At 64.1% G+C, this 52,570-nt stretch carries 53 protein-coding genes; 35 read left to right on the top strand and 18 right to left on the bottom strand.

All coding sequences use genetic code 11. The features are described from left to right. Positions 1-801 precede the first annotated feature (801 nt). From ACQI5H_RS22860 to ACQI5H_RS22850, 3 genes are all read left to right on the top strand, one after another. On the top strand, positions 802-1,545 hold the full coding sequence (locus tag ACQI5H_RS22860) for a hypothetical protein (protein WP_427081570.1): 744 nt from the start codon (positions 802-804) through the stop codon (positions 1,543-1,545). Between the two features lie 188 nt (positions 1,546-1,733). Further along, positions 1,734-2,009, top strand: a complete 276-nt coding sequence (locus ACQI5H_RS22855) for a DUF3761 domain-containing protein (protein WP_427081569.1) — start codon at positions 1,734-1,736, stop codon at positions 2,007-2,009. A 667-nt stretch (positions 2,010-2,676) separates the two neighbouring features. Beyond that, positions 2,677-3,711: a tyrosine-type recombinase/integrase gene (locus ACQI5H_RS22850; protein ID WP_427081568.1), complete on the top strand. Its 1,035-nt coding sequence runs from the start codon at positions 2,677-2,679 to the stop codon at positions 3,709-3,711. 588 nt (positions 3,712-4,299) lie between these two features. Here the strand turns inward: ACQI5H_RS22850 and ACQI5H_RS22845 are convergent. Together ACQI5H_RS22845 and ACQI5H_RS22840 are read right to left on the bottom strand one after the other, a co-directional pair. Then, on the bottom strand, positions 4,300-4,581 hold the full coding sequence (locus ACQI5H_RS22845) for a hypothetical protein (protein ID WP_427081567.1): 282 nt from the start codon (positions 4,579-4,581) through the stop codon (positions 4,300-4,302). A gap of 511 nt (positions 4,582-5,092) precedes the next feature. Next, positions 5,093-5,248: a hypothetical protein gene (locus ACQI5H_RS22840; protein WP_427081566.1), complete on the bottom strand. Its 156-nt coding sequence runs from the start codon at positions 5,246-5,248 to the stop codon at positions 5,093-5,095. A gap of 390 nt (positions 5,249-5,638) precedes the next feature. On the opposite strand from ACQI5H_RS22840, the gene ACQI5H_RS22835 reads away from it, so the two are divergent. Next, positions 5,639-7,609 (top strand): RDD family protein, encoded by a 1,971-nt coding sequence (locus ACQI5H_RS22835; protein WP_427081565.1) that lies wholly within the window; start codon positions 5,639-5,641, stop codon positions 7,607-7,609. Between the two features lie 215 nt (positions 7,610-7,824). Here ACQI5H_RS22835 and ACQI5H_RS22830 read toward each other — a convergent pair whose 3' ends face one another. After that, on the bottom strand, positions 7,825-9,441 hold the full coding sequence (locus ACQI5H_RS22830; RefSeq protein ID WP_427081564.1) for an N-6 DNA methylase: 1,617 nt from the start codon (positions 9,439-9,441) through the stop codon (positions 7,825-7,827). Positions 9,442-9,539: 98 nt separating this feature from the next. Between ACQI5H_RS22830 and ACQI5H_RS22825 the strand changes: the two genes are divergently transcribed. The 3 genes from ACQI5H_RS22825 (at position 9,540) to ACQI5H_RS22815 (ending at position 13,632) form a co-directional block, all read left to right on the top strand. Next, positions 9,540-12,521, top strand: coding sequence for an Eco57I restriction-modification methylase domain-containing protein (locus tag ACQI5H_RS22825; RefSeq protein ID WP_427081563.1), 2,982 nt, complete (start codon positions 9,540-9,542; stop codon positions 12,519-12,521). A gap of 69 nt (positions 12,522-12,590) precedes the next feature. Continuing rightward, positions 12,591-13,274: a hypothetical protein gene (locus ACQI5H_RS22820; RefSeq protein ID WP_427081562.1), complete on the top strand. Its 684-nt coding sequence runs from the start codon at positions 12,591-12,593 to the stop codon at positions 13,272-13,274. Positions 13,275-13,380: 106 nt separating this feature from the next. After that, positions 13,381-13,632 carry a hypothetical protein gene (locus tag ACQI5H_RS22815; protein WP_427081561.1) on the top strand — a complete coding sequence of 84 codons (252 nt, stop codon included), beginning with the start codon at positions 13,381-13,383 and terminating at the stop codon, positions 13,630-13,632. A gap of 75 nt (positions 13,633-13,707) precedes the next feature. Here ACQI5H_RS22815 and ACQI5H_RS22810 read toward each other — a convergent pair whose 3' ends face one another. Genes ACQI5H_RS22810 through ACQI5H_RS22795 form a run of 4 tightly spaced genes read right to left on the bottom strand, consistent with a single transcriptional unit; the run spans position 13,708 to position 15,570 of the window. Continuing rightward, positions 13,708-14,349 (bottom strand): nitrile hydratase subunit alpha, encoded by a 642-nt coding sequence (locus ACQI5H_RS22810; protein WP_427081560.1) that lies wholly within the window; start codon positions 14,347-14,349, stop codon positions 13,708-13,710. Next, entirely contained in the window at positions 14,346-14,630 is a 285-nt protein-coding gene (locus tag ACQI5H_RS22805) for an SH3-like domain-containing protein (RefSeq protein ID WP_427081559.1), read from the bottom strand. Before ACQI5H_RS22805 ends, ACQI5H_RS22810 begins: the two co-directional genes overlap by 4 nt. Beyond that, positions 14,627-14,929 carry a hypothetical protein gene (locus ACQI5H_RS22800; RefSeq protein ID WP_427081558.1) on the bottom strand — a complete coding sequence of 101 codons (303 nt, stop codon included), beginning with the start codon at positions 14,927-14,929 and terminating at the stop codon, positions 14,627-14,629. Before ACQI5H_RS22800 ends, ACQI5H_RS22805 begins: the two co-directional genes overlap by 4 nt. Next, positions 14,926-15,570, bottom strand: a complete 645-nt coding sequence (locus ACQI5H_RS22795) for a TetR family transcriptional regulator (RefSeq protein ID WP_427081573.1) — start codon at positions 15,568-15,570, stop codon at positions 14,926-14,928. Before ACQI5H_RS22795 ends, ACQI5H_RS22800 begins: the two co-directional genes overlap by 4 nt. 81 nt (positions 15,571-15,651) lie before the next feature. Here ACQI5H_RS22795 and ACQI5H_RS22790 point away from each other — a divergent pair, with 81 nt between their 5' ends. Next, on the top strand, positions 15,652-16,140 hold the full coding sequence (locus ACQI5H_RS22790) for a DUF3237 family protein (RefSeq protein ID WP_427081557.1): 489 nt from the start codon (positions 15,652-15,654) through the stop codon (positions 16,138-16,140). 165 nt (positions 16,141-16,305) lie between these two features. On the opposite strand, the gene ACQI5H_RS22785 is transcribed toward ACQI5H_RS22790, so the two are convergent. Continuing rightward, positions 16,306-17,466, bottom strand: a complete 1,161-nt coding sequence (locus tag ACQI5H_RS22785; RefSeq protein ID WP_427081556.1) for an alpha-hydroxy-acid oxidizing protein — start codon at positions 17,464-17,466, stop codon at positions 16,306-16,308. A gap of 302 nt (positions 17,467-17,768) precedes the next feature. Here ACQI5H_RS22785 and ACQI5H_RS22780 point away from each other — a divergent pair, with 302 nt between their 5' ends. The 7 genes from ACQI5H_RS22780 (at position 17,769) to ACQI5H_RS22750 (ending at position 24,965) form a co-directional block, all read left to right on the top strand. Then, positions 17,769-18,128 carry a hypothetical protein gene (locus ACQI5H_RS22780; RefSeq protein ID WP_427081555.1) on the top strand — a complete coding sequence of 120 codons (360 nt, stop codon included), beginning with the start codon at positions 17,769-17,771 and terminating at the stop codon, positions 18,126-18,128. 216 nt (positions 18,129-18,344) lie between these two features. After that, complete coding sequence (locus ACQI5H_RS22775; RefSeq protein WP_427081554.1) at positions 18,345-19,262, top strand: hypothetical protein; 918 nt, start codon at positions 18,345-18,347, stop codon at positions 19,260-19,262. A gap of 821 nt (positions 19,263-20,083) precedes the next feature. After that, positions 20,084-21,235 carry an IS110 family transposase gene (locus ACQI5H_RS22770; RefSeq protein WP_427081572.1) on the top strand — a complete coding sequence of 384 codons (1,152 nt, stop codon included), beginning with the start codon at positions 20,084-20,086 and terminating at the stop codon, positions 21,233-21,235. A 340-nt stretch (positions 21,236-21,575) separates the two neighbouring features. Then, positions 21,576-22,754: a hypothetical protein gene (locus ACQI5H_RS22765; protein ID WP_427081553.1), complete on the top strand. Its 1,179-nt coding sequence runs from the start codon at positions 21,576-21,578 to the stop codon at positions 22,752-22,754. A gap of 271 nt (positions 22,755-23,025) precedes the next feature. Next, positions 23,026-23,421 (top strand): XRE family transcriptional regulator, encoded by a 396-nt coding sequence (locus ACQI5H_RS22760; RefSeq protein ID WP_427081552.1) that lies wholly within the window; start codon positions 23,026-23,028, stop codon positions 23,419-23,421. Continuing rightward, positions 23,418-24,074 carry an RES family NAD+ phosphorylase gene (locus tag ACQI5H_RS22755; protein ID WP_427081551.1) on the top strand — a complete coding sequence of 219 codons (657 nt, stop codon included), beginning with the start codon at positions 23,418-23,420 and terminating at the stop codon, positions 24,072-24,074. Before ACQI5H_RS22760 ends, ACQI5H_RS22755 begins: the two co-directional genes overlap by 4 nt. Before the next feature lie 486 nt (positions 24,075-24,560). Continuing rightward, positions 24,561-24,965, top strand: a complete 405-nt coding sequence (locus ACQI5H_RS22750; protein ID WP_427081550.1) for a hypothetical protein — start codon at positions 24,561-24,563, stop codon at positions 24,963-24,965. Between the two features lie 169 nt (positions 24,966-25,134). Here the strand turns inward: ACQI5H_RS22750 and ACQI5H_RS22745 are convergent, their stop codons facing one another. After that, entirely contained in the window at positions 25,135-25,296 is a 162-nt protein-coding gene (locus tag ACQI5H_RS22745) for a hypothetical protein (protein WP_427081549.1), read from the bottom strand. A gap of 188 nt (positions 25,297-25,484) precedes the next feature. On the opposite strand from ACQI5H_RS22745, the gene ACQI5H_RS22740 reads away from it, so the two are divergent. Continuing rightward, positions 25,485-25,922 carry a hypothetical protein gene (locus ACQI5H_RS22740; RefSeq protein WP_427081548.1) on the top strand — a complete coding sequence of 146 codons (438 nt, stop codon included), beginning with the start codon at positions 25,485-25,487 and terminating at the stop codon, positions 25,920-25,922. Between the two features lie 133 nt (positions 25,923-26,055). Here the strand turns inward: ACQI5H_RS22740 and ACQI5H_RS22735 are convergent, their stop codons facing one another. After that, positions 26,056-26,898: a ParB/RepB/Spo0J family partition protein gene (locus ACQI5H_RS22735; RefSeq protein ID WP_427081547.1), complete on the bottom strand. Its 843-nt coding sequence runs from the start codon at positions 26,896-26,898 to the stop codon at positions 26,056-26,058. Beyond that, the gene (locus tag ACQI5H_RS22730) at positions 26,898-27,611 is read right to left on the bottom strand and encodes a ParA family protein (RefSeq protein WP_427081546.1); all 714 of its coding nucleotides are present in this window, start codon (positions 27,609-27,611) and stop codon (positions 26,898-26,900) included. Before ACQI5H_RS22730 ends, ACQI5H_RS22735 begins: the two co-directional genes overlap by 1 nt. A 488-nt stretch (positions 27,612-28,099) precedes the next feature. On the opposite strand from ACQI5H_RS22730, the gene ACQI5H_RS22725 reads away from it, so the two are divergent. The 3 genes from ACQI5H_RS22725 (at position 28,100) to ACQI5H_RS22715 (ending at position 31,211) form a co-directional block, all read left to right on the top strand. Then, on the top strand, positions 28,100-28,867 hold the full coding sequence (locus tag ACQI5H_RS22725) for a hypothetical protein (RefSeq protein WP_427081545.1): 768 nt from the start codon (positions 28,100-28,102) through the stop codon (positions 28,865-28,867). A gap of 1,047 nt (positions 28,868-29,914) precedes the next feature. Further along, positions 29,915-30,832, top strand: a complete 918-nt coding sequence (locus ACQI5H_RS22720; RefSeq protein ID WP_427081544.1) for a ParA family protein — start codon at positions 29,915-29,917, stop codon at positions 30,830-30,832. A gap of 181 nt (positions 30,833-31,013) precedes the next feature. Beyond that, entirely contained in the window at positions 31,014-31,211 is a 198-nt protein-coding gene (locus ACQI5H_RS22715) for a hypothetical protein (RefSeq protein WP_427081543.1), read from the top strand. On the opposite strand, the gene ACQI5H_RS22710 is transcribed toward ACQI5H_RS22715, so the two are convergent. Both ACQI5H_RS22710 and ACQI5H_RS22705 read right to left on the bottom strand, forming a co-directional pair. Further along, a complete protein-coding gene (locus tag ACQI5H_RS22710; RefSeq protein WP_427081571.1) occupies positions 31,208-31,873 on the bottom strand; it encodes a WhiB family transcriptional regulator in 666 nt (221 codons plus the stop codon). The two genes, ACQI5H_RS22715 and ACQI5H_RS22710, sit on opposite strands and share 4 nt — an antisense overlap. A 26-nt stretch (positions 31,874-31,899) precedes the next feature. Further along, entirely contained in the window at positions 31,900-32,976 is a 1,077-nt protein-coding gene (locus ACQI5H_RS22705; RefSeq protein ID WP_427081542.1) for a helix-turn-helix domain-containing protein, read from the bottom strand. An 814-nt stretch (positions 32,977-33,790) separates the two neighbouring features. Here ACQI5H_RS22705 and ACQI5H_RS22700 point away from each other — a divergent pair. Next, positions 33,791-34,384 carry a DUF2637 domain-containing protein gene (locus tag ACQI5H_RS22700; RefSeq protein WP_427081541.1) on the top strand — a complete coding sequence of 198 codons (594 nt, stop codon included), beginning with the start codon at positions 33,791-33,793 and terminating at the stop codon, positions 34,382-34,384. Between the two features lie 96 nt (positions 34,385-34,480). Here ACQI5H_RS22700 and ACQI5H_RS22695 read toward each other — a convergent pair whose 3' ends face one another. Beyond that, positions 34,481-36,055 (bottom strand): hypothetical protein, encoded by a 1,575-nt coding sequence (locus ACQI5H_RS22695; protein ID WP_427081540.1) that lies wholly within the window; start codon positions 36,053-36,055, stop codon positions 34,481-34,483. A gap of 774 nt (positions 36,056-36,829) precedes the next feature. Between ACQI5H_RS22695 and tnpA the strand changes: the two genes are divergently transcribed. From tnpA to ACQI5H_RS22655, 8 genes are all read left to right on the top strand, one after another. Then, a complete protein-coding gene (gene tnpA, locus ACQI5H_RS22690) occupies positions 36,830-37,096 on the top strand; it encodes an IS200/IS605 family transposase (RefSeq protein WP_427081539.1) in 267 nt (88 codons plus the stop codon). Further along, positions 37,096-37,830, top strand: coding sequence for an RNA-guided endonuclease InsQ/TnpB family protein (locus tag ACQI5H_RS22685; protein WP_427081538.1), 735 nt, complete (start codon positions 37,096-37,098; stop codon positions 37,828-37,830). The genes tnpA and ACQI5H_RS22685 overlap by 1 nt, the downstream gene beginning before the upstream one ends. Further along, on the top strand, positions 37,721-38,278 hold the full coding sequence (locus tag ACQI5H_RS22680) for an RNA-guided endonuclease InsQ/TnpB family protein (RefSeq protein ID WP_427081537.1): 558 nt from the start codon (positions 37,721-37,723) through the stop codon (positions 38,276-38,278). The genes ACQI5H_RS22685 and ACQI5H_RS22680 overlap by 110 nt, the downstream gene beginning before the upstream one ends. 239 nt (positions 38,279-38,517) lie before the next feature. Continuing rightward, positions 38,518-40,020 (top strand): DUF4226 domain-containing protein, encoded by a 1,503-nt coding sequence (locus ACQI5H_RS22675; protein ID WP_427081536.1) that lies wholly within the window; start codon positions 38,518-38,520, stop codon positions 40,018-40,020. A gap of 27 nt (positions 40,021-40,047) precedes the next feature. Continuing rightward, positions 40,048-40,359, top strand: a complete 312-nt coding sequence (locus ACQI5H_RS22670; RefSeq protein ID WP_427081535.1) for a hypothetical protein — start codon at positions 40,048-40,050, stop codon at positions 40,357-40,359. A gap of 76 nt (positions 40,360-40,435) precedes the next feature. Beyond that, a complete protein-coding gene (locus ACQI5H_RS22665; RefSeq protein WP_427081534.1) occupies positions 40,436-40,741 on the top strand; it encodes a type VII secretion target in 306 nt (101 codons plus the stop codon). A gap of 15 nt (positions 40,742-40,756) precedes the next feature. Beyond that, a complete protein-coding gene (locus ACQI5H_RS22660; protein WP_427081533.1) occupies positions 40,757-42,469 on the top strand; it encodes a PPE domain-containing protein in 1,713 nt (570 codons plus the stop codon). After that, positions 42,466-42,807, top strand: coding sequence for a hypothetical protein (locus tag ACQI5H_RS22655; RefSeq protein WP_427081532.1), 342 nt, complete (start codon positions 42,466-42,468; stop codon positions 42,805-42,807). The genes ACQI5H_RS22660 and ACQI5H_RS22655 overlap by 4 nt, the downstream gene beginning before the upstream one ends. A 147-nt stretch (positions 42,808-42,954) precedes the next feature. On the opposite strand, the gene ACQI5H_RS22650 is transcribed toward ACQI5H_RS22655, so the two are convergent. After that, positions 42,955-43,239 (bottom strand): hypothetical protein, encoded by a 285-nt coding sequence (locus tag ACQI5H_RS22650; protein WP_427081531.1) that lies wholly within the window; start codon positions 43,237-43,239, stop codon positions 42,955-42,957. Positions 43,240-43,248: 9 nt separating this feature from the next. Next, complete coding sequence (locus ACQI5H_RS22645) at positions 43,249-43,692, bottom strand: WhiB family transcriptional regulator (protein WP_427081530.1); 444 nt, start codon at positions 43,690-43,692, stop codon at positions 43,249-43,251. A gap of 112 nt (positions 43,693-43,804) precedes the next feature. Here ACQI5H_RS22645 and ACQI5H_RS22640 point away from each other — a divergent pair, with 112 nt between their 5' ends. The 5 genes from ACQI5H_RS22640 to ACQI5H_RS22620 all read left to right on the top strand — a co-directional run bounded on the left by ACQI5H_RS22640 (position 43,805) and on the right by ACQI5H_RS22620 (position 49,404). Then, a complete protein-coding gene (locus ACQI5H_RS22640; protein ID WP_427081529.1) occupies positions 43,805-44,494 on the top strand; it encodes a helix-turn-helix domain-containing protein in 690 nt (229 codons plus the stop codon). 242 nt (positions 44,495-44,736) lie between these two features. After that, entirely contained in the window at positions 44,737-45,306 is a 570-nt protein-coding gene (locus tag ACQI5H_RS22635; RefSeq protein ID WP_427081528.1) for a hypothetical protein, read from the top strand. Positions 45,307-45,319: 13 nt separating this feature from the next. After that, on the top strand, positions 45,320-45,850 hold the full coding sequence (locus ACQI5H_RS22630) for a hypothetical protein (RefSeq protein ID WP_427081527.1): 531 nt from the start codon (positions 45,320-45,322) through the stop codon (positions 45,848-45,850). 255 nt (positions 45,851-46,105) lie between these two features. Continuing rightward, positions 46,106-46,375 (top strand): hypothetical protein, encoded by a 270-nt coding sequence (locus ACQI5H_RS22625; protein ID WP_427081526.1) that lies wholly within the window; start codon positions 46,106-46,108, stop codon positions 46,373-46,375. 2,123 nt (positions 46,376-48,498) lie between these two features. Continuing rightward, positions 48,499-49,404 (top strand): chemotaxis protein, encoded by a 906-nt coding sequence (locus ACQI5H_RS22620; protein ID WP_427081525.1) that lies wholly within the window; start codon positions 48,499-48,501, stop codon positions 49,402-49,404. Here ACQI5H_RS22620 and ACQI5H_RS22615 read toward each other — a convergent pair. Continuing rightward, entirely contained in the window at positions 49,390-49,758 is a 369-nt protein-coding gene (locus ACQI5H_RS22615) for a type II toxin-antitoxin system VapC family toxin (RefSeq protein ID WP_427081524.1), read from the bottom strand. The genes ACQI5H_RS22620 and ACQI5H_RS22615 overlap by 15 nt on opposite strands. 98 nt (positions 49,759-49,856) lie before the next feature. Here ACQI5H_RS22615 and ACQI5H_RS22610 point away from each other — a divergent pair, with 98 nt between their 5' ends. After that, positions 49,857-51,041, top strand: a complete 1,185-nt coding sequence (locus ACQI5H_RS22610; RefSeq protein WP_427081523.1) for an RNA-guided endonuclease InsQ/TnpB family protein — start codon at positions 49,857-49,859, stop codon at positions 51,039-51,041. Between the two features lie 47 nt (positions 51,042-51,088). Here the strand turns inward: ACQI5H_RS22610 and ACQI5H_RS22605 are convergent, their stop codons facing one another. Continuing rightward, positions 51,089-51,352: a type II toxin-antitoxin system VapB family antitoxin gene (locus ACQI5H_RS22605; RefSeq protein ID WP_427081522.1), complete on the bottom strand. Its 264-nt coding sequence runs from the start codon at positions 51,350-51,352 to the stop codon at positions 51,089-51,091. A 98-nt stretch (positions 51,353-51,450) separates the two neighbouring features. Between ACQI5H_RS22605 and ACQI5H_RS22600 the strand changes: the two genes are divergently transcribed. Next, positions 51,451-52,431 carry a hypothetical protein gene (locus ACQI5H_RS22600; protein ID WP_427081521.1) on the top strand — a complete coding sequence of 327 codons (981 nt, stop codon included), beginning with the start codon at positions 51,451-51,453 and terminating at the stop codon, positions 52,429-52,431. Positions 52,432-52,570 lie beyond the last annotated feature (139 nt).

Genomic DNA, 52,570 nt, shown 5'->3' with positions numbered 1-52,570 from the left:
ATTCTGAGCGCTTTGGAACAGTTGACCTTTCGCAGCCAGATAACCGTGCGCGCCCCCCGCGAACGCCGACCCGAATTCGCCGTGCTCCCACAATGTCCCGCGGCTTGCCAAGTCGGACTGCAGCTCATCGAAGACATTTTGCACATGGTCCCGCAACGCCGACACATCAGCCGCCGCGTGCCCCTACAAAGCGGGATCGACCTGAAGGTTCATGACGTCAAGGTAGCCCAACCCCACAGGATCGGTCGGGTCGAAAGATCCGGATCACCATGATTCGCAGGGAACACACAGGGCCCAATCAGGTTTCGCGACAAACGATCCAGGCACCCGGCTATGCGGGTGCCGTCAGGCAGTCAAGCGGATCGTGGTGGCGACCCTTTAGCAACCTACGGTGGGTGTTGTTGGCGTCTACTTAGAGACCGATGCCGGTTGCAGGTTCTGCGAGCTCGGGTTCTCAATGGGGGCGGGCTCGAGCCTCAGATCACCTTGGGCTTGCTGACTGATACCCTCCGGGTTTTAGCTGACCGTTCAAGCTTTCGACGGCGTAGGCCACGCCGGAATGGTCATCGACCACGGTGTGGACGAAGGCATGTCCCATCAACTCGCTGCGGTAGTGGCCGCGTTTCGCGCCGACGACGCACCGTACTGGCGGTCCGGATCTCCCTGCTAGCGGGATTTTCACGGTTCGGTGGCGGTCCTGAGTTCATTTCTCGTTTCGGCAGACCGCCATCGAGTCACCAACTTGTCGGTCCTTGCGCATATTGTTCGGGACTATCTCGGTGAACGACAGGGGGCAGTTTTATGGATATCTCGGGGATGATTGGTGCCGCCAAACAGGGCGTGTCGTTGAAGCTCGAAACGCCATATATGGTCGCGGCGAGCGGGTTTGGCTTGCTTAGTGTGTCCTGCGTGCTGCCAGGCGACAGTCATTTTCAAACACCGCTTGACGGATTGTCAAAGTTCTTGGGGTGGGCTGCGGGGTCATTACCGGCAACGTGGTTGGACGCGGCTCATCGCTGGATGACCGATCACAGCCGAATCGACATGATTCACGGAGTGTGCGTTCTGCTGGCGCTGTTCGGAACCATTTTCGCGTCCTATAGCAGGGCGTCCTTCGCATCGCTGCTCGGGTTCAGTGGCCTGGTAGAAACTGGGTCGACAACTCAGGCATGGCTTATCCCGGTGTCTGTCTTGGGCGCCATGGTGGTGGCCGGGTACCTGGGTCGTCTCTGGAACGATGTTCTGTGGAGGCGTGCCGGGTGGACGTGTTTGTGGATGTTGATGGCGTTGGGGTATTGCCTCGCCGTGGCTATCACCGTTGTGTTCGGCGAGCAGAGAGCACAGGATCGGCCGCAGTCCATCGAACTCAAGTTATCCTGGGCGACAAGGCAATACATCGACGAGCGGCTCGAGGCATTCGGAATTCGCGATCTGAATCCCCCGGTGAGTATTCCCCCCATCACGGCGTCGGCGGCGGCAAGCCCGCATCTCTCGCAGTCCTATCGTGCGCAGGAGAACAGCCCGGAAGAACTACCAGCACGGTGAAATGCTTATTGCACCCGCACCCCGAGTACTCCGGGGACGGGCATTCGGCGAGTACCGGATCTTGATACGTGGTCGCTTGGTACTTCCCGATGAAAACGACCTCTCAGCCGGGGCGCTCGCGCTAACATCCCACGGTGACACTAGGGCCGGCGATAGCGGGTCCTCAGCAGACTCAGGGGTAGATACAGATGGTCCGTTCGGTACTGGCAAGCACTGCAATCCTGATGGGAGCTGGTATCGGTGCGGCGCCTATCTCCAGCGCCGAACCGCACTTAGTCGTGGCCCCGCTGTCGCCGAAGGCTCCACTGCCGACGTGCGGCGGCTACATCAACGTCGACGGGAACTGCGTGCCATCACCGGACCACACACGGAGCAACCTTCCCGACGGCGACGGCACATACAGCCACTCCCAACACAAGCAAGGGTCGGGCTCCTGGCACGGCGGCACCGGTCGGTCGAAATAGAACACGCCCGCCTCGGGGGTAGCGCGTACGCGCTCGGTGCCCCGGTGGAGGACAACCGGATAGTGCGATCGCCGCCGGGTCAACGCAAGCATGTGGTCACCCCGGGCTGCCGAAGCGTTTTGGGTCGCGATGCACCACGGCACCTGGTGGCCATCCGGCGTAGGGGGTGTCGCCTACAACCTGGCCGACGCCTGGCCGCCATTCCCTGCTTCGCCGCCAAGAACACCTGAGCGGGACACGGGCTGCTAAGTTGAAATCGGTGTGCCGGGAAGTCGGGTCGGCAGTGATTGACCCGAAGGAGTTCCAATGTCGGTTACGCTGACGATTCTCTTGATCGCCTTCTGTTTACAAGGTTTGGCGAAGTTCGCCGTCGGTTACCTAGTGCCGTATCCGACCCGCATCAGACGGATCGCGTCCTACTATCAGCGCGGCGGCAGGATCATCAGCATCTACGACACCGCCACCCCCAACCGCACATCACACCTCTTGCTCGAAGGAGAAGGAGAAGGAGCGGACGATCCATCCAGGCCTGGGGCGCGACACGCCAATGACGTCATGGATAACTGCTGCGGCCTATGCGCAATCCCCTGCTGGTGTCGGGCGACACGCGTGGACACTGATCATGGATAATTGCCGTTATCCATCAAACCGTGCGACCATTGTTTCAATGACACCGCAGCGTCCCAGCCGAGACAACGGTGAATCGGGTTATCCGGCATGGTTTTTGGAATTCCTTGCCGATCGTGTCATTCGCAAGCCGTCACCCCATACGATGAGGGCGTATCGGCAGGATTTCGACGCCATCGCCACTCTATTTATCGGCAACGCCGAACGGATTGTTGATTTGAGGCCTGACACCCTGACCAAGGACACGCTGCGGACCGCCTTCGCCGCTTATGCGCAGACGCACTCGGCCGCATCGATTCGGCGGTGTTGGTCGAACTGGAACACGTTGTGCGACTTTCTCTATAGTCGCGACGTTATCGCAGCTAATCCGATGTCGCTGATCGGTCGGCCCAAAGTCTCGAAGACACTTCCGAAAGGCCTGGGCGCCGACACGGTTTCCGGGCTGTTGACGGTGATCGATCTGGACCAAGGTTCAAAGCGCCGTTCTGATTGGGCTGAGCGGGATCGGGCTATCGTCCTGACGGCTGTGCTCACCGGACTGAGGGCGGACGAACTGGTGCGTGCCGACATCGGCGATATTCGACCCGCCGATGGTGGAGGTGTCATCCACGTCCACGGTAAGGGAAACAAAGATCGCCGCATACCCATAGAACACGCCCTCATTCGCGAGCTCGAGGCGTATCTGGGATCCCGAGCGGCTCGCTTTCCGGGAACGACGAAGCGACGGTTCACCGGAACGGGGCTAGCCGCCTGGCCGGCCACCGCCCCACTATTCGTCGGCAGCGACGGTGAGCGCATGACACGGGGCACGCTCCAGTACCGGGTACTACGCGCGTTCAAGAAAGCAGGGCTGAACAGCCAACGTGCCGCCGGAGTCCTGGTACACGGTTTCCGCCATACCTTCGCCACTGAGCTCGCCAACGGCAACGTCAGCGTGTACGCGCTGATGAAGCTTCTTGGGCACGACTCGATGGTGACCTCCCAACGCTACGTTGACGGAGCCGGTGCGGAGAATCGTGCAGCGGCTGCCCAAAACCCTCTGTACGGGCTCATCGAAACCGCTCGGGAATCATAAGCTTGCCCGTCTTTTTCCGTGTGCGAAGGCATCGGCTCAAGAGTCAGATAATAGATTATGTCAGCTAAGCTGCAGATATCCGTTATCATGTTGTAAGTCAATGGATTTCATAGCGCGAGCAACGCAGATAAATCGGCGCGCCGTATTATGTTGTCTGGTAACCATTTCCGAGTCACCAAGTCTGCGACAACATCCAATGACGTCAGGAGAATCGACTCATTAGTGGCCGGCAGCGGCGAATACGAGGATCAACGTCGGGGTGGCCGGGCCAGCGCGTGCCGCTCCCCCGCCGGGGGATAGACGCCACAGACCCGGCGATGGTGCTCATGCGGTACCGGGCGTCGACGCCCGGCGCGACACCGCGTGGTAGTCGAATTTTTTTAGAAACCGGAGCAAAAAAGCGTGGGGCTGCTGACTACGCGGTTGGGCGTGTCGCGGGTCTAGGCGGGGTGTGCCCGGGGTGGAAATGGTTGGGTTTCAATGTTTTTGGGTGCCGCGGGGGGTGGGTTTGGGGACGGTCCCGACGGAGACGGCCTGCAACGGAAAACGCGGGACACCCGAAGGTGCCCCGCGTTTATACTTGATCTGTTAGGCGGCAGCCGGCAGATACTTCTTCAGCCACTCGCTGACCGGGTCCGGGAGACCGAACCAGGCCGCGTTGAGAGTCACCTCGTTGACCAGCACGTGATCGTTGCCGTCGATGTGCGGCAGGATCTCGTTGCACACCTCCAGCGCGGTCTTGCTGGTGATGATTGCCCAGCTGCTCTCGAGCACGTGCGCGTGGTACGGGAACGACTTCAGGTAGCTGAAGAGGCTCTCGTAGTCGCGGCCGGGTGTGGACAGATCGTAGGTGACGATGTACGAAGACATCTCGTTCCTCACTACGGAGGCGATCGGTGTCGAATCCACACAAACTCGGCGGGTCATCTGGAACCGCCGCATCGGCGGTGGTACCGTCAGGAACCGCGCGGCTCAAACGCGATGCTTGACGGAACCCCATACCGGGTGGGACGACCCCCCGGTTTTGGGGTTTTGTCGTTCTCCGTGAAAATCACGCTACAACCACAAGTGCGCATTTCCGCGGTTCTGGCCGGCGTGTCGCGGAGCCCGTCGGCAGCTCGGTCGTCTATTCTCTCGTCCTTCGTTGCACAGTTGCGCACCTGGCGGCGGCGCGCCCCAGGCCCCCGTGGGGGTCAGTCTGGCAGCTCGAGTCGGTCGATCGCCTCGACACGACACATATCGCAGACCTGTGTGTATACGGCTGTGGTGTTGAGGTTGGCGTGCCGCAGCAGCGTCTCGGCGGTGCCCAGGTCCTCCGGGGACCCTCGGGAGGATTCGAGATTCCTATCGGACGGAATACGGCGAGATCGAATATGCCGGCTTACCAGTAGTAGGTGGTGGTCTCGTCGTCGAATCCGGTGATCCGCGCGATGGTGTCTCTATGGACCACGTCAGCGCTCGGTCGCTCACGCGCCGAGCCCGCGCCTCCCCAACCGCCGCCATCGCCCTGCGCGCTGGCTAATACTCCCAGCCGCACCGACTCTTATCTGGTGCAGCAAGCCGAGCGGTGAGCGGCGACCGGCCAGTACGTCTAGCCTCCGCCGATTGTCATTTAGGTAGTCCATTACTCACGCGCCTCTCTCGGACCAAGCGGATACTCAATCCTGCAGCGTCATCTGCTGCCGACCGACAGACCAGGTCAGCTGCCAGCACCGGCGGAAAGGGCGCGCAAGTGTGAGGTCACGAGAGATTCCACGGCGATGACGACCCGTGACGACGCCCTCGGTGCCCCGGCGGCAGACGTCGTCGGCCACGTCCGCGACACCGATGGCGACCTACCAGAAGCGCTCTCAGCCGATGCGGTGAAGCGCCTCCTGATTGGATACGGCGTCGCGCTGGACGCCGCTGCAGCTTTGCCCGCGTTCGTGTGGATCGCGACCCGACCGCGGCCGCGCAGCTTTCTCGATGCCTTTCGCTTTCTGCCCGGCCCACCATCGGAACCTCAACGATGGTCATTCACCATGTCCGGCGGTCGGTCGCGACGCTGACGCAGAGGTATGACCGATTGGCGGCCACGCGCGGCCTCACGGATGAGGAGAAGAAGTCGGGCGAACTCGTCGCAACCTTCTACAAGTCGCTGCCAGAGCCGCGGTCCAAGCTAATCATCGCCGCGGGACTCTTTGCCGCCTTCATCGTGACTCGTGTCATCACAGTACCGGTGAGCAACGCGATCGCGAAGGCCCTGCGGTGGCTGTTTAACGACCAGGGTGATCCTGCTGCCGTTCGCACGCAGATCGAGGCGACGCTTCGTGCCGGGTCGGCGGTGCCGACAGCCGGCTCGTTCATGGACCTGTTTGACCAGTTCGCCAAGGCGGGTCCGGGCGAGCTGCTCACCCTCGCCTCGACACTGGCCGTCGCCGGCTACCTCGTGCTTCGGCCGCTGTCATCTGCCTTTCGGATCAAACGCATCATCTTCAACTTGGCGGCCAACGGCAAGGTGAATCTGAACCACACCACCGTAGCCTGGAACATCCCCCGCTCCGTCGGGCTCTATCAGTCCGAACAAACGGTGTTCACAGCCCTTGGCGCCCGGCGTCCTCGCGAATTCGCATTCGACCTGTGGATCAGCGTCATTCCCGCCGGCGTTCTCCTATGGGCGTTGTGGCCCGGCAGCCTCATGGGCCGACCCACGAATGCCGCCGGATGGGTACTTGGCATCATCGCTGCAACCACGATCGCCGGGGCCCGGATTGCCTGGCTTATTCAAACCGGCCGCGCCAGGCCGTGCACGGTGAACACATATGCCCCTCCGGCCGGTTTCTGCCTGCCCGGCACGCATGCCGTTGTTGAGGCCCGCTCGGCCCTGGAGACAGCCGCCCTGGGCTTCATATCCTTCCTGTTCTTGTGGGCTTACCCACTCACAGCCAATTTCGTTGTGCCATCGCCCATCTGGGTGCGACTGGTGCGCGAGCGCCGCGAATGGGAACGCGCGCTGCACTCGTCTCCCAGCTTCTGGCACCGTCATCCCCGCGCGCACCTGTGGCCGGCGTTAGGCTCAGCACTGTTGCTGTCGATCGTGCCGCCGATTGCCTTGGCCGTCCACCTCACCCACCTCGCGCGGATCCAGCCCCCCGGTGTCGGCTCAGCGCGGCGCACACGCGCATGGCTAGTCCCGCTGTCCGCCGCGGTGACGGTGTTAGTGGTGCTCAACCTAGTCGGTGTTGTCCCCGCGGCTGGGCACGGAATATGCCTATTTGTAGCGCTTGTGATGTTCGCTGGCGTGTTCGCCGCCGTCCAGCATGAGCACAATGCCCTGGCCGTGAATCTCGGCCAGCCGCTACCCAATGACGACCCGCAGCCTCCGGGTGCATTACCAAGGGAGGCATACACGTCGTGGGGCCGGCGTACGTTCGCCGCGCTCATCGACGCGGCGCCCCCCCTGCTTCTTGGGGCAGTCGCGTTCGGTGTCTTCTGGATCCCCGAGCCGGGGTGTGAAAAAGCCTATGTCAACTGCCAGTTGGCAATAGCCGGTTCTTGGGAAGGATTCGCCCTCATTGCGTCGACGATGTTGGCCGCGTTAATGCTGGCGGCTGCTTATACGATTTGGAATGGCTACAGGCAGGTACGTACGGGGTCCAGCGTGGGGAAATCGGCGCTGAAATTCCGAGTTGTCAGCGAGAAAACCTGCCTGCCACTCGGCTTCTGGTCATCGACACTGCGCCTATTGCTCCACACCGTGGACGTCCTTCCCATCGGTATCGGCTTCCTACTGCCACTGTGCGACTCCAAGCGGCGCACCATCGCCGACGAAATCATGTCGACAGTGTGCCTACCCATCCCGCCCCAGCGCCGGTTCGCAGACGGGCCAGATCTTATGGGACCAGCAGATTACCGTTAAACCCCGGGATGCTTCTCGAAGATTGGTACGACGACACAGTTCATGGATAACTGCTGTTTTCCACGAAATCGTGCGGTGTTTTGGCGGGTAGCGTCGGCGCTCGTCTTCAAAGCGACTGGTGTGCAGAGAAATCAAATATGCGTTCTTGCAGAGGCTTTCGCTTGCATGTCCTGTATCGATAGGAATCGCAGTAAAACTGTGTTGTCGTCGCCGTGCTACTTGTGCCGGTCTGCCCGCTTCGAACGCGCCGCACGGCGGTCGCGCATTTGTAGCCATGCGCGTCGGAGTGCGGCCACTTCGTCGACTGCGAAGCCTAGACGCTCAACCAGCACGACCTGATCCACGAGGTCGAGGGCATCGTCGTAGCGTCGCTCCCTGACGAGCTCGTCGGCCTTCTGGTGCAGCGTCTTCGGGACGATCTTGGGATCAACGACCGGCAGGTACCCGCACTCGCTCGGCTCAAGTTCCAGGATCCCCCCGCCATAGCTGCGGCCTAGCACTTCAGCTAGTGCGAATGTCACGGAGTTGAACGCGCCGACCGCCAGCCGCTTCATGTTCACACCGGGGGCCACCCGCACCCGGTGGACCGTGTCTGTGCTGGTCGCTCCGGCTTGGTTTGCGATTAACCGTGGATGGGTGCTGATCTGCCGCAGCATGAAACCGTCTGGGACCCAGGTAGATGGAACCTCCCACCACGTACGCCTGATGCGGCATTTGTAGCCTTCGGGGACGCCGTCGGCTCTTCCCTCCTCCAGGTATCGGGCGACTGCCGTCTGGCGTTTGAGATTCAGGTCTGGCGTCAGGGCAAGGAGTCGCGTCCGTGCGTCGGTTGTGTCCTGTTCGGCAAGGTCTGACTCGGTAAAGCTAAGGGCCGGAATCTGCATGCTTCGCGCAACGAGCGGAACTGTGAATGCTCCGAGCTTGCGCTGCGTGGCGTCCGTTGCTGACAGACAGAAAAACGAGTTGCGCCCAGTCACTACGCCTACGTCCACTTCAGCGAAGCGGTTCAGTGGTTGCAGCCGGCCATCGGTGCGAACGTTACGTATCTTCGAGATGGTCTCCGCGTCGAGGTAGTACTTTGTCCATTTCTCGGCCTCGTGCAGATGGGCGCGTACTGCGGGCGCCTCTGCGAAGCAGTAGTTGTCTAAGTGTGAGGCGTCGGGAACTTCGCTGGTCCGAATCTGGGCTGGGCCCGTGCCGCGCTCGGCGAGCAGTAGGACGACCTCTTGAAGGATGCCGGGAAAGACGAGGCGCTGGAAGGACACGATGGTTATCTGCGAGCAGTTGTCGATGAGGTACGACCGCAGGGCGGCGGCGTATCCGACCTGTAGCAGCTCAGCGGGAAGCACCAACGCCACTCGTCCACCTGGGCGCACAGCGAGCACCGAGGCCACCACGAAGGGGACCCAGGCGTTGGTCAGCTTTGTGGGCCGGAAGCCGTGGCTGCGCATGAGAGCAAGTGCAGGCTCACGGAATGACTCATCCCAGGACCCAAACCGAATGTAGGGCGGGTTGGCTGCCACAGCGTCAAAGCTGCTGTAGCGCTTTGGCGTGAACCATGTGAAGAAGTCGGCGACTTTGACGGGCGCACCTGAGCTGTCAGCGGCTTTCTTGGCCTCGTCAGCGATCAGTTCGATCGCGGCTAGCCTCTTGCGGCCGACCGCCGACACTAGTTCGCGCAGGATCGCCCCGTCGCCGCAAGAGGGCTCTAGGATTCGTGGGCCGGCCTGTCCGGCCCACTGTGCGACGAAGCGAGCGATGGGTTCTGGTGTGTAGTAGCCGCCCCGGAGCTTGTCACCCTCGGGTGCTGCCTTAGCCGCGAACCTCGCCATGGGTACATCTTGGCTGAGGGGTCGGACAGTATTGGCTAACCTGGCCGTTGGCGGCGCGCCCGGTCGGGAATTGCTGGTCGGGTCATTAGCCTCGGAGCGTGCGGTTTCGCCGTCTGTCGAAGCGGGAGGCCCGCCAGGAGATGGCGGTCTTCGTCGCGGACTATATGCGGCACGCGGCGGATCTGGAAGCGGCCGACTCGCCGTATACGGAGTTGGAGGCTCGCAGCGAGTACATCGACCGGTTGCTACGCATCCTCGGGTGGGACGTGTCCAACGAAGATAGCCAGCCCCAGCAACTTCGCGACGTGGTGCTGGAACGCGGACTCAGTGAGAGCGATGTGGGCGGCCGTCCTGACTACCTCCTACGAATGCAGGGTCGCGACCGGCTGCCAGTGGAAGCAAAGAAGCCGTCCGTCAGGTTGTCTGTGGCGCCGGGTCCGGCACGGCAAGCGCGGTCATACGGGTGGTCGCTATCTCTGCCCGCAGCCGTTCTGACCAACGTTGCGCAGATCGCCGTTTTCGATGCAACTATTGCGCCTGAGGATGGCGACGGACCTGACGTGGCCGTCGTGCCGGGTGGCCGTTTCACGGTGGACGACTACTTCGAGCGCTTTGACGATCTGTGGGCGCGACTGTCGTACGAATCCGTTACGAGCGCCGGGTATTACGATCTGTATTCCTATGCCGAGCCACCGCGTGGCACGTCACCATTCGACCGGTCGTTCCTAGCTCAGTTTAAGAAGTGGCGATTCGCGCTGGCTTCTGACATCGCGAAGCAGAACCCGCCACTGACGGCAGGGGAAGTCGGTAGGCGCACCCAGCGACTGCTCAATGCGCTGTTGTTTCTGCGTGTCTGTGAGGACCGCAACATCGGCCGCTACGAAGAGCTTTTGAAGTCGGCCCGGGACGACAAGCTCATCGAGGCATTCAAGGCCGCCGACCGAGCCTTTAACGCGGGGCTGTTTGACGTGTTGGCATCCACGACCTGCAGCCCCTCCGTGTTGATCGGTGTTGTACGCGAAATGTATTGGCCGCGTAGTAAGTTCGCATTTGGCGTGCTCCGCCCGGACATTCTCGCGGAGGTGTACGAGCAGTATCTTGCGGAGCGCGTCGAGGTTGACGCGCAGCGCGGCGTCGTACTTGCGCCGAAGCCAGAACTCGTCCACGCAGGTGGCGTCGCGGCAACTCCCGGGTGGGTCGTCTCGAAACTGGTGGCCGGCGGCCTTGACCCCCAGGTCCCCGCGGGACAACCGGTGTCGCCGGATTTCAAAGCACTTGACCTGGCCATGGGCTCTGGGCCGTTCCTAATCGAGGTCCTGGAACGCCTCATCGAGGCGCAAGAACGCGCGGGCCAAGTGGTGGGACTCGCCGAACGGGCAGCGCTGGTCAAAAGCCACATTTTCGGGGTCGACATCGACGGTGCCGCCGTGGAGGTCGCGAAGCTCAGTTTGCTCCTGGCAGTGCTCGGCGACGAGATTGTCGACCCCGCGAGAGTACGCAACGTGCTACCGGACCTGTCGAGCAACCTGTTGGTCGGTAACGCGCTCATTGAGTCGAACTTCGACAGCCTTGTCCCGACTGCAGGCGTTATTCCCGAACGGCGAGCCGCGGCTGCGCCATTGGACCTCACAAAGATTTTCGCGGGGATCATGGACGCTGGCGGCTTCGACCTGGTCGTGGGCAATCCCCCGTATGTGCGTATCCAGGTGTTGTCGCGGTTCATGGCAGACCAGCTGGCTTACTTCCAGGATGCACGCAGCGGATATGTGTCGGCGGAGTCGCACAACTTCGACCTCTACCAGTTGTTCGTGGAACGCGCCTTCCAATTCCTCGCCGGGGATGGCTATCTCGCTTACATCGTGCCCAACCGATTCACCAATCTGCTCCCTGCCACCGGGATGCGCCGGAAACTGGGACCGCGACTAACCCGGCTCGTGCACTTCGGCGAACAGCAGGTGTTTGAAGGACGGCAAACCTACACCGCGCTCGTCGTCGCCGGACCGGCGTCGAAGAGTCCGGCAGAGCTCGAGATCGTGCGCGACCTCCCGGCTTGGCGTGACACTGGTACGTCCTCGGTGGTCCACCTGGAGCGCAAGTTGCTGACAGGCGAAAGTTGGCCTATTGCTGACGAAGCGCGCACCATGGTCTTCGAGAAAATGCAGCAGGCCGCCATTGCCAAGCTCGGCGATGCCGGTTGGGTCAAGAGTTTCGTCGCAGTGCAAACCTCAAAGGACGACATCTTTTTCATCAAGCCCGACCCTAAGCGTTCGACCGACCTGATCGTTCGATTCAAGGACCTGGATGGTGTCGAGCGTGAGGTCGAGCGGGCGATCGTGCGTCCCGCAGTCCGCGACCGGACGCTTGAGCCGTACGGCCGCGACCCGGTCCCGGATGCCTACATAATCTTTCCGTACGACGTGCAGCCTCCTGCGCCGCCACGTCGCCGCCGGGGCAAAGCCACCGTCTACGACGAGGCCATCATGAAGGCGGTCTACCCGAAGGCGCTCAACTACCTGACCGCCCACAAGTCCGCACTTCAACGTCGAGCCATACCTGATCCCGGTGGCGCGTTCTGGGCCTACGGTCGGTCGCAGGCGCTCGCCAATCTTGATGCGCCCAAGCTCATCGTGCGAGGGCTGTCGCTCGCACCGCAGTACATGCTCGACACCGACCGGCTCGTCGCGCCCGGTGGTGGTGATGGTGGCCCCTACTGCTTCGTGCGACCCGCGGCTGCTTGCCCATACTCGATCAATGTTGTACAAGCGATCTTGTCTCACCCCGCGGTCGACGCTTTCGTCGCGTCGCGCGGTCGCCTGTATCGAGGCAAGTACGTCGTCCATCGCAAGAAATTCATGGATCCTGTGCCTGTGCCAAATTTGGACACTACTTCGCAGCATGCGATCGAAGTAGCTGTCAACGAGATGCAGGGTATTGTCGTGCAGCTCAGAACTGAGCAGGATGCAGTCATACGGACGGCGCTGACAGGTCGCTTCGAAGTCCTTCGTACAAACGTCAATGACTTGATCTCGGCTGCTTACAAGCTCACGACTAGTGACATGGCCGCCATCGTCGGCGACTAACCGTTGTAATCGAGCGTGATCTGCGTAATCCTGTGGCTGAGACCAGACCGTCGACTGGATCGAGGGACGATGGAGCGCGATGTGCCTCTCGTACTTACCGAAGTTCTAGCGACGCAGCCGCTTCCGCAACGCGCCTTCCGCTGGAGTCCGGCTGGTTGGCGCAAGGAGATGCACGATCTACCTGAGGCACTGCAGGTACTTGACCGCCTTCCGGAGCGCGTCGACCGAAGTACGGTTCGCGAGGTTGTCTTGGCCGAGCTCGGGTGCGGACGTGTCCTTTCGGCCTTTGTCGGCGCCATGGTCTGGGGCTACGGTGACGCCGGCTACGGGGCAACCAGAGTCCGCTGGGTACTTACGGGTATCCGGCCGGGCGCTCACAACGCACCAGTGCGCGGCGACGTCGCCGGACTGCTCGACAAAGCCGCGGAAGTAGTACGCGCTCAGGGCCCTGTTGAGGGCTTCCGCTACATGAACAACACGGGGCGTATCAAGTACCTCGCGAGTGCCTTCTTCACAAAGTGGCTCTACTTCGCCTCAGCACTCACGAGTGCGGACGACCCGAACGCTGCGCCCATCCTGGACATGCAAGTACGCAACTGGCTGGAGAAATATGCGGGCGTATCACTCGAGCTCGGCCGAACTTCCGACTACCAAAGGTATTTCGAAGCCCTGACGACCTGGGGAGAAAAGTACGGCCGCACACCGGTACAGGTCGAAAAGGCGATCTTCGGGCTGGCCACTGGCCGCGCCTGATCACTTCGGGACCAACGATTCCTCGCGGCAACCCGGCGGGGGTAAAGCAACTTCGTGCCTTCTGTTGTGGTCTTTTGTGTCGGTGGCCGCGCCTAGAGTTCTGAGGATGCCCGATCAAGACGTTGTTGATCCTGGTGATGCCGCACTCCACGAGTTGTTGGCCAGCGTGGCCGAGCGCACCCACGATTCGCTCCGCCGAGCGAGGATTCTCGATTATCTGATCACCACGCCGCCGCTGGTGGAATGGTCCGCCGAAGAGCGCGAGGTGCTCAGACAAACCTGTGCCTATATCATCAGCCTGGCTCGCTTGAACCGCGAACTAGAGCACCTCAGCAGACCCCCGGCGCGCGGCAAATAGCATCGCTGCGCCTGCTACGTGCAGACGCAAAGCGCGCTCTGGCATGCCCCTCCCCGCGGCTTGGGGTCTGAAGCGCTAGCTCGGCGGAGGCGATGGCGCGATGGGTTGTGTGGTGCCAGTCAAGCATGCCTGGGTGACTATTGCGGCGAGTTGCTCTTCTGTGAGGTGGTCGCAGCCGGCGGGTTTGCGAGGCAGCACCAGGTATCGGCAGTCGGCGGTGGAGTCCCAGACGCGCACTTGGACTGCTGGCTCGAGATGGGTGCCGAATTCAGCGAGCACGGCGCGTGGTTCGCGCACCGCGCGGGCCCGGTATTCGATGCTTTTGTACCAGGACGGGGATGGACCGAGCAGCGCGATCGGATAGCACGAGCACAGGGTGCACACCACCAGGTTGTGAACATCGGCGGTGTTTTCCACGACTTCTAAGTGCAGGAAGGGCAATTCGCGGTTGCGGGCGCCGCGTAGGTCGTAGCCGTATTGGCGCACGACCGCGGTGGCATCGTCGAGGAGGGCGCGTTTGAATATGGGATCGGTCCAGGCGCGGGCGACGTAGCGGGCCCCGTGGTGGGCGCCCAGCCGGGCAGTGAACATCTCAAGGACGTCGTCGAGTTGTTCACCGGTGATGGCGCCGCGCTCGATCAAACGCTGTTCGAGCACCGCGACCCGGGCGGTGATGTGTGCACGGAGTGGATCGGTGTGAGCATGGTTGTGGCTCATAGCGTCTCGTCTTCTGGGGGTTGCAGATAGCTTTCGTAGAGGTCGAGGTAGACGCGATGATTACCGGCATCGTCACCCCATAAATCGCTGGCCTCGAAGTAGACGCTGTAGAGCGCTTGTGGCTCGCTGTGGCCGTGGGCGACAAGCTCGTCAGGCAACGCGTAGTTTCCGCGGTGGCCGCGGATGGTGCCGACGCGACCGCGTGCGTAGTCGGGAAGCCGGGTGTGTCCCTCGGTGAGTTTGGGTCGGGTGCGGACTTGTTGGCCTGGTGCGAAGGTCATGGTTTTCCCTTCGCTGATGGTGCGATGCGCTTGAGTTCAGCTTGGGTGAGTATTCCTTTTTCGACACAGAGTCGTTCGATGGCGTCTAGCCAGCGATGAAAGTAGGAGGCCTCGAGATACGTTGTGGGCTCGATGCGTTCGACGGCATGTCGGAACTCGTCAAGGGTGAAGATCTCGTTGTAGACCAAGGCCCGCATCACTGCGAACACCTTGGTTTCCCAGGCGTCGTGGAACTCGATGCTGTCGTCGACATTGATCGGTCCCGCCCGCATGCCGCCGACGTCGTGGGCATAACTCATGAGCGCCGTCCTGATGCGATCGGTGGCTTGTGGGATTGACGGCGGCTCTGTTGGGCCGGGTCGACTCCAAGTGCGAGTTCGAGCTGTCGGGTCCACCATCGCAGCTGTGAGGCTGAGTCGTTGGCGGCAGCGCCGCTCAGGCCGGCACTGCGCCGGAAGGCGCGGCCGTAGAGGGCCTCTGTTGCCATCGCTTGATGCACAGCAGCGACCGCGAGCCGTGTGTCATCGATAGAGCTGCCAGGTGCTCGAAGCTGATGCAGAGCGTCGACGACCGGATCAAGGATGCCGGCTCCGGTGTCGCGCCATCCCGCGGCGTATAGCGCTACCGCGAGCTCGCCGTAGCCGCGCCGGTACAAGCCTTCGAGAGACTCGACGAGGTTGAGGAGATCGGCGCCGTGGTCCAACCACGCTGCGACGAGGTCTGCTAGCGCGGCTTTAAGCTGGCGGCCACCGTGTCGCAGCAGCTCGGCGAGTAGCTTCTCGCGATTGCCGAAGTGATGGGTGACCCCGGCATCGGTCATGCCGACCCGCGCGGCCACCGCACGTACCTGCACGGCAGCCACACCTCCCTCGGCAAGCAGCGCCGCCGCAGCGTCGAGGATCAACCGCCGAGCCTCCTCGGGGGTTCTTCGCATCCTCATCGCGGTCACGATCCGAATACTACCTTGACATCTCAAGGCAACGATTCTATACCTGGAGCCATCAAGGTATAGGAGATCTCAATGCTGCTTGTCGACGACATCAAAGGCCGCCTGCCCGGTGTCGAGGAAGACCCATCGCTTGTCCCGCTGTTCCGGGGAGTGTGGTCGCTGGCCCCCTACGTGGTGTTGCCCGAGACTCCGATGGGCACCCGCGCGATCGTCGAGATGACCGACGGCTGGCTCGAGGGACGAGGAATGCGTGCGCGGGCGAGGTCTCGCGCGTGTGCCGACTGGTTGGTTGTTGGTGCGGACGGTACCGCGACGATGGATTATCGCGGCACGGTTGAAACCGAGGACGGCCACGTCCTTTACCTTTACGGCGGCGGTCGTTGCGACTTGTCGAGCGGGTTTGGCGAGGGCAGGATTTTGCGTGGTGCGGTGCATTTTGAGACCAGTTGCGACAAGTACCGCTGGCTCAACCGCATGCACGCGGTCTTTCGCGGTGTGGTCGTCGGCGACGGCGCAAGGGGTAACGCCACACTTCATGACGAGTGGTTCGAAGTGCGCTGATCCACCCTCCCCCGCGTCGACGAATACGGCGGGATCGAATATGGAGAGTTACCGGTAAACCATCGCATATTCCCTAATATGCTGTGCCGCACCGTGATCCGATAATGCCGGTAACTCACAACGCCGGTATCGGAACGCAGGTAACCATATTCGATCGGTCATGTTTTAGCCGACACGTTGCAATGCTTCGGCGATGAAGTTGCCCACGCTGGGATATCCGTCGACGGCCATGATCAGGTCGACTTCGGCGAGCAGCGAGCGCAGCACGTGCACAACGCCGTCGGCCCCGCCCAGCGCCAGCCCATAGACATATGGTCGGCCGATACCGACCGCGGTCGCTCCCATGGCCAGGGCCTTGACGATGTCGGCGCCGCTGCGGATACCGGAGTCGAACAACACGGGCAACCCATCGGCCGCCTCCACCACCGCCGGCAGGCAGTCCAGTGCCGGCAGACCGCCGTTGGCGTGGCGGCCGCCGTGATTGGAGCAGTAAATGCCGTCCACCCCACCGTCTTTGGCCCGCCGGGCATCATCGGGGTGACAGATGCCCTTGACGATTAGCGGTAGATCGGAAAGTGAGCGTAGCCATGGCAGGTCGTCCCAGTTGAGCGGATTGCTCCAGACTTGTGACCAGTGAAGTACGACGGTCCGCAGATCCTGCTCTGGCGGCTGGGCTAGAGCGGCCCGGAATACTGGGTCGCTGGTGTAGTTGGCCAGGCTGTGTCCACGCAGCGGTAGAGAGTACGCCGCCGCCAAGTCGCGCGGACGCCAGCCAGTGACGGGCTGGTCCAGGGCGACGACGATGGCTTTATATCCTGCGACCTCAGCGCGCTTCACCAAGCTGGCTGCCAGCTCCCGATCCTTTGGCACGTACAGCTGGAAAAACCCTGGCGTATCACCGAATTCGACCGCCACATCCTCCAGCGGATCGGCAGCGAAGACCGACGCCACCATCGGCACCCCGGTGGCGGCGGCGGCGCCGGCGGTCGCCAAATCGCCGTGGCCGTCCTGGGCGCAGATTCCCAGGACGCCGATGGGCGCCATGAACACCGGCGACGCCAGTTTCATCCCGAACACCTCTATGGATAGGTCGCGTTCCTTGGCTCCGACGAACATCCGTGGAATCAGCCCCCAGCGCTCGAACGCGGAGACGTTGCCCCGCTGCGTGAATTCATCACCCGCTCCCCCGGCAACAAAGGACCACACCGACGGAGCCATCGCCGCAGACGCCTTGGCCTCCAAGCCGGCATATGTCATCGGCAGCACGGGTAGGTCCCCGGCTAGGCCGCGCAGATAGATCTCGGACTGGTAGTCCCCAAACGCCATGCGCCCTAGCCTGCCAAGCAGGGTCCTGCTACTTCCACTGCTTTTCGGCCCGCCGCGTGACCGGTATCAGCGGGCAGCTTCGCGATGAGGTCGAGGTAGTGGTGACCTGTGGGACAGACCTGGTCGCCGGCGACGCGGTTGGGCGCGGCGTGATCAGCAGTTAGTTTGGTCGCGTGGTCGCCAACAGGCTCCGTAGACATAGGGTTGCTCGACGGTTGCTGGCGCTGTTGTGCGTGGCGGCGGCCACAGGTGGTTTGGTCGTCGCGTGGCGCATCGATGAGCGGGCTCAACCGTGTTGGAGGGTGCGGCAATTCATCGAGTTCAACCGCAACACGCAGGCCTCGCTGAAGGCAAAGACGCGATTCGCGCCGCCGGGCTCCTACGGACAAGACTCCGTACCGACTGCCGCCGACTACCAGGCATGGCTCGACGGCCTGCAGCAGCGCGCCAACGAGGTGACTGCACCTGAGCTGTCGGCACACGCACAACGAGCCGCGGCGCTGGCGCGGGAATTCATGAAAGATGCCAACCAGATGAACGACGAGCTGGGCAAACAGGATCCGCTGAACCCGCGACTGCCGCCAACGGCGAAGGCGGCGGCCCAGGTTAACCACGAGTTCGGCGACGAGATGGCCACCCTGGCGCGCGCCTGCCCCACCTGAGCGCCCGGCAGCCACTCGCGCCTCGTATTGCCCGCGAGTGAGCATGTGACGTGCGAAGGGGTCTACGCTGCCACTCCCCAGCCTCCGCTGGGTGCGAGTGCGGGCTCGATGAAGCAAGGAGCTCTGCCCCTCGCCGATAATGGCGATATGGTGACGGGCAATTCGATTAGCGCCGCGCTAAGGCTGATCATTTGGCGCCGGATGTGGCGGTTCTGCATGCCGGCCGTGGCGTGTTTGGTGGCGGCGGCGAGCGCGTGCGCCGCTCCGGATCGCGGTGCCGAGGCCCGCCACCTTCAGGCCGAAATAGCGAAAATGCCCGGGGTCGACAGCGTTGATCCCGGCTATATCAACGATTTCGAGAACGGCGCCGAACTGAAATTGGTGGTGACGATGCCCAAGGCGAGCGAGGAGCAGATCGCTGCCGTCGCCTCGCGCATCACAAGTATCAAGGACGGCCATTTCGACGGCTACCGCCAGTCCTGTGACTTCGTCGTCGGCGATGAACTGGAGGTGAAACGCGGCGCGCAGCTCGACCCCGCCCAGATCGTCGACGACACACACCGCTTGCGGGAACTCAGAACCCGCGTCCCGCAGTCGGCCATCCAATGGTCACGTGAGGGCACTAGTGCGCGGCTTGACGTATGGGATGTCGAACACACCAGCGACGTGTTGACCGCAGTATTGGCGGCGGTCAAGCCCGAAGCGATGACGGTCTATGTCCGTTCCGCCGAGCCGACGAAGTACCCCACATGGGAAGTCGGTGTTCCAATCAGCGGCCAGCAGCGCGCAACGATCGATACTTTGCTATCGCGGCTGGCTTTGCCGGTCTATTACGTTCGCATCGACAACGCGAGGATCACCGCCCTGTCGGTATACATCACCGACACTGCCAGGGCATACGGCGACCTCAAATCAGTCATCTCCGACGTGGCGCCCACCAAACAGCACCCGTTGCAACTGGAGTGGACCCGCATGGTAGAGCCCGACAATTTTCACCAGTTCACCGGTTCGCTGAAGGTGCCAAGCTGCACCCGAGGAGAGGGCGCGCCGAAAACCCAAGCCCCTCAGGGCTATCAGATCGTGGAAGCGGCCGCACTTCAGCGGCGACTGGAAAGTGACTTCAACGACTGCTGATAATTCCCCTCCCCCAAGTCTCTGGTTGTTTCGGCTCAGAAGGTCCAGTTGCCAGGCCGTCCGAAGGATCTAATGCTGCGCCAGGCTGACATCAGCGCCGTGCATGCACGGTGCGCCGAAACCCATGCGGCCGCCATGACGCGTGCACCGAAGGCTCCCCCGCCGACCCTCGGGGGTTCCGAGATTCACCTACTGGCGCAGTAATTCTCGATTCCTTCTCAGCGGACTTGACGATCGCTCGCATGGTGATTCACCTGATCGATTGACCGGTGTCACCGCGATCCGCAATTCCGGTCTACACCCACGACCGGCGGATCTCTTTTCTTGCCTGATACCGGCTGCCCATTAGATTCGCTAAGCGTTCAAGGACACCACCAACGTGACACTTCGAGGCCGGGCTCGTCCCCCTCGAGAAATCCCTCCCCATCGCTGCCAGCTGACGCCGATGATGTGCACCTACCGGCGATACGATGGGTGCGGTTCCATTCGTCGCGCGTGGGGCTAAGAGGCAGTTTGCCGCCTTCAAATGCGTGCTACAGGCCGTACTGCCAGCGCTCGGCGGGCGGGACCGACCGGCGAGAATAGAGACAGTCACACCGCTGGTTCGGGCGATCACCGTTGCAGCTGCATCGGTCCCACGCCCAGCACTTCGGGTCTGGCTAGCACAATGATGATGTCGCTTCGGCTGGCCTCATGGATTCATGTCGACCCGGCGTGCGACCGATCCGTTGCCGCGTCGCAACGATGGCACGCCAGCATCTTGCGTCTCCGCTCCGCGCCGGTCGATTACTGCAGGGGATCCAAGGAAAGGACCGGCTCTCATGATTGTGATCGGAGTCGACGCGCACAAAGCCACCCACACGCTAGTCGGCGTCGATGGTGGTGGCCGCCCATTGGGCGAGCTCACGGTGCCGGCCACCAGCGCCGGGCACATCAAGGCGCTGGACTGGGCTCGTAGCGCGTTCGGGCGCGATCTGGTGTGGGGTATCGAGGATTGCCGTCAGCTGTCGTCGCGGCTGGAACGGGATCTGCTCGATGCGGGTCAGCGGGTGGTGCGTGTGCCAACGAAGTTGATGGCGCGAACGCGCGCGTCGGCGCGGACCTGGGGCAAGTCGGATCCTATTGATGCGCTGGCGGTGGCGCGGGCGGTATTGCGAGAACCCGACCTGCCGGTGGCCAGCCACGATGGGGCTTCACGTGAGTTCAAGCTGTTGGTGGATCGCCGAGACGTCTTGGTTGTAACTCGCAATGCCGTGATCAACCGCCTGTTGTGGCGCATACATGAGCTCGACCCGTCCCATGCGCCAAAGCCCTTATCGTTGAAGTGGGTCAAAAACCAAGAGGCACTGCGTATCTGGCTAGCTACCCAGCCGGGATTGGTGGCCGAGATGGCGCGCGACGAACTGGCCGACATCGTGGCGCTGAGCAAGCAGATCAATGCGGTAGAAAAGCGCATCATCGAGCGCGTGCGAGCAGCGGGCCCGTCGGTGCTGAATGTTGTCGGGTGCGCCGAGCTGACGGCAGCCAAACTCATCGGAGAGACCGCTGGCGTGTCGCGGTTTCGCAGCGAAGCCGCGTTTGCCCGCCATGCCGGTGTCGCCCCTATCCCGCATTGGTCAGGAACAAAAAGCGTGCACCTGAAGGCTTTTCGGTCTGGAAATCGGCAGCTAAATGTCGCTCTCTATCGCATCGCAATGAACCAGATCAAAAGCGGCGGCCCTGCCGAAGGCTACTACCGCAAACGGCGCGAGGGCGGTGACTCGCATGCCGAGGCCCTGCGCCGCATCGAACGCCGCATTGCCCGCAGCGTTTTCCGACACCTCCGTACCGACCTCACCGATGGCAACCTCACCTCGAAAAGTGTCGGATCGTTCCTTGAGCCAGAACACGTCCCGCTGGTCGTAGCGGCCGAGGTGAAGACCCGTTGTAGTCCACGAAAGGTCGACGCCGCCGGCGGCTCGCCGCGGTCGTGAACGCCGACGATGCGGGGATGCCACCACCGCAGCGGGGTGTCGAATTGGCGCTCTACTCAACACATGTCGAATGCGGTGTTTCGGATAGCGAGAGGGGCCAAGGCTCAGGCCCTGGCCCCTACCCCCCACCGGGAACGTACCACCGGGCACTACGGCCGCGGGCCGAAATTGACGCAGGAAACAAAAACGAAACCGCGTGGTGGCAGCCGCGGTCATCGCTGGCGGCGCCCGGCTTCCCCGCGCTCCCCGCCGTTCGTCCGGGCTAAGCCGCGGATGGGGTATGCAACTTGCCGAGGCCTGGCTGTCGCATAACGGACGGGGCTCCAGCTAATTTTGGCGGGTGAGTGTTGCGGCGTTTGTTGCTGGGGTTGATCGGGTATTGACGCGTGCGCATGAGTTGTATCCGTCGGCAAGTGGGGGCGTGGAGCTGCCGATGTCGGCGGCGGGTTCGGTGTCCGGCTCGCCCAGGGGGGCCAGTGGGTTGCAGACCGGTGTGATCGGTGCCGCGGGCTCGTATCAGCAGGCGCAGACCGGTGCGGCGGGTTTGGATGAGGAGTTGGCGCAGACCACCGCCCAGGGCGCGGTGATTGGTGAGCAGGGCCGGATCGCGTCGGGGTTGATTCGTGATCAGGCCCGCACCGCGGCGGCCTCGCTGATGCCGATGAGCCGATCGCCAGCGGGAGCGCAGCTGCTGGTGGCCGCGATGGATCAGCACCTTTCGGCGATGCAGGGCCAGCTGCAGTCGACCAAAACCCAATACCAAGCCGTCACCGCGGGACTGCAGCACGTGGCCGCGGGCTATCAGACCCTCTCGGGTGGGGCCAAGGACTCCCCGCCGGCGATACCGCTCGATACGCCCGGCCAGCCGAAGCCCGGCGACCCGACGCCGCCGGTGCCGCCCACGGCCGTAGACCCCCGAAATCCGTTTGTCGGCGATCCCCGATTCGGGTACTGGACGGATTATGTGCCGCCTCCCTATACCGGCGCCACGCCGCCACCCCCTCGCCCGCAGCACGTGCCGTTCGACGGCCCGGAGGGCGGTCCGACCGGCTTTTACACGCCGGGCCAGACCTGGATCGACGACGATGCGGCCCCGTTCGCCGCATACCAAGAGCAGTACAAGTTCCGCATTGCCGGTGAGGATCTGACCTCCTACACCCGTATCGGACCGACGGGGCAGATGGAGCGCTGGGTGGCGTACACCTACGAGGCCAGGCAGTTCCAGAACATCGCCCTCAATGGGGATATCTGGGTCAAGACCCCGGCGGACCCAGCGCAGGGAACCCTAGGCGGTGTGACGACCGGAGGTATCGGAGGACTGACGTTGCCACCCAAGATTGGGTCTTGGGCGCCGATCACTCCTTTTCAGATCGCTACGTTGTCGGCGGCGAACCCGAGTGTGCATTACTACATGCCCGACTTGTGTGGAACGCAATTCGCGTTTGTCGACGGGGTGCCGACGGGCGGCAATGCGCCACCGCCGGTCACGCCGAGCATGATTGCTGCTCCGCCCAGCTGATGCGTTGCTGATCGCAGGCGCGCCGAATCGCGGGTTTCTTAGGCGTCGTTGTCGAGGGCCCCGGCGTTGTCGCGCCGCAGTTGTTCGACAAGCGGCGCAGCGCCCTGCGCTTGCGGGGGTCCTATTTCGCCTTGGGCGACCCTTGATGCTTGCGACGAGGCCTACCGTCAAGCGGTGTACGTATGCTGGGGCGTCAGACGGTGTAGTTTAACCGGAGGTTTATGGTATGGTTTTAATGGATCTTTGAGGTTGTACGGGATGGAGGTGCGGGATGGCGGTTTTGACCCCGTCGGCGGCGCACAGGCTTGATATCGACGCGGCCTCGATGCCGATGCGTGAGATCGCTACGTATTTGCAGGACACGGTCGGTCAGCGCGTCGCGGCGGCGATCGCTGGCTTGGCCGATGCTAAGCAGATAGGCCGCTATAGCCGCGAGGACGGCCCGCAACCGCACGCGCCGACCCAGCGTCGGTTGCGTGAGGGCTACAAGGTAGTCCGGATGCTCGTTGACGCTTATGACGACGAGACGGCTAAAGCGTGGCTGTTCGGCACGAACACGCGCCTCGACGATCAAGCGCCGATCGAGGTACTCGGTGCTGCGACCGAGACGGCAGATTTCAAAGTCGTGGTGCAAGCAGCGCGCCAGGTGGCTACTTTTCAGGTGTGAGTGGCAGCCCAGTGGACGGCCCACTGTGGCGGGTCGGATATTATCGCGCGCCCGTTGATTTCACCCCGTTGGACTTGTATGGGTTCTCGCACCGATTCGACGACGCCGATCGGCGGTTCCGAACACTGTATTTGGCCTCGCTTGAGGTGACGTGTCTACGAGAGGTGTTGGCGGATTTCCGGCCGAATCTGGCTGCGCGGCAGCGTCATATCGAGCGGTATGGGCCTGAGGCCGCCGATGATTTTCCGGTTGCTGCGGTGACGGCGAAGTGGCGCCGGGAAAATGTGCTTGTTCTGGCGAGGCTGGAGTTGGATGGACCGGTAGTCGACCTATTCGATGCTGATATCCGCCAAGAGCTTGAAGACCGCCATGCGGCGCTGTTGGTCGAGTACGGCCTGGAGCATCTCGATCTAGGTGAAATCACGACTAAGCGGCGAAAGGTAACCCAGTCGATAGCCGGCGATCTGTACGACCGCGGCGCTGCGGGGGTGCGGTTTCCGTCGCGGTTGGACGGCAACGTCTGTGTGGCGCTGTTCGAAGGACGAGGCACTGTGGATCAGGTGGGTGACGTCGTCGCATTGACCGATCCGCCTCCTGAGGCGCTGTCGACGGTGGTGGGTGGGTGGAAGCTCAAAATGCAGGACGCGCCGTAACGCATCGGCTGCATCCGAGTACTTACTGCAGCGCCGGCGATCTTCGGCTTCCGACCGTTCAGCCAAAGGTTATTCGCGGGACGATCTGACCTGATCTATTGAATTGATCGGGAAATGCGAAGTAGCACCGTCGGGCTATTGGCTGTCACACGATCGCGGACTGCTGCGATGCGGTTGAATCCCCCGGGCCACGGTCATGCCGGTAATGCCGCTCGCTGCCGCCCCCGGGCGCGCAAGCCCGCGACTGCCTGGCTGATACGTGCGCTGTTAGCAAGACCGCCGAGTCGGCGGTTTCATCCAGATGGCGCTGAGCACCTGCGCTCAGACACGCGGTGCGCAGCGTGGTCGACGTCGAGGATCAGGGGCAAGCCCCGTTGGATGTTGGAGGGCCAGCGCACAACGGGAGGCCAATGCCGACATCGACGTGTTGGCGCCTTGCCGCAGCACTAAGTCGTGCGTCTGCGATCCGAGATCGCCCTGGGGGGCGTGGACTTGGGATCGCAGCGATCGGCGTTTTTGCTGAACTGTGGCAAAACGAAGATGATTAGACGGGTGGAGATCGACTTCGGCGAGGCGTGGGATTTTCTCGATGACGCGGGCAGGCCACGACACTTGCGCTTTCGGCGCAATTGGGCACCGCCGGGAGATGCACGTGTCTTCGCCGAGACCGGTCAGCTCGTTGCCGTCATCGGCGATGTCGGACGCTCAGATAATTTTGATGAGCTTGCCATCAGTGGGCCGAACGTGTCGTATGCCGCCATCCAGGCCGCGCTTGATGGCTGGCAGGAGTGGGCCATGGTGCTTGATGCCGGCGATTACTGCTGGATCAGCCTTGCCCAGATTCAGCGCCGAGTGAATCAAGCCGGCTTGGGCCCCCACCCGCCGGATTAGGTTGGTGCTGATCGCGTGGCCTCGGGCAGAGCCTGGTCGCCGCCGACGGCTACCGCAGATCCGAACCGAGCGGCCTGGTCACGAGAGACGGCGAATCCTGGTCGTGTGAGAGAACACTTTCTTGTCGACCGTAGGGTCGCTTAGCGTCAGCGACCGGGGGCTTCGCGGCTCAGGAAGCCTGGGATACCAGGGTGCGCAGACTCATTTCGCGCATCATGTGCGGCAGGCTGACGCCTTGCCGGGTGGCTTCTTGTTGAAGTGCTTCCAAGTCCTCTTCGGTGAAGCGCACCAGGACTTTGCCCGTCAGCTTTCGCTGCTCGCTGTTGCTCACGTTTTCCTCCGGCACCTCGGGGGTGTCACCCTCACCTCGTCGCGATGCTGTTAGTTTACGACATCTATGTCCTTAAATAGCAGCTTCGACGCGCACAGAACGTCGCGATGTCGCTATGATGGTCTTAATTAGCAGCATGTTGTCGTTACTGGGAGCAGGGTGAGCCTCGCGGCCGGGGCGACCCGACGATGACTCAGCCAAGGCGGCCGCCGCCGGGTGTGGAGACCACACCCGGCGGTTCGATTGTGCCGTTGTCGCAGGCGGCAAAGCGGCTGGGCAAGGATCCGCGCACCATCATCCGGGCCATCAAGGCCGGTGAGATCCGCGGTGGAGCCATGCCGCGACCGGAACGCTTGCGGTGGTATGTCTATGCCGACGAGCTTCCGTCGCCGGGCGGTGCCGCTGCTCCCCCACCGCCGACCGAGGTCGATGAGCTTCGCGCACAGGTGGTTTCGTTGACCGAGGCCAACCGGCTACTGATCGCGTCTCAGCAGGATCTGCTCGAGGCCGACCGGTCAACGAACGAGGCCGCAGACAAGTACCGTGCGGTGGCGCACCGGTATTTGGATGCGTTAGCGCAGTTTATGACGCCTGGCCATCTGGGTGAGCTGACCGAGCTGCTGTAGACCAGCGCTGCAGTCGATTCCATAGGATGCCCGAGAACCGAATGAAGGGCCGAATGTAGTTGTGCCGTCAGGAATTCGACTGCCCTATTCTCCGGCTCTCAAATCGTAACGTGACGGCGTCGCGGATGGTTTCTTAGACCGCGGCGGGTGCCTCGGCGAGCACGGCCAGCAGTGTCTTCACCCCGTCGGGGCCCAGATGGGTGCGCAGTGCGTCGGCCAGGAGCTGCGGCTTGGAGCTGAATTCGTTTAGTGCCGCGGAGATGATCCGCGACGGACTCGGTAGCCGTTGGTCGGCGGCGCCGTTATGCCGGGCATCGTCGTTCTTCTTATCTTGGGCCGCGCGCCACCGCACGACCTGCTGCTCGTAGGGCACGCGAGCCAAGGAGCGGGCTTCCCGGATGGCCAGTTCGCCTCTGCGCAACGCGGTTTGCAGTTCGGGCACGAGATCTAACAACGCGCGTCGTTGGGAGACCCAGCCTTGGGTCTTGCGGAGCCGCTCGGCCGCCACTGTCGCGCTGCCGCATTCGGTGACCAGCGACTCCACCGCTTTGGCCTCTTCGATCACGTCGAAGTCTTGTCGATCGACGTTTTCGGCGATGGAGGCCGAGATGAGCGTGACTCGGTCGCGGGCGATCTCATCGTTGACGACGACGGCTAGGTCACTGCGTCCGTACTTGTGGGCGGCGGCCAGGCGGCGGCATCCGTTGATGACAACGAAGCGGGTCGGGACCGAATCGTCGGGGTACAGCGCGAGATAGGCGCCCTTGCTCACCACGACCGCGGGCTGTAGCTGCATGTCGACGATGGATTCGAGTTCGGATAGATCCCCGAGATCGTCGCGCGGGTTTCGCGGATTGGGGGTCAGCTCCGTCAACGGCAGGGTTCGGCTGGGCATCGCGGTGATCTGTTCAACCGGTGAGTGGTCGCCGACCGAGTTAGCCAGGCTGGCGAGGTTGGTTCGCTGTCCGCGGGCCATCAGCGCCCCCCTCCGACGTTGAGTTCGAGGGCGAATTTGTAGAAGTCCTCGCGGGCCTGCAATGCCACCCGGTTGAGCGGATACTCGGTGACGACCAGTCCATCCGCGCTGGCCCGTGCGTGCAGTTTGTAGTGGCGAATCACGGTGTGGGCCAGCGGCCATCGGTTAGCCTTGACGAACTCCTTGGTCTCGTCGAGGTCGTGACTGCCGTCGCGCGCGTCCCAATTGTTGATGACCACGGTGTACGGAATTGCGCGGGGCTGGACCACTTTGGTGATGGTGCGCGCGGTCGGGTCGAAGCTCAGCGGCTCGGTTTCAATCGGGACGATGACGCGGTCGGCGACGTCGAGAACGACCCGCAAGGCGTCGGCGGCGGGCCCGCGGCCCAATGGGTCGGAGGTGTCGTCGCCCGCGTCGAGGTCGATCCAGCCTGGGGTGTCGACATACACGTGGGAGATGCCGTCGAGTTCGCCGAGGCGTTTGAGCCCATCGAGGTCGTCGTGGGCCTGCACGATGTGGAATGGGAGATCGTCGAGGCGCGCGGCCCACCACACCGCGGATCCCTGCGGGTCGATGGAGACCGCAGCGACTGGTGAGCTCGCGTCCGGATCGTCATCGTGGTTGAGGACGTCGGCGGTCACGGCGGCCAGATTGACCGCGATGGTGCTTTTGCCGACGCCGCCCTTTTGATTGAGAACGACGTGAACAGCCATCAAAGGCCTTTCCGTATGCTTCCCCCGCTCGGCGGAGTACTTCGGATGAGACAGCCGCAGTCTACGGTGCGATTTGGGGGCTGTCGCCTCGACACGCGCGGCCGACAGCGTCACTGCTCGGGGCATCGGCTGTTAGGCAAATCAGTTATTGCGGTCACGCACGAGGTGTGCGCGGTGAAAGTGCTGTTCGGAGGCGGATATTCGGCAATTTCGACTTTACCGCGGTTAAGTGGCTAACTGGTCCTGCCGGCGGCGGTCCAGGGCAGCACGAACGAAGATCTGTAAAAGGTCGGCTCAACGGCGTTGTCCCGCAGCGAAAATCGCCTGACCTGTCTATGGTTTGTTGTCGGCCCAACGCTGGGGTGGGCGAATCGCCGGGATGGATGCCTATGACATCCGGTGGAGGCGGCCTGAATCGGCTTGTGGGTCAAGGGAATGCCGACGTGTCGTTGTGAGCGCCGCCTATCCGTCAGTGAAATACTGATGGGGTGGCTGCCCGACCCAATGTCCATCGATCCGAGGTGGGGTTGGCCCTGGTCAGGATCGCACGGCGACGCGCGAAAGTCGACGACCCCGACCGCGAGAAATTGCCGGACTCACCGGAGTCGGATCCTCGGGATGTGTTGGACTATCTGCGCAAATACAGTGGGTCCAACATTCCACGTTGGGTGCTGCAAGCCGACGTGTGCGATGCGTTGACATTGAACAATTGGCTGTGGTGGGAGGATCGGCGCCGGGAACTTCACTTTCTGAAGGCCGGGCGCGATCGTGGCCTTTTTCTGTCCCAGCTCGGCTCCCAAGTGGGCGTGGGCAAGCAGGGCGTGCTCGATCGCATTGACCGGCTCGAGGCGTTGCTGCGCTATGACCGGCCGGACGAGAAGATCGTTCGTGCGGCGCGCCGCGCCGAGCGTGAGCAGCGCGAGCGGTTGCCGGTCGTGGAGGCGTGGCTCGCCGCTCGACGCGACGATCTGCGTGCGGTGATCGTCGGTCTGGTGGACCAGGCCGATCGTTTTGATGTCGAGGAGCGCGAGTGGGTCGATGAGCTGGAGATCGACGGGCGTGACGATCACCTGTCCGCCGCGACGATGGTGATCCTGGGCCTAGCGGCATCCGAGGTCCGGACAGCACCGGCGGTGCTGGCTCTGGATAGCGCCCGGCCCTATGCCGTGCACAGCGTGTTGGCCCGCGCCGATGGCCTGCGTAGTCAATTCGCGGAATTGGGCGGCCAGACTCAGCGGCGCGCCGCGTCGGCGTAAGAGGGGTGGACCCACGGGTTGGAACGTCGAGACCGGCGCCCCCGTCGCCCATAAGTGGCCGCATCGCCGCCGCGCTAAGCGCCCCGACCGTGCGGCGGCCGAGCGAACACTGAGATTCGCGCGTTGCCGGCGATGATGGCCCGCAAGAAGGGATATCGCCGAGAAATTCGAGGGTCCGACTTTACCGCGGTAAAGTTCGAAGCCGTCGGGGCTTGGCCGATCGGCACTCACGCATGCGCGTCTGTCCCCGACTGCTGGCGCCAGAAGGCGACGCGATCGGTTGGGGTCTGCTTTGAGGTCGGGATCTGTGCACGACACTCGCTGAATTCAGCCCGCCTCACCGGCGGGTGCACCGCGGACGCCGAGCCCGCCGGCTCGCACATCGGAATGCCCACTGCCACACTGCACCTAGTCGCCGCCCCCCGTCGTGCTTGTTCGTTGTGGGGACCGACACCATCATCCCACGTGACATTTTCGTCACTGTGATGCTGTGTGGCCCTCTGGCGATCGCCACCTCACCGAACGTCTGCTCGCGTACGGCAGGTGATCACCGCGCGCAGCCCCGCGCTGGTTTTCGACGAGTCGGCACGCTGGCATCTGCGGCTGACCGGGTGATCTGGTCCGCGCATCACGGGCCTATCAGATCATCGGATCGCGGCGATATCGCGTGATGTCGTGACGCAGTCACGTGCTCACCGGGTTGCGCAGCAACGGGGTCGCCGAGCGACTCGATCACCGCGTCGCCTTGTCGCGGGGCGACGACGTGATTTGCTCACCAGGTCACCCCGTCACCGCATCACAGCGCTAGCGGGTGATGATGTCGCGCGATTACCGGGTGACTCGATCACCAGATCGCAGCGCCACCGTGTTGCGCTGCGATGTTGTCACGGTGCCACGCGGTCGCGGTGTGACGGTGGCGCGGCGTGACAGCGTGATTAGGTGTGCCGGTTGCGAAGTCGCCCGGCGATTCGATCACCACATCACGGGTCAACACCGTGACCAGATCACCGCGTCGCCGAATCACCCGGTTGCGTGATCACTTGATCGTTGGATCGCCGCATCGCGCTGTCACGGCGCGATCACATCACCGCGACACACCATTGCGGTGATACCCCAACATGGGATCGCCCTGCTGTAATGAATGTGATCAATGGTGAAGGAGTGATCGTTGTGAAAGCGGAAGTGATTGCGATCGCCAATCACAAGGGCGGGGTGGGAAAGTCCTTTACCGCGGTAAACCTGGCCGCCGGTATGGCGCGCGGCGGGTGGCGCACCCTGCTGGTGGACTGCGATCCGCAGGGCAACTCCACGTCCATGTTTGATCCCGACGACGATGTCGAGTTCGACATCTATGACCTGATCGGTGAGAGCTTGCCGATCGGCAAGGTGATCCGCAAGACGCGCCTGGACAACCTGGATTTGGTGCCCTCCACGCTGGCGGTGGCCAAGCTGGACATGGAACTGGTCACTATGCACCGGCGTGAGGAACAGCTGGCCATGGTGCTGGCGCCGGTCTATCACGACTACGACGCGATCGTGCTCGACCTTTCGCCGAATTTGGGTCAGCTGGTGATCACCGCGCTCAATGCCGCCGACTGGTTCATCGTGCCGACCGATGCCAGCAAGTGGGGCAGGCGGGGGGTCAACATGTTCCTGGAATGGTCGGCCACCTTGCGCAAGCATCAGGTGCTCTCGGCGACTTTTCTTGGGGTACTGCTGACCAAGTACGAGTCGCAGACGCTGATCAGTCGTGAGACGCTGCACGCGCTGCGCAATGACGGTCTGCCGATTTTCAACACGTCGATTCCCAAACGCACCGCCGCTGAACGGATGGTCAGCGACCAGGTGGTATTGGGCGACGAGGACGCCGATGCGGATCTGGCGCAGGCGTATGCAGGTTTCACCGTGGAAGTCATGACCCTGGTGGATGAGGGGCGACGGAATCGAGGAAAGCACCATGCCTAAAAAAGACACCGCCGCAGCCGTTTTGGGCATGTTGTCGACCGCCGGCGCCCAGACACGTCAAACCTCTGCGGTGAGCTCAGCGGCCGCCGAAACTGCGGCGCCACCGACTGTCACAGTGACAGAACACGTCGCGGCGTCGGCCTCGGTAAGTACGCTGCCTGCGCCCCCGCAGCCGATGACTGTGACTGTCCCGGAGGCACCGCGCACCTTGCGGCTGCGTCCCGCCACGGCGCAGCGGGTGCGCCAGGCGTGGCTGGAAGCAAAACGCGATGATGTGCTGCTGACCGCGCAGGATTTCGTGTCCGATCTAGTCGAGGAGGCGCTGACGCGCCGCCGCCGTCGTCCCGCCGCGCAGAATTCACCGCGGTTGAGTCGCTAAGCGCTTTGCGCGTCCTGGCCCAGTTCGGTGAGCCATCCGTCGCGGTCGAGCAGGACCCAACGCGAACCTCGCCAGTGAAAGGGTACGCACGCCGGATCGCGCCCGGCATCGACGAGGTAACCCAACCGGGCGGCTAGCTGCGGCTCGAGACACGCCACGATCTCCGCGCACACCGCGCATGCGGCGAAGAGCCGTGCGGGGGAGGGGTTTTCAGCGGGGACGTCGCCGCCGGCGCGGTTGACGACACGGTCGAGGCTGTAGCGGCAACTGTCGGTGAGAATTTCGCAGTGCCCTGAGCTGCGGGCCAGCACGGCCGCGGGAACCGATCCAGACACGGTGGCGGCCGATGGCCTGCGCAACGGCGCCGGCTCCGGCGCCGGCGCCGGAGCCGGAGGAACTTCGCTGGCGTCGGTGCTGGCGGTTTGTGGGTGAGGATCACCGGGGCCAGCGGTGTCCGCGGCGATGGCGTGCAGATACGGCGCGGCGTCGTCGTGCCGTCCGTCGATCCACACGCCCGCCCAAACTCCCCACGAGGCATGGCATTTGAGTGCCTGCTGGGCGCACCACGGCCGCACCGGACAGGCAAAGCAGTGAGTTAGTGCTCGACCGCGGCGGCGTCGGTCGAACCATCGCTCCGGGTCGTGTTGGCAGGCCAGCGTCATCGATCTGTGTGGGGGAGGAGCCTCGTTCATCGCCCACCTCCTGCCTCAGGGTTGTCGCGGCGTCGGCGCCGCGCCCGTTCTCGGATGTCTTCCAAGGCCTTTCGGGCGGCGGCGCGACCGGGGCCCGACAGCGCGGCACGGCCGGCGTCGCGGGCGTGGCGGTTGCTTTCCCGGGCGGCGAGTTGGGCGGTGATGCGTTGGCGTGCCTGAGTGAGTTCTTCTTGTTCGCGCGCCACATCGTAGGCCGACGGGCGCTGGCTCAGATCACCGTGTGCGGCCAGCATCGCGCCGAGCAGCCCGATCGGTTTATGCGGGCTCTCGGGCAACCAGTGTCCGGTCGCCATCCAGTCTTGGATGAGGGTGTTGATATCGCGCGGGGTCCAACCGTGTCGCGCCGGGCCGGCCAAGATCCGCGCCCAGGGTGTGCCGGTGCGATAACGCCGAGCCCATGACGGGCTTTGCTGGTCAAGGACCCACATGTTTGCCAGGGCGATAGCCTGGATGTCCGGGCTTGGGCGGCGCGAAGCGGCGCCGCTACCGGCGCGTTGGCGCCGGTCGACGGTGGTAAGGACTGATTTAGGGGAGTTTTTTCGGGAGAAAAGAGACCCTCCGGGATGGGGTGACAGCGACTGGATTCGGCAGTCGTGCAGCGCCCATACCGACGCCCAGCCGCGGCCTTTGTCCCCAACGCGCCAGCTGGCAAAGCGCTCGGACCGGGTGCGCTGCCGGCCGCGCATCACTTCGGTGGCCACACCGAGTAGTCGCAGTGCGGTGGAGGCGCGCTGCACGGTGCGCACCGACAGGCCGGTCAGCTGCGCAAGTCTGTCGTTGGTGGGCCGGCAGTTGCGTCCAGTGCGGTGCTCGGCGAAGGAGGCGCGCGCCTGGGCCACCGCCACCAGCGATTTGAGGCTGATGGGGTTGTTGGGCATCAGGGGCCGGACGCGTGATTGGTAGTACTGCGCGTAGGCGGCGGGCACGGTGGATTCCGCCCACCCGCCGGCCCGGCCACTCCAGCACGGGATAGCCGACCAGGCGGCGTCGATCTCCAACACGATGCCCGGAGCACGGCCGACGCAGTGCGCGCCGGCGCGCTGTATCCACAAGGGAGCGGTCCGCGCGGTCCCTCGCCGCCGCGATAAGCGACTGCTGCCGCGGTAAGGATGGACGATGATAGGAGCGGATCCACGGGTCGCGGTAACTAGACCACGCACAGGGTGTGCGCTACCGTGGAATGCGTCTTTCATGACGATTCCCTTCGAGGTGGGGATTTTCGCGAAAGCACCAATTCGGTTCGAGTTGCAGCTCGAACCGGCCGCCCTCGGCCTTCGGGCCGGGGGTTTCGCCGTGTAGGGCGCTGTCGCAAGCTTGCTATGTAGTTGTGCGGTGGGATCGTGAGTCAGGCGGGCGAAAGCCCTCGGAGCGGTGGTCGTCCTTTCGTTCGGTCTTCCAACTGCTACGTGCCACAGGCGGATATCCGCCGGGTACTCCACAGGCGGATATCCGCCTGTGGACAGGATGCCGCATAGCGGCGCCGTTTTCGGGCTGACACGCCGCAACATCCGTCACAACAGTCACTGCCCCGGAGAGGCCGGGCCAGCGGACCGCGGGAGCTGCGCCGCCGTCCGATATATCGCGCCGTTTTCCGCGCAGGCTCACCATAAGGTGCGCCGCCTCCGTTACGCCGCACCCGCGGCCGAGAAATTTTTCGGCGATCGCGGCCAAGCCGGGGATGGGGAGAATTCCGTTGTGAACTGACGCGTAAGGCGATACCCGGCTGTAGCGTCAACGGCGATCCATGGCTAGTAGCTGAGCGGGGGAGGGAAAGCGAATGCCCCCGTGGGGCTTCCGGATTTGCGCCGGAGATCGCCGGTTGAGTCTGCCTCGTCCGTGTTGTTGCCTGTAAAAAGGAATCCGTCCGTGATCGCGCAAGACACCCGTCGCAACGGCGCTCCGACGTCCACGCAGGTCGACGGTGAGCTGCAGCCCGTCGGAGAACCGGTATCGCGGCCCGCGCGCTCACCCGCCGAGAGCAACTGGTCGCAGTCGCGGTGGGGCTGGCTTCCTCAATTCCGGTGCCGCAGCGGGCCTGCCGCGCTGTCGTGGACTGAGACCGACGAGCAGATGCGCACGCTGCATCTGGTGCGGCGCAGTCGCCGCGCGGCGGTGTGGATGACGGTGGGGATCGCCGCGGTCAGCTTCGTGTTGTCGTTTGCCTCGCTTCGGGATCTGGCGTCGGCCTCGGCGTGGCCGGGCTGGCCGTTGTGGCTGTGGCCGTTGATCATTGACGGGTTGATTTGTGTTGGCGACGCTGGCAATTGTTTCGTTGGCGCCCTACCGCGATCAGTTCTGGAACTGGGTGTTTGTGTGGGCGGTATTGGGTACGGCGGCGTTAGTCAGCGTGGGCGGCAACAGTTTTCACGCGTGGCCGTCGACGGGGCATTTGCCGCCGTGGATGCGGATGGGCTCAGCTGGGCTGGCGTGCGTTACTGGGAAACGGCGTTATCAGAGTGATCCCAATAGCCCTACGAGCGGGCAGAAATTGTGGGCCTGCTGCCCGAGCGAGGGCAGACAGTCCGGAAGTTGCTGGCGCCACTCCGTGTGGCGGGTTCATTGCTGGGGTAGCGCCACACCGTACGGATCTGGCATGCTCTCACCGGGTCGCCCATTGTCGGTCAGGGCGCCTAGTTGGCCGTCGACGAATTGCTGGGTGGGCACCCATTGGGTTGAGCCCCAAGGATTGTGGATCTCGAGATCGCCGGATCCGTCATAGTCCTCGATGACCATCTGGTGTGCCGCGGACGACGATCGCACGTCGAGTGGCACGGGTTGGCCGGCTTGCGCTGCGGCCTCGATCTTCGGCAGCGCTGCTTGGCGGTCTGCCGCGTTGTTGAGGGGTTGATACTCATAGGTGCTGCCGGTCACCGGCGTCAGTAGCTTGTTGTCGAGCGCTATCGCTCCCGTGGGTCCGATCCCAGGCGGTGCTGCGTCCTGATAAGTGATGCCCAGAAACGTCTTTGCATCATCGCCTTCGGCGGTTCGCCCATAGGCGTAGTTCTGCGTGAACAGGGTTTGCGCGCGGGCCGTGATCGCAGCCCTGCTGTCGTCGCCGGCGTTGGCCCCGCCGACTGCCGCTGGCCCTTGCCCCGTGGTTGTACCCATCATGAGCACTGGATCGGCGCGCAGCCGGGCCATCACCGTCGAGGCGGCCACACAGTCGGGGTCTTGCCCCTGGCTGAACGTGGCGGCCATGTTTTGCGCATCCACATCAGTGGTGTCCGGCAGCATTGCATAGCGGCCGTCCAAATGCTTTTGGAGCCATGCCGAGTCGTTGCCGTGTGGGTGGATGAGCGCGCCGAACGATTGGAGTTGATCGAGGTTGTAGCCGGCGCTGGCGGCTTTCCACAGGTATTCGGCCTCGGCCGGTGACGACGCGTCGGCCAGCAATTTTTCGAACGCCGCCCGATCCGCGGGCGACATGGCGTCGAGCTGTTTGGACGCCAGCATGTTCGCGGTAGGACTCGGCGCGCCGCCGCCGCCGTGGTCGTAGGCCAGTGTCACCGCGGTCAGCGCGTCGACACCGGGAACCCGGATCTGTTGGGCGCGTGCCTGTCCGGGCCAGGGGCGCAGCGCGGTTGACGCGTCGCCAGCCGCGCCGGCCGCCAACCGTGCCGCTTCCCAACGCTGGTGACATCCCGCGGCCGCGGCCTCCTTGATCGCCTGGAGGATCGACGGGTCCAGGTTGTACAGGTCCGGTTGCCCTAGTTGGGTTCTGGCGTTCTGCAGCTGCTGTTGACCGTGGGCGTCTTGGCTTTGCGCCGTGCGCAGCTGATCGGCCCAGGTCGCCAACGCCTTCGCGGCGGCTGCGAAGGCGCCCTGTGCCCTAATGGCCTGCAAGGCCAACAGACTTAGGGCCTGTGTCGCGCTTTCTGCTGCCTGGCCATGCCACGAGGCGGGCAGGCTTTTCTTGTTCACCGCCAACTCGTCGTCTATGACCTGTTGGCACAGCTGTTCGACGCGCTGGTAGGTGTCGGCTTGGGCGGCGATGACGTCGGGATCACCAGCAGGAGGTTCGACCGCTAAGGCCGTGTCGATGTCACCAACCAAAAGCAACACCGCCGGGAAAAAGTTCGGTGCCGCCTCGATCAGGTGCGACGCCGCCTCGAGCGCGTCGGCGTCACTCACTACCTGGGTCCCCCCCGCGGGCCGCCGTGGCCGACCCCTGGTGGTGGGCCCCCCTGGTCGGCGTACACGTACGCCGTGCCGACAGCAGGCAAGATGCCGACCATTTCATCAAGCGCTGACCACGCCGTCGCCATCTCAGCCGACCACGCTGTGTGAAATGCCAGCCACGCCGCACTCACAGCGCCGAACGCGTGCATATCCACCGATGCTGGGGGAACCTGTTTCGTGATCGTTTCCATGCTGTCGCAAGCCCGGGCCACCCCGGCCACCGCAGCGGGGAAGGTATTCGGGTCAAAAAACAAAACCGCCGACCCATCCCCACGACCGTCCATGAACTCGGCCATCAGTTCACCGCCTCACCATCGAAACTCGGCGCCACCATCACCCACAACAGCGGACACGCTGCGCCGCTCAAGCGGTGTCACACGGCCATCTCTTCATCGTTCACTCAAGCGCGAAACCCTGCCCGTACGGTGACCGTCTCATACATCAGCCACCGAAATGACCGACATCTCCGGCGTGCTCCACACGTGATGATACAGTATGTATCAGCTTCTACAATAGATCGCTTGACGGATCGGCAAGGGTTCGTCGACAAACGACAGCCTTGAGCGCTTGTCGAACTTGTTAGCGTCAGCTGAACACCTGCGAGGTCGGCAACCGCCGTACGGCCTACGTCGTCGAGAACAGTGCTGGAGCGTGTCCAAATCGGCTAGAGGCGCTGGCTAGGGCTAGTCGGGTTAGTTCTGTAGGCGGCCTCACGGCGAGCCACCGTTGCTGCATGGCTGGGAGATCGTGGCCGCCGAGGTGATGCCCGATCACATGCACCTGTTCGTCCGCGTCGGCCTGATCGACGCACCGGCGGCGGTGGTACGGGCGTTCAAGGGCCGCACCGCCCGGGTGCTCCGGCAAGAGTTCCCGTACCTGCGGCGGTTCGCCCAGGTGTTGTCGTCGCCGTCGTATTTCGCCGCCTCAGTCGGATACGTCTGGGAGTCGACGGTGCGCTGCTACATCGAACACCAGTGGGATGCAGTGGCCTGATGCGACGTGCGTATGTGTTCCGGTTGCGTCCGACGGCACGTCAGCATGTGGCGTTGGCGGCGTGCCTGGATGCGCATCGCGAGCTGTATAACGGGGCGTTGCAGGAACGCCGGGATGCCTGGTCGCACAACAAGACTCGCATCTACTACGGGGATCAGGCCGCACAGTTGTCTGAGATCCGCAGTGTGTGCCCGGATCAGGCAGTGTGGTCGTTTTCCAGCCAACAGGCCACCCTGCGCCGGTTGACCAAGGCGTTCGACGGGTTCTTCCGCCGCGTCAAACGCGGTCAGACGCCGGGCTATCCGCGGTTCAAGGGCAAGGCCCGCTTCGATTCGGTGGAATGGCCCAAAGACGGGGACGGGGCACGCTGGCTACCCGGGAGCAGGCGGGTGTATTTGCAGGGTGTTGGTGAGGTGAAGGTGCATCTGCACCGCCAGGTGCAGGGCCGGGTGAAAACGATCCAGATCAAACGCGCCGGCCGGCGCTGGATGCTGGTGCTCTCGTGTGACGACGTTCCCACCAACCGGTTACCGGCCACCGGCGGCCAGGCCGGGATCGACGTCGGAGTGGTGACCTACGCGACGCTTTCTGATGGCACCGAGGTCGCCAATCCACGGTGGGCACGTGCGGAGGCCGCCCGGTTGGAGGCGGCTCAGGACCGATTGCAGCGCGCAAAGCGCGGCTCCAATAGCCCGGGTCGCGCGCCGGGAGACGGTGGCCGCTCGGCATCGTAAGATTGCCAACCGGCGTAAAGACTTTCACCACAAACAGGCTCGCGAACTCGTGGCCCGCTACGAGCTGCTGGTGGTCGAGGACCTCAAGATCTCGAACATGCTGCGCCGTGCGAAGCCCAAACCTGATCCGGACAACCCCGGGCAGTACCTGGCCAACGGTGCCCGGGCCAAGTCCGGGCTCAACCAATCGATCAGTGACGCTGGCTGGGGCCAGTTCGTCTCGATACTGCGCGCCAAAGCGGAAGACGCTGGGCGCACCTGGATCGAGGTCAACCCCCAGCACACCTCCGACAGGTGTGAGTGCTGCGGTCACGCAGCACCCGAGAATCGCGTCAGCCAAGCGGAATTCGTCTGCCAACGCTGCGGTCACACCGCACCCGCCGACGCGCACGCCGCACGCAACATACTGAGGGCTGGACTGGCCCTACACACCGCAACCGCGGCGTAAAAGAAGCCGGCCCCTTCCAGCGGCCGGAGAAGTCACGACACGGTCGCCAAGACCCGCGATGCGGCCCCGCTGGTGCTGGGAACCGCGGCCACCAGTCGCTAGCAGGCCAGCCGGTGCGGGTGATCCGCTTGTCGGTGCTGGGCCCGAGCAGATCTGTGGGCGGCGGCCGTCGCATAGCCGTTGGTGCGGCGGTAGCGTTTTGCCCAACGACCTGCAGTTAGAGGGGATTTGAGCGCGCGATGAGCATTTCCGACGTCTTAGATGACTTGCTCGATGACCTCAAGGGGCTATTTCGCGGGCATGACGAGGTCAGTACGCAGCCGCCCGCGTGGATGCCGGCCACCATGCCGACCTCGGGGCCGCCGTGGGGGCCGGCTGCGGCAACGCCGGCTCCGCAAGTGCCCAACGGCCCCAACGGATTACAGCAAGGCGCCGATCAGGCGGGTACCTCCTACCAGCAGGCAAGCGGACACATCGCGGCGACCGATGACAAGCTGGCCGGGCTGCTGAAAGAGATTTTCGCCGCCAATGACGACACCCGTTCGAGGATCAGCGCCATCATCTCCAGCATCGATACGGCGCGTCACGCGCTGACGTCGAACCCCCAGATGGCCAACGATCCCCACGCGATGGCGTTGTTCAACCAATTTCTGGATGGTCAGCTGGCCCAGATTCAACAACTTCTCGCCAGCGCCAAAGTGGACAGCAAAAAGCAGGCCGAGTTACTTGCGGCCCTGGGGAATCAGTACCGCGGCAGCGGCGGTGATCCGAAGAAGAGACCCAAGGCCGACGCTAACGGCGCCGACGGGGGTGATGGCGGCGGCGACGCTGGCACCGGCGCAGACACCGGCACCGGGGCGGGCGGTGGCGGTGGTGACGGCGGCGGTCCGGGCGGCGGGAATCCGGCTGGTGAGGGCGCTGGTGGCGGGTTGACCGATCCGCTGGCCGGGCTGGGCGGCGCCGGTATGGGCGATCCGCTGTCGATGTTGGGCCCGGCGATGGCGGGCCTGGGTGCGATCCCGGGCGCGCTAGGTGGTGGTGCGGGCTCGCTGCCGATGGACGCGCTGGGCGCGTTGGGCCCGCTGGCGAGCGGTTTGGCCGGCCAAGGCGGTGACGGGTTCAAAGACGGCGACACCCGCGACCACGGCAAATCCGATGATTTCCAGGACGGGTCGCACGGCAAAGCCGACGGCGACAAGAACGGCGAGGCGACGCCGGCCAAGGGCGATAGCGGCGATAAGAACGGCCAGACACAGCCCGCGGGCGCGACGTCGCCGCAACCGGCGACCCAGCCGGCCCCGGCTACCGCGGTGCCCGCGAGCGCGGCCAGCACTGACCCGAGCCGGGTGATACAGATGCCTGACGGGTCTCCGGTGACAGCGACCACCGCCCAACACGCCGCCGCGGTGCGCGCCGTGCTTAATGGGGCGACGGTCAGCGATGGGTGGAAGCAGGCCCACGTGGAGCTGCCGCCGCCGGGAACACCGGTGACCGCGCCGGCCGACCCGAGCCATTTGGTGCCCGGTCAAATCGCGCAATTCAAGAGTCGTGACCCCGTGATGTACATGGGTAATGGCAAAATCTGGCTTGATGGCCAGCTACAACCGCAAAGTGCGCTGCCTACCGGTGATTTTCTGGGCTGGGTCGACCCGCCCGCGCTGGCCGGCACTGCGCCCCCCTCGGGCGCGCCGGTGCCCGCTGCCCCGGCCGGGCTGCCAGCCACGACGACCAGCGGTGGCTAAATGTGGGCCAATGATGCGGGAGTCGCCGTGACCGACGAGCAACCCCAGCAGGAAGTCCTTCCCACTGTCGCTGAATGGTCGGCCGATGGGGCCCTGATGGTCGAGCTGGACTGGCAAGGGGAGGGCCTTCGGGTCCAACTCGAACCGGAAGTCACCCGCTCGTGGACCGCAGAGATCCTGGCGGAGCGCATTATGCGGCTGCACCGGCTGGCGTTGATGCGCGCGCGCGCCGAGCAGCGTATGCGCATCATTGAGCAGACCGGGGCGACGCTGCCGACGACGCCGGGGTGGCCAAGTCTGACCGACGTCGACGAATACCGACGAACCCTCAATTTTTGAAATCGTTCGACCGATGCGTAGCGCGCGAAGCCGTTGTTAGGCTTTAGCAAAGAGCCAGTTCAACCGGAGGTGTGCAGTGGCCGGCAACGATGTGATGCTGAATTTCGACGAGTGGGATCAGCACGCACAGTGGTGGGATCAAGAGGCCCCGCGGGTGCGAGAACGTCTCTCTGTCGATCCCGGCACGGCGCAAAGCGTGGGACAAAGCTTCGGTGACATCGGCTGGGAAGTGCGCCAGGCGCTGCATGAGACGCTGCAGGCGCGCACGGCGGCGGGTCACTCGTTGGGGCAGTATTGCGAGGGCGTGGCCGGCCATATCCGGTCCAGCCTGGGCTCCTACCAGCAGACCGAAGGCGACAGCCAGCAAATCCTGCAGACCTAACTCGAGGGCTACGCGGTGGCGGATTCAGTACGCGTTGATACCGACGTCGTCCGATCGGCGGGGCGTCAGGCAGATGCTGCTGGCGCGACCGCGACACCGGGTTCGGCTCAGGTGCAGCCCAGCGCATCGGACATGGTGTCGGTGGGGGCGAGCACCCGGTTGACCGCGCAGGTGACATTGGCGCGCAAATACACCGTGCTGGCCAACGCGATAGCAGGCCAGTTCGGAGTGACCCTCGATGCCACTGCCGGCGCCTATGACGCTCAAGAAGCCCAGTCAGCCGCGAGGCTGGGCAGCGGGGGCGGAGCTGCGGCGGCCCCGGGCGGGCGCAGCATGCCGGGGGGGCAGGTGATGCCCGCGGATCTGGGCGCTGGCGGCGTGGGGGCGAACCTGCCCGCCGGTGAGGTCCCGGCAAGCCCGCGCGATATCGCCCGCCTGATCGAAACCGGCCGCGCCGGCACCGGCAAGCAGACCTGGCAGGTGATGGAATCAAGCTTGCGCGCCGAATCCCGGCAGCTGCGCGACGCGGCCGATCAGCTCGGCTCGGCAATGAGCACCGCGGGGGAGGCCTGGCAGTCATCCTCAGCGGATGCGGCCATGGCCCGGATGCGCGCGCTGCAGACCTGGTATCAGGGCCACGCCGAGTTTGTGGACGGCTTGGCCGAGCAGGCCGGGAATCATGTGCAGCATTTCTCCAAAGTCCTCACCGATGTGCCGCCTTATCGCCAGGTGCTCGACGCCGAGCGAGAGCTCAAAGCGGCCTTGCAGTCCAATGCGCGCTCCGGGGGCCTTCAGCGGGTTGCGGTGGTTAATGCCCAGGTGAAGGTCTCCAAGCTGTATTCGGCCGCGACGTCGGGGTTTGGCACGTACACGTTCGCCGAGGCGGCTCCGGCGCAGCCGAGGGTGCCGACACCGCCGCCGGGCCCGATCCCGGATGTGGCGCCCGCGGCGCCGCCCGTTGGCGTCGGTGAAGGGCCGGTGGGTCAGCGCGAGACACTGCACTCACCCAAGAGCGCACCGCTGGATCCGGTGCAAGGTGGTCCGGGTCTGGGACAACATCTGACCAGCGGGCCGACTTGGCCGGCCGGCGCCACCGATCCTGCCGCGGCGGCGAATCCGCTAGGCGATGCGCTGCCTTCGGCGGGCGCCGAGCTGCCCTCACAAGTCATTCCAGGCGTCATCGGCGGCGTGGTGGGCGGCTTGGGTGGTGTGCTGGGCGGTCTGGCCGGTGCCGGCCAAAAGGCACTGCAGGGGATGGAACAGGCGGCCGCGCCGATGATGAGCGGTCTGGGCGGCCAGCATCCCTCGGGTGGTGAACCGCAGCACGGCGGCGAAGGGTCACCGCAGTCACCCGAGCCCCCATCAGGCGGCGATCTGTCGGCTCCCGACGACATGGGTGCTGGAGGAGGAGGTGGAGCAGACACCGAGCCTGCTGGTGGGGAGGCTCCATTGGCCCCACCGACCGAAGTCGCCGCGGCCCCGGCCGCGGCCGCGCCGATCTCGGCACCGTCGCCGGCGCCGGTCGCGCCGGAAACACCCGCACCGGCGATGGGCGCTATGGGCCCGATGATGATGCCGCCGCGGGGCGCCGGCCGCGAGGGTTCCGGCGCGGACAACAAGCAGCTTTACCGCGACCGCAAGCTCAAAGTGGTGGCGCCGGCCAACAGTGAGCCGGTCAAAAACCGCCGAGAAGGCCGCCCGAAACCCGATGATCGGAACAAGCCGTGAGCACGCCTCAGGAACGAATCGCGGCGGTCGATCAGGGGCTTCGAGTGACCCGGGCGATGATCGCCGAACTGAACACGGCCGTGCAGAACATCAGTGAACGCGACCCGATCAGCGATGTGGTGGTGGCCTCGTTCGACCGCGATGGCTACCTGCGGGATTTGTACATCGAGCCGACCGCTCTGACCGATTACACCCACACCGGGCTGGAAGACTTGATCACCGAGGTGCTGCGCGATGGCAATGAGCGACTACGCGAGGCCAGCAACGAGGTGATCGACCGGTACTGGGGGCCCGAGTCGTCCTGGCATGAGCTCAAGGCGCTGCGCACCGACTGGTGATCGCGCACCCGGGGGCCATTGCTGGTGAAGTAGGCTCGAGGCAACGGGCTCAGCACGCGGACGGCAAGCCGCGTGTTGAGCGCAGCGGATAGGGACCGTGGCCGACGCGGAAACGCGCACGATCCACGATGAGGACCTTCAGTGGGCTTATCCGCCGACCGCTGCCGGGTGGGTGTAGAGGCGTCCAATGAGTTCGACCCATCGACACGCGTCTTCGCGGCGGGCTGCCAGCAGATGTGGGGGTGGGACTTGCGCAGTGGGGCAGGCGGCGCTGGCGACTGCTGCAGCGAGATACAGCCGCCAGTACAGGTGGCCGACGGGTCGGTAGGCGCCGCAAATGACCGATGTGTCGTCGTCGAACACGGTGATGCGTTCGGTGCCATTGTCATCGATGCTGGCGATCGCGGGATGCTCGGCGATGACGGAGCTCATCGCAACCTCCTATGCGGCGCCGGCGTGAAAGACCAGTGGTTCGTCGTCCTCGGTCTCGTCGACGTCGATGTCGTCGATCCGGTCGGGCAGCGGGGCGACCTGGAGGTCGCCGAGTTCGGTCTGGCGGCGCTGTTCAAACTGGGCGGCCAGGTGCGCATAGATCGGCCTGAGTTCTTTGGGCTTGGCGCCGGGGAGGATGACGCCACCCCAGACGCCGTGTGTGGCGCCGGTGGCCACGGCGTTGTAGCCGCAGCGGCCGCGGAATGGGCATTCAGCGCAGCGCCTGATGGCGCGGTGCTTGGTACGGGGGTTGAAGAACAGCTCGGGATCTTCTTGGCAGGCCAAGTCCTGGCTGGTTTGGAACAGGCGCACCTCGGCGCGCATCTGGAAGGACGAGAAGAGCCTGGCAACGGTGGTGGGGGTTTCGGCAGGACGGGGGAGGGCGGTGGTCATGGCAGTTTCCTTCCTGGTGGTCAGTTCTTCACTGCGGCGGAACACCCGTGAATTACCGATAATCTAACAGATATTCTGGCGGTTTTAGCGGTTACACCGCTAAAATTTGAGGATGGCCGCCTCCGCCTACCCACGCAGCCCGCAGCAGGAAGCGGTGTCGACGCATGTCAGAGGGTGTTTCACGGCCGGAGCCATTGCGCTCAAATCACGGAGACCCCAAAGCGCTGAATCCTCTGTTTTAGCGGCGCGGATGGCGAAATCTGGCGGTTTGTCGGGCAAGATACGGGTCATGTCCTGGGAGCGGCTGGCCACCGAAGTGCGACTTCGCCGCAAACAGCTCAAGCTGACCCAGACCGATGTCGCCGAACGCGGCGGCCTGTCGGTAGCGACGGTGCGCGCGGTGGAAACCAACCGCTCAGGCCGCCTGAGCCGCCGGCTGCGCCGAGCCTTGGAACGGGCAATTGAATGGCAAGACGGCAGCGTCGACGTCGTCTTGGACGGCGGTACACCTCGCGCGGCCGGCGCCCCGAGTGTGGCGGCGGGCCCGCCCGCAAGCGCGGATACGGCCAGGGCGGCGGCCGAGCGGTTCGCTGTTGCTCAGCGACTGGTCACGATGCGCCAGGCGTTTCTCGAGCACCGCGACCACATGTCCGAGGCCGCCCGCACGGCGATGGACGAGGAGTTCAGCGCTGCCTCCCGCGAGACCGAGGAGGCGCTGATCTGGATGCTGCCCTGGCTCGGAGACGATGAGCGCGCCGAAGCGATCCGGATTTTGGCCGAGCTGCGAGAGATCCGCCCTTGAGTCGCCGCATGAGCCACTGTTACCTGGGTGGCCACCAGCATGCCTGTGAACCGCGAGGCTCCTGCTGCCCGGCGGGCGGTGTCGCGTCGGAAAGGTAACGTGCGGACATGTTCGACATTCCAACGCCACAAGTACCGCCACCGCAGCGGCATAACCTGCCCGTGCGCCGGGGGCAGTCGACGCCAGCACGCATCCGCGGCGGCCCCGCTGGCGGAACTGATGGTGCGTGCCAACCTCGGGCAATGTGGCACCCGCCCACTCAAGCTGAGCAGTGGTGGCACTACAGCCGCGGTTGCGCGGCAGCGCTGCGGGCCGGTCGGGCCCCGACCCCGATCGAGGTGTATGGGCCAGTCCTCGAGCCGGGGGAGCGCGCGCTGCTCAGCGCCGAGATCGATTACAGCCGCTTTTGTGGCGGCGATGGCCGGTACTCACCGCTGCCGCTGATTGTGGTCGGACATCCGGCGGTCATGGTCGGGGCACTGGCGGTCCAAGGCGTGGTCAATCACCGGCGCAAGGCGGCGGCGGCCCAGCGCGCCGCCGCTCAGTGGCGGTTTCATCAGACCTGTGCAGTGATCGTGACGACCGATCGGCTCATCTGCACAACGACGCCGCACGGGATGGTTAGTTTCTGGTTCGAGGCGTGCACCGAGTTCTACCCGGATTTGCAGCAGTGGACCTTGACGCTCGGATTTGACTCCACCTACCCGGTGCGGCTTAGCGGTGCAGCCGCCCCCGCACTGAGCCTGTGGAGCGCCTATGGCGTCCTGGGCGACTCCTGGGTGGATGACCCGCGTCTGGCCCTGCTGGGCTAGTCGAAATCGCCTCGTGGTCACCACATTTCAAGCACCAGGCCCAAATCCGCCGCGTCGTTATGGCTGGCTGTGGGTCACGCTGGGGCTGCCACTCGCCGTGGTGATCTCAGCTGCTACGGCTTCAATAGTCACGTTGGCAGCGATGCACAACGGAACACAATCGACCACCGAACCATCCTCTGCACCGGTAGCGCCGACGACTCCGCAAGTCAACGCGGCCGATGCGACGATGGCAAAACAGAATCTATGCCACGTATTTGAGGTTTCGGTGGGGCAGAAAGGACAAGGCGGATTTCGGGTTCAAGGAAATCTGGATATGCCCGTGACTCTGCAGGCCGTGACGAGCGCGCTGGCGGTCGAGAACGCACTTGTTCCCGCGGTACCAGCTGACGTCGCATCGACCGCCAAGCGATATATCACTACGACACTCGATGTCGCCACGGCCGCCATGGGGAATACATCGATTGATGAAATCAATCGTCTGACGACCGTATCGAACGGCGCGATTGATGCGCTGTCCGACGCGTGTGGTTTGCCGCGATAGGCGGCCATGGTGGGGTAGATGCCCGAGCGGACGCGAGGTCCCATGGTGGGCGAAGCGCAACAGCAGTAGGCGGAGCGGCTACTGATCACGTGCTGCTGGCGCCAGCGACCTACTACGCCTGCCGCCACGTCGTTTTGACCGGTCGGGTCGCACCCACGGGACTGCCTTGGACCCCTACCGGCCTTCCACAGTGGTCGCACATAACGGTGCTGGTTAGACGATGTGTAGCCGCAATCCGGGCGGTAAGATGCGGGCATGGCAGCGAAGTTCACGATGGATGCGGCCGACACCGAAGCCGGCTTGTCCTCCGCAGATGAGTCAGTAGCTGAACAGTCCGGCTCAAGTCTCGGCAGCCTTTGTGTCGGCGGCTACATGACGTCCTTGGTCGGCGCAGCGCTCGGCGCGCGAGCCGTGCAGGTGGCCGAAACGGAGGCCCGCGCGGCGGCGAACACTGGAAGCCGAGAGTTCAGCATCATGACCGTCCAATCGACTGAAGCCGGTAACTCAGGCGTACTGAGCACATAGGAGCAGCAGTGACCTCATCACCGTGGGCGAGGGAAGGGGCGCCATCCGTGACGCTGCCCCAACCGCCCGCGCAGCCACCCGCACCGCTGCCTCTATCCGGGCAGGCGATGGGGACAGCGCTACCCACCGGTGCACCGTTCGCTAATGGCTTTCCACCCAACCCAAAGCCGCCGCGTCGACGGGGCTGGTTGTGGGTCGCGCTCGGGCTGCCACTCGCTGTGGTGATCTCAGCTGCTACGGCTTCTGCAGTCACCTTCGTGGCGATGCACAACACGACACAGTCGGCCGAGCAACCCTCCTCCGCACCGTCGGCTGCACCAGCTGCACCGCCAACTGCCCAGGTCAGTCCTGCCGATGCGGCAGCAGCGAAAAGTCACTTGTGCCAAGTTTTCGATGTATCCGTACGGGGCCAAGAAGGACAAGGCGGGCTTCGCGTGCAGGGGAATCTGAACATGCCGATCGTCCTGCGGGGCGTGAACAGCGCAGTTGCTGTGCAGAGCGCGCTCACGCCCGCGGTGCCATCAGACGTCACAGACGCAGCTCGTAGGTACGTTGGCGCAACGTTGGACCAAACGACAGCTGCTATGGGCAATACGCCGACACCAGAACTGAACCGGCTGACTGACGTTCGAAATAGCGCAACGGATGCCTTCGCCGACGCGTGTGGTTTGCCCCGGTAGGCGGCGATGGTGGGGGTGAGTAGTCCGAGCGGGGACGAGATTCCTTCTTGGTGGGCGCAGCGCAATAGTCAACAAGCGCAGCGGCTACTAAAACTGTTTGGTGCGGCGAAACCGATTTCCAAGCTGGCATCAGGTATCCCAGCTCTTGGTGGCGGCGGTGGTGATCACCCCAAACCGAACGGGCCGTTCGTCCACATCCTCTTCCAACCATTTGTGTGGCCGCAAGATTCTGAAACGCATCTGGCCAACGACGCGGAAACACTCCTGAATGAATCAAAGTCGTTCGAGGACAACGCGATGGACGCCCACCAGGCCGCGAGCAGGGTGTTCGACGGAGGCTCCTGGGTGGGTACGAGCGCAGATGCTGCGCGTAGCGCGTACACCGAGGCAGCGTCGATAAAGTTCAAACAGGCGGAGGTCAGCAGGATTGCTTCCGGCTTGTTCAAGCGGGCGTCCAGCGATGTCGGTATGACGAAGCGCCTCATGGCCAAAGAAAGCGACGCCGCGCACAAAGAGGCCGAGGCGTTTCTGCGCAGTGGATCGGGCCAGTCACTTGCCCAGGTCGCGGTAATCCTGGGTGTGCACCGAGCGGCGATTCAGGGCTACTCGTCTGATCTGCAAGGCTTCGCAAGCCAATACACCATGCAATTCACGAACCACTTCAAGGAGGGCGGGCCCGGCGGCCCGAAGGTAAAACCAGCTGGGCAGAACGGCGGAACAGATCAGTCCTCGGATCCAGACGCGCCCCCTGGGCCACCTGGCACACCCGACCCCAACTTGCCGTCTCCAGCTAAAGGCAGCGGACTTCATACCGACCCGTCAGGCGGGCATGAACCTGCGACCGGTGTGCCCGGCGGTATTTCGACGCGTCCCTCAACGGACGGTGTACTGCCTCCCAGCCACAATCCGTTGACTTCGTTGATGGGTAGCGGGTTGCCGAGTTTGCCGAGTATGCCTAGTGGGAGCTCTGGTGGGTTTCCGATGTCTGGGTTGCAGGGTCTAATGGGCGGCTTTGGCGGGTTCCCCAGCGGTATGGCACCGCCGACCGGGCTGAGTGCGTCAGGTTTGCAGGGATCGCAGATGCCGTCGTTGGGCATGGATTTTGGGCGCGGTTTGGCGGCCGGTGCGTCGGCGGCGGGTGCTGTTCCGCCGGTGGCTCAGGCTCCGTTGACGCCGTTGGCGGCGCCGGTCGAGACGGCTCCGACGTCGGCGGCGCCGGCGGCTGCTCCGGTGACTCCTGCAACGCCGGCGAGCGCATCGACGCCGGCGGCGGCGCCGGTGCCGGCAGCTGGTGTTCCGGCGGGTGGTTTGACCTCGTATGGTTCGGTGCTTCCTCCACAGGGCGCGTCGGGTGCGCCGCCGGTTGGGTCGGTGCCAGCTGCGCCCTCGGTTCCTGCTGAGACCGGAGGGGGGTCATCGGGGTCGGGAGCAGGGACTGGGTTGATGCCGGTGGCGGGCCGTCGTGAGGGCGCGACGGTGGGCCGTGATTTGGCTGCGTCGGATTTGGAGCTGGCGAGGATGGCGGTGGCCGAGCTGGCCGGGGCCGCGAGTGTGACGGACCCTGGCTTGGATTGGGCTGTGGCCGTTGGCCGTAACACGTCGGGGATGCCAACGTTGTGGGTGGCCACGAACGACGGCGCAGCCTATATCCCGCCGGGTGTGTTCCTGCGCAAGACGATGCCGGTGGCTGGCGGGCATAGTGAGGAGTTTGACGCCCGCTGGTTCGGGTGGGTGAATCCGGCCGATAAGGCAGTGCGCGCGGCCCGGGAGTGCGCGGATAACGTGGGAGCGGTAGCGACGACGTGGGCGTGGCCGTCGGAGTTCTTGGCGGAGCATCCGGCGGTGCCCGAAGTAGCGACTGGTGTGAAACCTGTTGGCGTGGTGGATAATCCGGCGGCCGAGTTGTTGCCGTCGCGGTCGCATCGGCTGCAAACCGTGGACGCGGCCTTGTACGCGGATTTGGTCGCGGCCGATGACTCGATGGTGCGTGACTATTGTCGAGAGTTGACCCGCCAGTTGGCATTCGGCATTCCCGGTGAGGAGTTGTCATCGGTGGCTCAGTCTGTCGCCCATGCGCTGGTGGCGCAGCGCTGGCCCAAGGCTGAGGAGTGGGCGCTGTTGGGCGAGCAGCACGAGGACGCGCTGGTGATGATGGCGGCCCAGCGGCCAGGTTTGGATGGTGTAGAGAACCCCGGCCAGATCGTCAGCTATACAAGGGAATTCGTGAAGTGCCGTCGGTTGGAGGCGCTGTTGTGTTGGGAGCGACACGGCGCGGATCTACTTAACGTGGTGTATGCGGCCTGGGTTGCTGGGTTACGGGCGCCGTTGAAAGACCTAGTGCTGCAATAGATCCCGTCTGGAGTGGCGGATCAGGGCGTTCGGCCAGTAGCCGATGACGCCATTGAATTCGAGGTCTGTTTGGGCGAAGTCATTGCCGACGGCGATGAGTGGTTCGTGTGCGAGTTTGGCGGTGGCGTAGGCCATGGTGTCGCCGTAGTTGAGAGCGGCGGGATGTCGGCCCTTTCCGTACTGGACGTAGGCGCGATGCGCCAGCGCCACGTGCTCAACGGTGAACGGCTGTAGGTCAAGGTTGATCTCGCTGCTTAGCCGGTCGAAGACGGCGGCGAGGGCCGCGGCGATCTGTTCGGTGGAGGCGGTCTCGCCCTGGATGAGGGCGATGATTGCGGATGAGTCGGTGTTCATCGGTTGGTTGCGGCGTGGAAATCCTTGGCTTTGGCCGGGGGAGGAAACGCCACGTCTCCTTTCGCGGTGTTGTCGGTGGTGGCGGTTAGGTTGCGGGTATGTCGCGGTATCGGTTGCTTCCGACTGCTGAGCAGGCGGTGGTGTTGGCCGAGCATTGTCGCCATGCCCGGTATGTGTGGAATTTGGCGGTCGAGCAGCAGCAGCATTGGCGGCCGGGTCGCCGTGCGCCGGGCTATAACGAGCAGTGCGCCCAGTTGACGGCGGCCCGTGCCGAATACGAGTGGTTGGCGGCGGGCTCGCAGACGGTGCAGCAGCAGACGTTGCGGGATTTCGCGCAGGCGATGCGCAACTTTTTCGCTGGAACGCATCGCCGCCCGACGTGGCGCAAAGCCGGTGTGCATGAGGGTTTTCGGCAGGTCGCGGTGAAAGCGCATCACTTCGAGCGTCTGAACCGCCGCTTCGGCCGGGTATGGGTGCCCAAGATCGGCTGGATCCGGGTCCGCTTGTCGAGGCCGGTGCCCGAGGGTGTCAAGTCCTACCGGGTGACGTGTGATCGGGTCGGGCGCTGGCATATCGCGTTCGCCCACGCACCGGAACCGCTTCCCGGGCCTGCCGATGGCTCGGTGGTGGGTATTGACCGCGGCGTGACAGTGGCGGCGGCCTTGTCGACCGGTGAACTGCTGCACGTGGCGGGGCTGAGCCGCAGTGAGGCCACCCGGGTGAAGGTGCTGCAAAAGCGGCTGGCGCGTGCCGAGCGTGGTTCCAACCGGCGGGCGCGCACCAAGCGCGCGATCGCCAAACTCAAGGCCCGTGAGGCCGACCGCCGTAAGGACTGGGTCGAAAAGGCCACCACCGATGTCGCGCGCCGCTTCGACACGATCCGCCTCGAGGCCCTTGATGTTCCTGCGATGACCCGCTCTGCGCGGGGGACCATCCAGCGACCTGGTGTCGGGGTTGCGCAGAAGCGCGGTCTGAACCGGGCTATTAGCCGCAGCGGTTGGGGTCTTTTCGCTGCGCGCTTGCAGAACAAGGCTTTTGGCCGGGTCGAGCAGGTCCCGGCCGCGTACACGTCGCAACGATGCGCCGAATGTGGGCATGTTGCTCCTGGAAACCGTAAGAGCCAAGCGGTTTTCGAGTGCCAAGCCTGCACCGCGGGCCCGACCAACGCTGACGTGAACGCCGCACGCAACATCGCCGCCGGACGGGCGGTGACAGCACGGGGAGACCTCGGCACTAGCCGGTCTACGAACCGTGAACCTCAACTCTGCTCTCCTGCCGCATAGGCAGTGGACGGGGTTGGAATCCCCTGGCTTCAGCCAGCGGGAGGACGTCAAACGCCGGTTGCTAGGTCGTATCCGAGGGCCTGTTCGCGTTCAGGCTTGGTAATCGGGGTGCGTTCGTCGAGAAGGGGCCAGATCTCGGTCTTGAGGACGTCGAGCAGTTCGCCGGTGCGGTTTCCGGTGCGGGATTGGGTGATTTCGATCTGGGCCCTCAGGGCATAACGGATGGCGTCGATGCGGCTCGGTAGGTGCAAGCGGGCGGCGAGCTCGTCGGCGAAGCGGATGACCTCTTCGTCTTTGACATTGAAAGCCATAGGTACATGGTGCCAGTGATTAGATACGGTACTCGCGGGCGGCGATCGCGCCTGGTTCGGCTGTCGCATAGCTGGGGTGGGGTGGTTAGTTTTGGTGGGTGGGTGTTGCGGCGTTTGTTGCTGGGGTTGATCGGCTGCTGACGCGTGCGCATGAGCTGTATCCGGCCTGGGGTGCCGGTGGTGAGTTGCCGGTGTCGGCGGTGGGTTCGGTGCCGGGCTCGCCCGCGGGGTCTAGTGGGTTGCAGAGCGGTGTGATCGGTGCCGCGGGCTCGTATCAGCAGGCGCAGACCGGTGCGGCGGGTTTGGATGAGGAGTTGGCGCAGACCGCTGCCCAGGGTGAGGTGATCGGTGAGCAGGGCCGGATCGCGTCGGCGTTGATTCGTGATCAGGCCCGCACGACGGCGGCGTCGTTGATGCCGGTGAGCAACTCGCCGGCGGGAGCGCAGTTGTTGATGGCCGCGATGGATCAACACCTTTCGGCGATGCAGGGCCAGCTCCAGTCGACCAAAACCGAGTATCAGGGGGTGACGGCGGGGCTGCGGCAGGTGGAGGCGGGGTATCAGACGCTGTCGGGTGGGGCCAAGGATTCCCCGCCGGCGACGCCGCTTGATGCGTCGGGTAAGTGGAAGCCTGGGGACAAGCATCACGAGCCGCATTACGCGGGCAAGGGCGGGTTGGGTCCGCCGAACTTTCCTGATTCGCCGCCGTGGGTGGATGTTTATGACAGGACGAAGCACCCGGATCAGGTTCCGCACTATTTCGTGAGATCCGATGAGATCCCTTACTACAAGCTGCTTCCGCCGGGGGCGTTGGGGCCGGGCACGGTGGTCGACGAGCACGGTCATCCCGATCCGTATGTGGAGTTGGCCCCGAACTCGGGCGTGTGGGTGCCGCAGTCAGCTTTTCCCGGGGCGAAGTTCTATCCACCGGGATGGGCAGGTGATCCGCCGCCGTATGGCTGGAATGAGTACCTGCCGGGCTCGGGGATTTACCTGTGGCACGGGGACATGGTGCCGGAACCGTATCGCCCGGGCGGGCCGTTGATCCCGCCGCCAACGTACCCAGAGGGCGGCCACTAGAGGGCGTGGCGAACTGGCCAAGCGTGGGTGTGGCTGGGGGGTTTGGGTCGGGTTAATTTTGGTGGGTGAGTGTTGCGGAGTTTGTGGCTGGGGTTGATCGGCTGCTGACTCGGGGTCATGGGTTGTTTCCGGCCGGCGG

This window comes from Mycobacterium heidelbergense, assembly GCF_050205645.1.
Lineage (GTDB): Bacteria > Actinomycetota > Actinomycetes > Mycobacteriales > Mycobacteriaceae > Mycobacterium > Mycobacterium heidelbergense_A.
This window is presented reverse-complemented; position numbering and strand designations above follow the sequence as displayed.

What these genes read in the sequence shown, in the direction of transcription:
- ACQI5H_RS22815 (WP_427081561.1), top strand. Translation starts at nt 13,381, where the DNA reads ATGCCCGATCAAGACGTTGTTGATCCTGGTGATGCCGCACTCCACGAG.
- ACQI5H_RS22795 (WP_427081573.1), bottom strand. Translation starts at nt 15,570, where the DNA reads ATGAGGATGCGAAGAACCCCCGAGGAGGCTCGGCGGTTGATCCTCGAC.
- ACQI5H_RS22605 (WP_427081522.1), bottom strand. Translation starts at nt 51,352, where the DNA reads ATGGCTTTCAATGTCAAAGACGAAGAGGTCATCCGCTTCGCCGACGAG.
- ACQI5H_RS22855 (WP_427081569.1), top strand. Translation starts at nt 1,734, where the DNA reads ATGGTCCGTTCGGTACTGGCAAGCACTGCAATCCTGATGGGAGCTGGT.
- ACQI5H_RS22640 (WP_427081529.1), top strand. Translation starts at nt 43,805, where the DNA reads ATGGCCGCCTCCGCCTACCCACGCAGCCCGCAGCAGGAAGCGGTGTCG.
- ACQI5H_RS22760 (WP_427081552.1), top strand. Translation starts at nt 23,026, where the DNA reads ATGGCGGTTTTGACCCCGTCGGCGGCGCACAGGCTTGATATCGACGCG.
- ACQI5H_RS22785 (WP_427081556.1), bottom strand. Translation starts at nt 17,466, where the DNA reads ATGGCGTTTGGGGACTACCAGTCCGAGATCTATCTGCGCGGCCTAGCC.
- ACQI5H_RS22820 (WP_427081562.1), top strand. Translation starts at nt 12,591, where the DNA reads ATGGAGCGCGATGTGCCTCTCGTACTTACCGAAGTTCTAGCGACGCAG.
- ACQI5H_RS22735 (WP_427081547.1), bottom strand. Translation starts at nt 26,898, where the DNA reads ATGGCCCGCGGACAGCGAACCAACCTCGCCAGCCTGGCTAACTCGGTC.
- ACQI5H_RS22710 (WP_427081571.1), bottom strand. Translation starts at nt 31,873, where the DNA reads ATGACGCTGGCCTGCCAACACGACCCGGAGCGATGGTTCGACCGACGC.
- ACQI5H_RS22625 (WP_427081526.1), top strand. Translation starts at nt 46,106, where the DNA reads ATGGCAGCGAAGTTCACGATGGATGCGGCCGACACCGAAGCCGGCTTG.
- ACQI5H_RS22635 (WP_427081528.1), top strand. Translation starts at nt 44,737, where the DNA reads ATGTGGCACCCGCCCACTCAAGCTGAGCAGTGGTGGCACTACAGCCGC.
- ACQI5H_RS22645 (WP_427081530.1), bottom strand. Translation starts at nt 43,692, where the DNA reads ATGACCACCGCCCTCCCCCGTCCTGCCGAAACCCCCACCACCGTTGCC.
- ACQI5H_RS22675 (WP_427081536.1), top strand. Translation starts at nt 38,518, where the DNA reads ATGAGCATTTCCGACGTCTTAGATGACTTGCTCGATGACCTCAAGGGG.
- ACQI5H_RS22830 (WP_427081564.1), bottom strand. Translation starts at nt 9,441, where the DNA reads ATGGCGAGGTTCGCGGCTAAGGCAGCACCCGAGGGTGACAAGCTCCGG.
- ACQI5H_RS22775 (WP_427081554.1), top strand. Translation starts at nt 18,345, where the DNA reads ATGCCGGCCGTGGCGTGTTTGGTGGCGGCGGCGAGCGCGTGCGCCGCT.
- ACQI5H_RS22685 (WP_427081538.1), top strand. Translation starts at nt 37,096, where the DNA reads ATGCGACGTGCGTATGTGTTCCGGTTGCGTCCGACGGCACGTCAGCAT.
- ACQI5H_RS22790 (WP_427081557.1), top strand. Translation starts at nt 15,652, where the DNA reads ATGCTGCTTGTCGACGACATCAAAGGCCGCCTGCCCGGTGTCGAGGAA.
- ACQI5H_RS22805 (WP_427081559.1), bottom strand. Translation starts at nt 14,630, where the DNA reads ATGACCTTCGCACCAGGCCAACAAGTCCGCACCCGACCCAAACTCACC.
- ACQI5H_RS22740 (WP_427081548.1), top strand. Translation starts at nt 25,485, where the DNA reads ATGACTCAGCCAAGGCGGCCGCCGCCGGGTGTGGAGACCACACCCGGC.
- ACQI5H_RS22770 (WP_427081572.1), top strand. Translation starts at nt 20,084, where the DNA reads ATGATTGTGATCGGAGTCGACGCGCACAAAGCCACCCACACGCTAGTC.
- ACQI5H_RS22850 (WP_427081568.1), top strand. Translation starts at nt 2,677, where the DNA reads ATGACACCGCAGCGTCCCAGCCGAGACAACGGTGAATCGGGTTATCCG.
- ACQI5H_RS22615 (WP_427081524.1), bottom strand. Translation starts at nt 49,758, where the DNA reads ATGAACACCGACTCATCCGCAATCATCGCCCTCATCCAGGGCGAGACC.
- ACQI5H_RS22650 (WP_427081531.1), bottom strand. Translation starts at nt 43,239, where the DNA reads ATGAGCTCCGTCATCGCCGAGCATCCCGCGATCGCCAGCATCGATGAC.
- ACQI5H_RS22730 (WP_427081546.1), bottom strand. Translation starts at nt 27,611, where the DNA reads ATGGCTGTTCACGTCGTTCTCAATCAAAAGGGCGGCGTCGGCAAAAGC.
- ACQI5H_RS22860 (WP_427081570.1), top strand. Translation starts at nt 802, where the DNA reads ATGGATATCTCGGGGATGATTGGTGCCGCCAAACAGGGCGTGTCGTTG.
- ACQI5H_RS22620 (WP_427081525.1), top strand. Translation starts at nt 48,499, where the DNA reads ATGCCGGTGGCGGGCCGTCGTGAGGGCGCGACGGTGGGCCGTGATTTG.
- ACQI5H_RS22810 (WP_427081560.1), bottom strand. Translation starts at nt 14,349, where the DNA reads ATGAGCCACAACCATGCTCACACCGATCCACTCCGTGCACACATCACC.
- ACQI5H_RS22800 (WP_427081558.1), bottom strand. Translation starts at nt 14,929, where the DNA reads ATGAGTTATGCCCACGACGTCGGCGGCATGCGGGCGGGACCGATCAAT.
- ACQI5H_RS22610 (WP_427081523.1), top strand. Translation starts at nt 49,857, where the DNA reads ATGTCGCGGTATCGGTTGCTTCCGACTGCTGAGCAGGCGGTGGTGTTG.
- ACQI5H_RS22845 (WP_427081567.1), bottom strand. Translation starts at nt 4,581, where the DNA reads ATGTCTTCGTACATCGTCACCTACGATCTGTCCACACCCGGCCGCGAC.